This window comes from Ehrlichia muris AS145 (genome assembly GCF_000508225.1).
GTDB classification, from domain to species: domain Bacteria; phylum Pseudomonadota; class Alphaproteobacteria; order Rickettsiales; family Anaplasmataceae; genus Ehrlichia; species Ehrlichia muris.
In genome coordinates, this window is the sequence record NC_023063.1 from 1 (window position 1) to 57,671 (window position 57,671).

The 57,671-nt window shown below is 30.0% G+C and carries 43 protein-coding genes, 3 tRNA genes and 1 pseudogene (1 of these 47 running past the window's edge); 22 read left to right on the plus strand and 25 right to left on the minus strand.

The window, feature by feature from the left end; all coding sequences use genetic code 11:
- Positions 1-423: 423 nt before the first annotated feature.
- On the plus strand, positions 424-1,311 hold the full coding sequence (locus MR76_RS00005) for a hemolysin family protein (RefSeq protein WP_024071651.1): 888 nt from the start codon (positions 424-426) through the stop codon (positions 1,309-1,311).
- Here the strand turns inward: MR76_RS00005 and MR76_RS00010 are convergent.
- On the minus strand, positions 1,294-1,827 hold the full coding sequence (locus MR76_RS00010) for an HK97 family phage prohead protease (RefSeq protein WP_024071652.1): 534 nt from the start codon (positions 1,825-1,827) through the stop codon (positions 1,294-1,296). The genes MR76_RS00005 and MR76_RS00010 overlap by 18 nt on opposite strands.
- 139 nt (positions 1,828-1,966) lie before the next feature.
- Positions 1,967-3,151 (minus strand): phage portal protein, encoded by a 1,185-nt coding sequence (locus MR76_RS00015; RefSeq protein ID WP_024071653.1) that lies wholly within the window; start codon positions 3,149-3,151, stop codon positions 1,967-1,969.
- 265 nt (positions 3,152-3,416) lie between these two features.
- Here MR76_RS00015 and MR76_RS00020 point away from each other — a divergent pair, with 265 nt between their 5' ends.
- Positions 3,417-4,166 (plus strand): methyltransferase domain-containing protein, encoded by a 750-nt coding sequence (locus MR76_RS00020; protein ID WP_024071654.1) that lies wholly within the window; start codon positions 3,417-3,419, stop codon positions 4,164-4,166.
- 21 nt (positions 4,167-4,187) lie between these two features.
- Positions 4,188-5,129, plus strand: coding sequence for a quinolinate synthase NadA (nadA, locus tag MR76_RS00025; protein ID WP_024071655.1), 942 nt, complete (start codon positions 4,188-4,190; stop codon positions 5,127-5,129).
- 165 nt (positions 5,130-5,294) lie between these two features.
- On the opposite strand, the gene MR76_RS00030 is transcribed toward nadA, so the two are convergent.
- Positions 5,295-5,672, minus strand: coding sequence for a ferredoxin family protein (locus tag MR76_RS00030; RefSeq protein WP_024071656.1), 378 nt, complete (start codon positions 5,670-5,672; stop codon positions 5,295-5,297).
- Positions 5,673-5,940: 268 nt separating this feature from the next.
- On the opposite strand from MR76_RS00030, the gene MR76_RS00035 reads away from it, so the two are divergent.
- Positions 5,941-9,807 carry a hypothetical protein gene (locus MR76_RS00035; protein WP_024071657.1) on the plus strand — a complete coding sequence of 1,289 codons (3,867 nt, stop codon included), beginning with the start codon at positions 5,941-5,943 and terminating at the stop codon, positions 9,805-9,807.
- Positions 9,808-10,479: 672 nt separating this feature from the next.
- Here MR76_RS00035 and MR76_RS00040 read toward each other — a convergent pair.
- The 11 genes from MR76_RS00040 to MR76_RS00090 form a co-directional block, all read right to left on the minus strand.
- Positions 10,480-12,636, minus strand: coding sequence for a type IV secretory system conjugative DNA transfer family protein (locus MR76_RS00040; RefSeq protein ID WP_024071658.1), 2,157 nt, complete (start codon positions 12,634-12,636; stop codon positions 10,480-10,482).
- A 37-nt stretch (positions 12,637-12,673) separates the two neighbouring features.
- Positions 12,674-13,672 (minus strand): P-type DNA transfer ATPase VirB11, encoded by a 999-nt coding sequence (virB11, locus tag MR76_RS00045; protein WP_024071659.1) that lies wholly within the window; start codon positions 13,670-13,672, stop codon positions 12,674-12,676.
- 15 nt (positions 13,673-13,687) lie between these two features.
- Positions 13,688-15,031, minus strand: a complete 1,344-nt coding sequence (locus MR76_RS00050; protein WP_024071660.1) for a TrbI/VirB10 family protein — start codon at positions 15,029-15,031, stop codon at positions 13,688-13,690.
- Between the two features lie 21 nt (positions 15,032-15,052).
- Positions 15,053-15,862: a P-type conjugative transfer protein VirB9 gene (gene virB9, locus MR76_RS00055; RefSeq protein WP_024071661.1), complete on the minus strand. Its 810-nt coding sequence runs from the start codon at positions 15,860-15,862 to the stop codon at positions 15,053-15,055.
- On the minus strand, positions 15,849-16,544 hold the full coding sequence (locus MR76_RS00060; RefSeq protein ID WP_024071662.1) for a VirB8 family type IV secretion system protein: 696 nt from the start codon (positions 16,542-16,544) through the stop codon (positions 15,849-15,851). The genes virB9 and MR76_RS00060 overlap by 14 nt, the downstream gene beginning before the upstream one ends.
- Before the next feature lie 141 nt (positions 16,545-16,685).
- Positions 16,686-17,786, minus strand: coding sequence for a GTP cyclohydrolase II (locus MR76_RS00065; RefSeq protein WP_024071663.1), 1,101 nt, complete (start codon positions 17,784-17,786; stop codon positions 16,686-16,688).
- A 19-nt stretch (positions 17,787-17,805) separates the two neighbouring features.
- A tRNA-Leu gene (locus MR76_RS00070) sits at positions 17,806-17,894 on the minus strand.
- Between the two features lie 399 nt (positions 17,895-18,293).
- A complete protein-coding gene (locus tag MR76_RS00075) occupies positions 18,294-19,367 on the minus strand; it encodes a methyltransferase domain-containing protein (RefSeq protein WP_024071664.1) in 1,074 nt (357 codons plus the stop codon).
- Between the two features lie 74 nt (positions 19,368-19,441).
- Complete coding sequence (locus tag MR76_RS00080) at positions 19,442-19,918, minus strand: BAR domain-containing protein (protein ID WP_044171385.1); 477 nt, start codon at positions 19,916-19,918, stop codon at positions 19,442-19,444.
- Positions 19,919-20,001: 83 nt separating this feature from the next.
- On the minus strand, positions 20,002-20,808 hold the full coding sequence (gene dapF, locus MR76_RS00085; protein WP_024071666.1) for a diaminopimelate epimerase: 807 nt from the start codon (positions 20,806-20,808) through the stop codon (positions 20,002-20,004).
- Between the two features lie 274 nt (positions 20,809-21,082).
- Entirely contained in the window at positions 21,083-21,514 is a 432-nt protein-coding gene (locus MR76_RS00090) for a hypothetical protein (RefSeq protein WP_024071667.1), read from the minus strand.
- Between the two features lie 744 nt (positions 21,515-22,258).
- On the opposite strand from MR76_RS00090, the gene MR76_RS00095 reads away from it, so the two are divergent.
- A complete protein-coding gene (locus MR76_RS00095) occupies positions 22,259-23,443 on the plus strand; it encodes a phosphoglycerate kinase (protein WP_024071668.1) in 1,185 nt (394 codons plus the stop codon).
- A 383-nt stretch (positions 23,444-23,826) separates the two neighbouring features.
- Here the strand turns inward: MR76_RS00095 and xseA are convergent, their stop codons facing one another.
- Together xseA and MR76_RS00105 are read right to left on the minus strand one after the other, a co-directional pair.
- Positions 23,827-24,993 (minus strand): exodeoxyribonuclease VII large subunit, encoded by a 1,167-nt coding sequence (xseA, locus tag MR76_RS00100; protein ID WP_024071669.1) that lies wholly within the window; start codon positions 24,991-24,993, stop codon positions 23,827-23,829.
- Complete coding sequence (locus MR76_RS00105; protein ID WP_024071670.1) at positions 24,990-25,658, minus strand: zinc-ribbon domain-containing protein; 669 nt, start codon at positions 25,656-25,658, stop codon at positions 24,990-24,992. The genes xseA and MR76_RS00105 overlap by 4 nt, the downstream gene beginning before the upstream one ends.
- Before the next feature lie 204 nt (positions 25,659-25,862).
- Between MR76_RS00105 and dapD the strand changes: the two genes are divergently transcribed.
- The gene (gene dapD / locus MR76_RS00110; protein ID WP_044171388.1) at positions 25,863-26,702 is read left to right on the plus strand and encodes a 2,3,4,5-tetrahydropyridine-2,6-dicarboxylate N-succinyltransferase; all 840 of its coding nucleotides are present in this window, start codon (positions 25,863-25,865) and stop codon (positions 26,700-26,702) included.
- Between the two features lie 378 nt (positions 26,703-27,080).
- Entirely contained in the window at positions 27,081-28,400 is a 1,320-nt protein-coding gene (gene mnmE, locus MR76_RS00115; protein ID WP_024071672.1) for a tRNA uridine-5-carboxymethylaminomethyl(34) synthesis GTPase MnmE, read from the plus strand.
- A 186-nt stretch (positions 28,401-28,586) separates the two neighbouring features.
- Here the strand turns inward: mnmE and MR76_RS00120 are convergent, their stop codons facing one another.
- The gene (locus tag MR76_RS00120; protein WP_024071673.1) at positions 28,587-29,138 is read right to left on the minus strand and encodes a phosphopantothenoylcysteine decarboxylase; all 552 of its coding nucleotides are present in this window, start codon (positions 29,136-29,138) and stop codon (positions 28,587-28,589) included.
- Between the two features lie 107 nt (positions 29,139-29,245).
- On the opposite strand from MR76_RS00120, the gene MR76_RS00125 reads away from it, so the two are divergent.
- The gene (locus MR76_RS00125; RefSeq protein WP_024071674.1) at positions 29,246-31,285 is read left to right on the plus strand and encodes an ATP-dependent DNA helicase RecG; all 2,040 of its coding nucleotides are present in this window, start codon (positions 29,246-29,248) and stop codon (positions 31,283-31,285) included.
- Between the two features lie 830 nt (positions 31,286-32,115).
- Positions 32,116-33,078, plus strand: coding sequence for a complex I NDUFA9 subunit family protein (locus MR76_RS00130; protein WP_024071675.1), 963 nt, complete (start codon positions 32,116-32,118; stop codon positions 33,076-33,078).
- A gap of 113 nt (positions 33,079-33,191) precedes the next feature.
- On the opposite strand, the gene MR76_RS00135 is transcribed toward MR76_RS00130, so the two are convergent.
- Positions 33,192-33,650: a TraR/DksA family transcriptional regulator gene (locus MR76_RS00135; RefSeq protein WP_024071676.1), complete on the minus strand. Its 459-nt coding sequence runs from the start codon at positions 33,648-33,650 to the stop codon at positions 33,192-33,194.
- A 109-nt stretch (positions 33,651-33,759) separates the two neighbouring features.
- On the opposite strand from MR76_RS00135, the gene MR76_RS00140 reads away from it, so the two are divergent.
- From MR76_RS00140 to MR76_RS00155, 4 genes are all read left to right on the plus strand, one after another.
- Positions 33,760-34,422: a heme exporter protein CcmB gene (locus MR76_RS00140; RefSeq protein ID WP_024071677.1), complete on the plus strand. Its 663-nt coding sequence runs from the start codon at positions 33,760-33,762 to the stop codon at positions 34,420-34,422.
- A gap of 469 nt (positions 34,423-34,891) precedes the next feature.
- A tRNA-Val gene (locus MR76_RS00145) sits at positions 34,892-34,965 on the plus strand.
- Between the two features lie 28 nt (positions 34,966-34,993).
- The gene (locus MR76_RS00150) at positions 34,994-35,914 is read left to right on the plus strand and encodes a cation diffusion facilitator family transporter (RefSeq protein ID WP_024071678.1); all 921 of its coding nucleotides are present in this window, start codon (positions 34,994-34,996) and stop codon (positions 35,912-35,914) included.
- Positions 35,915-36,282: 368 nt separating this feature from the next.
- Positions 36,283-36,912, plus strand: coding sequence for an MlaC/ttg2D family ABC transporter substrate-binding protein (locus tag MR76_RS00155; RefSeq protein WP_024071679.1), 630 nt, complete (start codon positions 36,283-36,285; stop codon positions 36,910-36,912).
- A gap of 371 nt (positions 36,913-37,283) precedes the next feature.
- Here the strand turns inward: MR76_RS00155 and rpsT are convergent, their stop codons facing one another.
- Positions 37,284-37,571 (minus strand): 30S ribosomal protein S20, encoded by a 288-nt coding sequence (gene rpsT / locus MR76_RS00160; RefSeq protein WP_024071680.1) that lies wholly within the window; start codon positions 37,569-37,571, stop codon positions 37,284-37,286.
- 212 nt (positions 37,572-37,783) lie between these two features.
- Positions 37,784-38,497 (minus strand): lysophospholipid acyltransferase family protein, encoded by a 714-nt coding sequence (locus MR76_RS00165; protein WP_024071681.1) that lies wholly within the window; start codon positions 38,495-38,497, stop codon positions 37,784-37,786.
- A 1,218-nt stretch (positions 38,498-39,715) separates the two neighbouring features.
- Here MR76_RS00165 and def point away from each other — a divergent pair.
- Together def and MR76_RS00175 are read left to right on the plus strand one after the other, a co-directional pair.
- On the plus strand, positions 39,716-40,258 hold the full coding sequence (def, locus tag MR76_RS00170) for a peptide deformylase (RefSeq protein WP_044171396.1): 543 nt from the start codon (positions 39,716-39,718) through the stop codon (positions 40,256-40,258).
- A 30-nt stretch (positions 40,259-40,288) separates the two neighbouring features.
- Positions 40,289-41,074: a uracil-DNA glycosylase gene (locus MR76_RS00175; RefSeq protein WP_024071682.1), complete on the plus strand. Its 786-nt coding sequence runs from the start codon at positions 40,289-40,291 to the stop codon at positions 41,072-41,074.
- Between the two features lie 918 nt (positions 41,075-41,992).
- Here the strand turns inward: MR76_RS00175 and recF are convergent.
- From recF to MR76_RS00190, 3 genes are all read right to left on the minus strand, one after another.
- Positions 41,993-43,114 carry a DNA replication/repair protein RecF gene (recF, locus tag MR76_RS00180; protein WP_024071683.1) on the minus strand — a complete coding sequence of 374 codons (1,122 nt, stop codon included), beginning with the start codon at positions 43,112-43,114 and terminating at the stop codon, positions 41,993-41,995.
- 405 nt (positions 43,115-43,519) lie between these two features.
- Entirely contained in the window at positions 43,520-44,431 is a 912-nt protein-coding gene (argF, locus tag MR76_RS00185; protein WP_024071684.1) for an ornithine carbamoyltransferase, read from the minus strand.
- A gap of 348 nt (positions 44,432-44,779) precedes the next feature.
- Positions 44,780-45,079, minus strand: a complete 300-nt coding sequence (locus tag MR76_RS00190) for a cell wall anchor protein (RefSeq protein ID WP_144445919.1) — start codon at positions 45,077-45,079, stop codon at positions 44,780-44,782.
- Between the two features lie 319 nt (positions 45,080-45,398).
- Between MR76_RS00190 and polA the strand changes: the two are divergent.
- From polA to MR76_RS00215, 5 genes and pseudogenes are all read left to right on the plus strand, one after another.
- Positions 45,399-47,986: pseudogene (gene polA / locus MR76_RS00195) on the plus strand (DNA polymerase I).
- Positions 47,987-48,893: 907 nt separating this feature from the next.
- The gene (gene rpe / locus MR76_RS00200; RefSeq protein WP_024071686.1) at positions 48,894-49,580 is read left to right on the plus strand and encodes a ribulose-phosphate 3-epimerase; all 687 of its coding nucleotides are present in this window, start codon (positions 48,894-48,896) and stop codon (positions 49,578-49,580) included.
- 519 nt (positions 49,581-50,099) lie between these two features.
- A complete protein-coding gene (locus tag MR76_RS00205) occupies positions 50,100-50,897 on the plus strand; it encodes an MlaE family ABC transporter permease (protein ID WP_024071687.1) in 798 nt (265 codons plus the stop codon).
- Between the two features lie 11 nt (positions 50,898-50,908).
- Positions 50,909-51,625 carry an ATP-binding cassette domain-containing protein gene (locus MR76_RS00210; protein ID WP_024071688.1) on the plus strand — a complete coding sequence of 239 codons (717 nt, stop codon included), beginning with the start codon at positions 50,909-50,911 and terminating at the stop codon, positions 51,623-51,625.
- Between the two features lie 52 nt (positions 51,626-51,677).
- A complete protein-coding gene (locus MR76_RS00215) occupies positions 51,678-53,516 on the plus strand; it encodes an ankyrin repeat domain-containing protein (protein ID WP_024071689.1) in 1,839 nt (612 codons plus the stop codon).
- 76 nt (positions 53,517-53,592) lie between these two features.
- Here MR76_RS00215 and MR76_RS00220 read toward each other — a convergent pair whose 3' ends face one another.
- Both MR76_RS00220 and glnA read right to left on the minus strand, forming a co-directional pair.
- Positions 53,593-54,570 (minus strand): polyprenyl synthetase family protein, encoded by a 978-nt coding sequence (locus MR76_RS00220; protein ID WP_024071690.1) that lies wholly within the window; start codon positions 54,568-54,570, stop codon positions 53,593-53,595.
- 208 nt (positions 54,571-54,778) lie between these two features.
- Positions 54,779-56,188: a type I glutamate--ammonia ligase gene (gene glnA / locus MR76_RS00225; RefSeq protein WP_024071691.1), complete on the minus strand. Its 1,410-nt coding sequence runs from the start codon at positions 56,186-56,188 to the stop codon at positions 54,779-54,781.
- A 214-nt stretch (positions 56,189-56,402) separates the two neighbouring features.
- On the opposite strand from glnA, the gene MR76_RS00230 reads away from it, so the two are divergent.
- A tRNA-Lys gene (locus tag MR76_RS00230) sits at positions 56,403-56,476 on the plus strand.
- A gap of 27 nt (positions 56,477-56,503) precedes the next feature.
- Positions 56,504-57,671: the 5' portion of a tyrosine--tRNA ligase gene (tyrS, locus tag MR76_RS00235; RefSeq protein ID WP_024071692.1), read on the plus strand. Its footprint extends 83 nt past the window's final position; 1,168 of the gene's 1,251 nt are visible here — the first part of the coding sequence; its start codon is at positions 56,504-56,506; its stop codon lies off the right edge, out of view.

Genomic DNA, 57,671 nt, shown 5'->3' on the forward strand with positions numbered 1-57,671 from the left:
GACTCTCTCTCATAGAAATTATATGTATATTATATCCTTATAGATAGTTTTTATAGTTAATCCTGTGAATTATGTGGATAAAACTCATTTTTGCAAAATATATGTCAAATTTTCAGCAATGTTTTTTTGTGAATAACTCTGTTAATAAAGTACGTATTATATTGATTTTCTAGTATAACATGTGTGTATAAGTAATATGTGAATTATGTTGATAACTGTAGTTTTAATTAATGCCTTATATGACAATTATTGCGAACTTCATGTTCCTAATAACTCTGTGAATAACTATGTAATAGAATGTGAGCAACTTTTACTGACATCTTTCATACTGTGTTATTAACAAGTTTATTAACACAAACTTTATATAGAAAATAAAGTTTTGAATAGTATACTTAAGTAATAATAAAGAATTACATATTGTGTATGAGTGACAAGCTTTCTGATAATAGTGATAGTGGAGATGTGTTTTCCTTAGGAGAATCGTTAAGTGCTAGGTTAGTTTCATTTATGTTAAAAAAAATGCCAAAGCTCAAGAAGATTATTGAGAACAATTTGATCAGTAGTAACGAGTGTTTCACCAATTCCAGAATGTTTTATAACCTTATAAAATTTAATGATTGTTTGGCAAGGGATGTAATGATTCCTAGGACAGAAATCTACGCTATAAATATTACAGACATGTCTAATAGTAAACACTTGATAGATAAAGTAATAAGTGGGCAATATACTAGAGTTCTAGCATATGAGAACAATTTGGATAACATAATAGGATTTATTCACATTAAAGACATAATCTCAAATTTTTATAATGATTTTAATGCAAGAAATATAATCCGTGAGGTCATGTATATTCCTCCATCAATGAAAGCAGTTAATTTGTTTATAAAAATGCAATCTTCTCACATACATGTTGCTATAGTAATAGATGAATATGGTGGAACAGAAGGATTGATTACTATGGCAGATCTTATTGAGGAAATAGTAGGTGATATAGATGATGAACATGGTGTTCCTGCTGTTCCGAGTATTGTTAATATCTCTGATAATAAGATTGAAGTAAATGCTAGAGTGTTAGTTAAAAATTTGGAAGAAACTTTTAACATTGATTTTAGAGATTGTGAGGAAGACGATTATGTAACAATAGGAGGACTCATTTTATCCATGATTGGTAGGGTACCTGTTACAAATGAAGTTTTTAAGCATAAAAATGGAGCTGTATTTTCTATTAAGGAAGCTGATGATAGGTGTATTTATAAAATTGTTATTGATTTAAGTAATGTGAAAAGGACTGACTTAAAAATCGATCATTGAACTCAACTTATCTAATGCAAATTTAGCTTCTGAAAAATGTATATCTAAATCTTTATGTATATTCTTAACACTGGTGACCTTTGAATGTATATTAGCAGGAAATGTGACTAAGCTGATTTCCCATAAAGATACTTTCTTTAGTATTCTTACACCTGTGTTGTCATTCATGTAATCATCTACAACACTATATCCTATTGATAGTGCATTGATGATACCATTTTTAAGCATTAAATATGCTTCTTTTCCTTTTTGTAAGTCTAGTAATAAGTTTGCTGTTATGTAGAGTCCTATGTTATTTTCAACCATACTTGTGATATTACCTATAGGTTCTGTTGAGTTATGTTGCCATAACAACTTTATTTTATGTATATTTTTTATAGCATTGCTAAATGCTCCTGGTAATATGACATGTTTTTGCCTGTCAACAACATTAAATACACTTGCATATCCTGAGAAAGTCCCGGATTGTTTTATATTTTTTTCAGATAAAAGTAAGTTACATGTTTTCTGTTGCATAAGAGAATCTCTATAATTATAAAATTGGTTATAAAATTCTGAAGTTTCAAAATAATTTTTTATGTATTGTGTGGTTTTTAGTTAAGAAATTTATAAGATCTCAGAGGTTATTAGAGTTGTTGTGGGTTTGGTAATGTTGTTATAGAGTATTTCCATTCTCTATTGGTGGTAACCCAAAAGCTGCTCTTTTTTCATTTATAGTCATAAAAGTTGCATTTTCTACATATTGCCAAAGCTGTTTTCTTTTTTCTGTTAATACAGAAATGGAATCTTTGTTGTATGATAGAAATATATTATTTCCAAATTTAGGGGCTAGCCAATTGTTGAAATGTGAAATAATATTATCTAGATGAGGCAATATTGTTTGTTCCCATAATGATATTCTTGCTTCAATAAGATTGCTGTAGGTATTATCTCCGGGAATTCCAAGTAATTGGGGGGGTACGCCAAATGCTAGTGCAATATCACGTGCTGAACTATGCTTTGATTCAATAAAATCCATATCTTTAGGAGATAAGCTCATTTCTTTCCAATCTAATCCTCCTTCAAGTAGTATTGGTCTTCCAGCATTTCTTGGGCCAGAATAGAATTCATCGACTTGTGATTTTAGACGGGTGTATTGTTCTTGTGTTAAACTTCCATTGTTATTATTGCCTTTTGCATTTACGATTAATGCTCCACTTGGCCTAGCACCGTTTTGTAACATTGCTTGATTCCAAGATCCAGCCTGGTTATGTTGATCTATACTATATGAGGCTGCCTCTATAGGGGATAGACCATAATAATCATTTAGTGGGTGGAAATTTTTTATGTGTAATATTTGTGAACAATTTGTTAGTTTGTTAATTTTGTAGTTGTAATTGCAATTATTTATCGAATAGCGATATGAATATGGTATATTGTCTTTTCCTGGAATAATTTCAACTCTGTCTGGTCGCAAAAGATGTAATTCCTTAGGGAGCATATCGTGATTTTCTATCATCAAAATGTAAGCGTTACCACCAATTAATTTATAAGTGAGAATTCCTTCAATAAATTCTGATTTTGATGTAGTGTTGTTTGGTCTAGATATTAATTTTAATAAGGCATGGGTTTTTATTTGAAATATGTTATTTTTTTCAATTTTATTTAATAATATGGGAACAGATGCTGCTGCCGATGCGATCATGTGAATAGATCTAAATGCAATTACATTTTTTATATAACCATTTTCTGCAAAATTTGCATAACTTCTGTTTTTCCATACAGCTTCTGTGAACAATTGTATAGGAATTGAAAAAGTGTAAGAGTTATCTTGTATTGATTTTTTTTGAAAGAAATTCATTGGTAAAACTCTTTGTATGTAATTTTTTATTGAGTTGGATTTATTTAGTAGTATGCTAGTAGTGTAAAACTTACTAAGTAATTTGCAGTATAAGCTACATGTAGATACTAGAATAGTGATCTGTTTTAAACTGTGTATAACATAATACATCCTATGTCGGTAGATGTGGAAGCTATTTTTTAGAATGTACATTACAAGTGTGTTCTTTATCATTTTATAGTGATGTTTTTGTCTATGCTATTTTTATTGTTAGTGATTATGCAGTATGGATCTTGTTACTCAAAAAATACAAAAAGCATTTGATAGTGCAGCAAATTCGTATGATAAATTCTCTGATATACAAAATGTGATTTTGCGTGAATTATGTAGCACTGTTATATTGAAAAATTGTGATAAGAAGAACATACTAGATGTAGGATGTGGTACTGGAAATATAGGTAAATTCTTGGATATTACACACCATAATTTTATTCAGGTGGATTTATCTCAGGAAATGTGCATTTTAGCTAAAGAAAAAAATAATGCATTATCAATAAATTGTCATATGGATGTAATGCCATTTTATGACAGTTTTTTTGATATTGTTATTACTTCAATGGTTTTACAATGGTCTTGTAATATTAATATTACTCTGTTAGAATTACTTCGAGTTGTGAAATCAGATGGTGTATTGTATATAGCAATTCCAATATTTGGAACTTTAATAGAATTAAATAATGTTGTTGAAAAGGTAGGAGGGTCTTTTAGCAAATTTTATCAAATGGATGAATTAATAAACATCCTAGATTCTTTTAATGTTAAAATACAATATGTATTTTGTTGTAATTATCGTCAATACTATAAGTCATTTCGTTCTTTCCTGTTGAGTATGAAATTGACAGGTGTATATACGAAAAAAGTTATTAATAAACAGCATGATATATTTAATATGAGCAGGATTTATAAGGAGTTATATTCTTTTCAAAATTGTATTTTTAGCTCATGGAACATTATGTATTTGATTGTTAAAAAGTAATTTTTTTGTCATAATAATTACATGAAAAAACTTGATATTATGAAGCTGCTACAAGAGATACGTCATTTAGCTCAGGAAAGTAATGCTATAATTCTTGCTCATTACTATCAAGATCCAGAAATACAAGACGTTGCTGATTTTATTGGTGATTCATTGGAGCTCTCCCGAAAGGCAGCCACAACAACAGCTGATGTTATTGTATTTTGTGGTGTATATTTTATGGCTGAAGTTGCAAAAATCATTAATCCTACAAAAAGAGTTTTATTACCAGATTTAAATGCAGGGTGTTCTTTAGCTGATTCTTGTGATGCTGAAAGTTTTAAAAAATTTCGTGAATTGCATAAAGATTGTGTATCAATTACTTATATTAATTCTTTAGCAGAGGTTAAAGCTTATTCTGATATAATTTGTACATCTTCAAGTGCCGAAAAAATAATAAGACAAATACCAGAAGAAAAACAAATTCTATTTGCTCCAGATAAATTTCTAGGAAGTTTTTTAGAAAAGAAAACAAACAGAAAGATGATTTTATGGCCTGGTACTTGTATGGTACATGAGAGCTTTTCTGAGCGCAAATTAATTGATATGATGGTTAGACATAGCAAAGCATATGTTATAGCTCACCCTGAGTGTCCTGGTCATTTATTAAGGCATGCTAATTTCATTGGATCAACAACTCAGTTATTAAAATTTTCTTCTGAAAGGCCTAATTCAGAGTTTATAGTTCTAACTGAGGAAGGCATTATTCATCAAATGAAGAAAGTATCCTCTGGCAGTACTTTTTATGTTGTCAATTCTTCAGATAGTGGATGTGTTTCATGTAGTAAATGTCCACATATGCGTTTAAATACTTTAGAAAAATTATATTTATGTTTAAAAAATGGTTATCCTGAAGTTACTCTTGATGTTGAAGTTAGCAATATGGCTAGAAAATCTTTGGATGCTATGCTCAGTATGAGTTGATTTTTTAATCAGTGGGGTTAATATAACAAAAGTAGAGGATATTATGTAAATTTTTAGTGCAGCATAAAGTTGCCTAATGTCAAAGTACAACACCTAAGATATTGTGTAATATTAAAATTAATATAAACTTGCTAGTGGTAAGTTTATATGATGTAAAAACATATACTATTCGCTTAAGTTTTCATCGAAATAAATAAACTTATTTTTTGTATATTTATAAGATTCTGCTTTTGGATTAGCAGGTTTAATAGATGTTATGTTTTTCCATTTTTTAGAAAATTTTTTATTTATTTCATGAAATTTTTTAAGATTTTTCTGTTCTTCATTTAAGGCACTATCACTGGATTCTAGTACATCTCTTATGGAGTCATCTGGGACAATTGCATCGATAGGACATTCAGGGACACATACACCACAATCTATACATTGGTCAGGATCTATTACTAACATATTCACTCCTTCATAGAAACAATCTACTGGACATACCTCAACACAATCAGTGTATTTGCATCTTATGCACTTGTCCGTTACAAAGTGTGTCATTACAGAATAATTAATGATAAAATAACCAGTTTTATTGTAATGTTTTTTCTTGCCAAGTTCAATTGGTATTTATTATTTTATAAAGTATGGTGTAAATTGTAATAAAATATATACATCATAGTCTTGAAAGACTGTGTGATGTTTAGGTTCTATACTAATACATGTATTGAGATATCAATTCTTATCTAGTAGTGTTATTTTATAATAAAGTACTAGTTTTTTTGTAGGTCGAATTTGTGCAATACATTTGAATTTAAGGGAGACTTTTATGGATATTGATAATAATAAAGTAGATGTTAATACACAGAGTAAATTTCAGAATTTGTTAGACATACTTGTGCGTACGATTTGGAGTAGTAGCAAAGATAGTAATGTTGTGGAAGTAGAAGATCATTCTGGAACTCATCAGGAAGGAGATAAAACAATATTTCAACCTTCATCAGAACCAGCAATTTCAGTTGTTACAGAAGAAGAAAAAGAAATTTCTGAAATCCATTTGGAAAGCAATAATCCTAAGGTTTCAATAAAAGAAGACTTACATGCAGATGTTGTAAGTGATAATCTAGATCAAGCAGCTTCAGTTGTTACAGAAGAAACTTCTGCTCATCGAGAAGAGAATGAAACAATATCTCAACCTTCATTAGAACCAGCAATTTCAGTTGTTACAGAAGAAGAAGTTTCTGGGCAGAATTTGTTAGACATACTTGTGCGTACGATTTGGGGTAGTAGCAAAGATAGTAATGTTGTGGAAGTAGAAGATCATTTTGGAACTCATCAAGAAGAGAATGAAACAATATCTCAACCTTCATCAGAACCAGCAGCTTCAGTTGTTATAGGAGAAGAAAAAGAAATTTCTGAAACCCATTTCGAAAGCGATAATCCTAAGGTTTCAAAAGAAGAAAACTTACATGCAGATGTTGTAAGTGATAATCTAGATCAAGCAGTTCCAGTTGTTGCAGAAGTTTCTTCTGCTCATCAAGAAGAGAATGAAACAATATCTCAGCCTTCATTAGAACCAGCAATTTCAGTTGTTATAGAAGAAGAAAAAGAAATTTCTGAAACCCATTTAGAAAGCGATAATCCTAAGGTTTCAAAAGAAGAAAACTTACATGCAGATGTTGTAAGTGATAATCTAGATCAAGCAGTTCCAGTTGTTGCAGAAGTTTCTTCTGCTCATCAAGAAGAGAATGAAACAATATCTCAACCTTCATCAGAACCAGCAATTTCAGTTGTTACAGAAGAAGAAAAAGAAATTTCTGAAACCCATTTAGAAAGCGATAATCCTAAGGTTTCAAAAGAAGAAGACTTACATGCAGATGTTGTAAGTGATAATCTAGATCAAGCAATTTCAGTTGTTACAGAAGAAGAAGTTTCTGGGCAGAATTTGTTAGACATACTTGTGCGTGCGATTTCGGGTAGTAGCAAAGATAGTAATGTTGTGGAAGTAGAAAATCATTCTGGAACTCATCAGGAAGGAGATAAAACAATATCTCAACCTTCATCAGAACCAGCAGCTTCAGTTGTTACAGAAGAAACTTCTGCTCATCGAGAAGAGAATGAAACAATATCTCAACCTTCATCAGAACCAGCAATTTCAGTTGTTACAGAAGAAGAAAAAGAAATTTCTGAAACCCATTTAGAAAGCGATAATCCTAAGGTTTCAAAAGAAGAAGACTTACATGCAGATGTTGTAAGTGATAATCTAGATCAAGCAATTTCAGTTGTTACAGAAGAAGAAGTTTCTGGGCAGAATTTGTTAGACATACTTGTGCGTGCGATTTCGGGTAGTAGCAAAGATAGTAATGTTGTGGAAGTAGAAGATCATTCTGGAACTCATCAGGAAGGAGATAAAACAATATCTCAACCTTCATCAGAACCAGCAATTTCAGTTGTTACAGAAGAAGAAGTTTCTGGGCAGAATTTGTTAGACATACTTGTGCGTGCGATTTCGGGTAGTAGCAAAGATAGTAATGTTGTGGAAGTAGAAAATCATTCTGGAACTCATCAGGAAGGAGATAAAACAATATCTCAACCTTCATCAGAACCAGCAGCTTCAGTTGTTACAGAAGAAACTTCTGCTCATCGAGAAGAGAATGAAACAATATCTCAACCTTCATTAGAATCAGCAATTTCAGTTGTTACAGAAGAAGAAGTTTCTGGGCAGAATTTGTTAGACATACTTGTGCGTGCGATTTCGGGTAGTAGCAAAGATAGTAATGTTGTGGAAGTAGAAAATCATTCTGGAACTCATCAGGAAGGAGATAAAACAATATCTCAACCTTCATTAGAATCAGCAGCTTCAGTTGTTACAGAAGAAGAAAAAGAAATTTCTGAAACCCATTTAGAAAGCGATAATCCTAAGGTTTCAAAAGAAGAAGACTTACATGCAGATGTTGTAAGTGATAATCTAGATCAAGCAGATTCAGTTGTTACAGAAGAAACTTCTGCTCATCGAGAAGAGAATGAAACAATATCTCAACCTTCATCAGAACCAGCAATTTCAGTTGTTACAGAAGAAGAAGTTTCTGGGCAGAATTTGTTAGACATACTTGTGCGTACGATTTGGGGTAGTAGCAAAGATAGTAATGTTGTGGAAGTAGAAGATCATTTTGGAACTCATCAAGAAGAGAATGAAACAATATCTCAACCTTCATCAGAACCAGCAGCTTCAGTTGTTATAGGAGAAGAAAAAGAAATTTCTGAAACCCATTTCGAAAGCGATAATCCTAAGGTTTCAAAAGAAGAAAACTTACATGCAGATGTTGTAAGTGATAATCTAGATCAAGCAGTTCCAGTTGTTGCAGAAGTTTCTTCTGCTCATCAAGAAGAGAATGAAACAATATCTCAGCCTTCATTAGAACCAGCAATTTCAGTTGTTATAGAAGAAGAAAAAGAAATTTCTGAAACCCATTTAGAAAGCGATAATCCTAAGGTTTCAAAAGAAGAAAACTTACATGCAGATGTTGTAAGTGATAATCTAGATCAAGCAGTTCCAGTTGTTGCAGAAGTTTCTTCTGCTCATCAAGAAGAGAATGAAACAATATCTCAGCCTTCATTAGAACCAGCAATTTCAGTTGTTATAGAAGAAGAAAAAGAAATTTCTGAAACCCATTTAGAAAGCGATAATCCTAAGGTTTCAAAAGAAGAAGACTTACATGCAGATGTTGTAAGTGATAATCTAGATCAAGCAGATTCAGTTGTTACAGAAGAAACTTCTGCTCATCGAGAAGAGAATGAAACAATATCTCAACCTTCATCAGAACCAGCAATTTCAGTTGTTACAGAAGAAGAAGTTTCTGGGCAGAATTTGTTAGACATACTTGTGCGTGCGATTTCGGGTAGTAGCAAAGATAGTAATGTTGTGGCAGTAGAAGATCATTTTGGAACTCATCAGGAAGGAGATAAAACAATATCTCAACCTTCATCAGAACCAGCAGCTTCAGTTGTTACAGAAGAAGAAGTTTCTGGGCAGAATTTGTTAGACATACTTGTGCGTGCGATTTCGGGTAGTAGCAAAGATAGTAATGTTGTGGAAGTAGAAGATCATTTTGGAACTCATCAAGAAGAGAATGAAACAATATCTCAACCTTCATTAGAATCAGCAATTTCAGTTGTTACAGAAGAAGAAGTTTCTGGGCAGAATTTGTTAGACATACTTGTGCGTGCGATTTCGGGTAGTAGCAAAGATAGTAATGTTGTGGAAGTAGAAGATCATTTCGGAACTCATCAAGAAGAGAATGAAACAATATCTCAACCTTCATTAGAATCAGCAATTTCAGTTGTTATAGAAGAAGAAAAAGAAATTTCTGAAACTTATCAAGGGGAAAATAACCCTAAGTTTTTGGTAGAAGAAGACTTACATTATATAAATGCTATTGTAAATGATGATAAGACTGTAGATTCGAACTTACTTACAAATGATACAATATTACCATCTGTAAACAAAATATTATGTCCTTTACCAGAGGTAATGGATGAGGAATATGTTTATGATTGTCAAGTGATAAAAGATTATTTTGGCAGTTTGTTGCATAATGATGATGTATGTTGTTGTTTTAAGATTTGTTTTGTAGAATATAATTATTTTGTTACTCAAGCAGATATTGATAACAATACAGTTAATAGTATTATATAATTATAAGACTTAGTTGTGTTTAGATAGCAGGTGATACTTTTTAAGTATTGCTTGCTATTTTTTATTTACTTATTGCTTTTTGTATGGAGAGAATATAGTCCTATTCAAATTGGAGGAAGTAAATTTTATTAAAAAGTAAAGTCTGAAAAATATGTATAGAAGACTTATGTAGTATTTACTTGTTGTTTAAATATAAATATCTGAATTCTATTTATAGGGTGGACCTTATGTTATAAAGTGAGTTGGCTTTTTAGAGAAATCTTACTTGGAGAAAAATCATTTTTTGTTATGTACTAAGGTGGTAAAAATAAAATTTATAGTACATTGATAAAGTTAGTAATACTTTGTAAAATAACATAAAACATGGATTTTCAGGGTATTTAACTATTAAATTCAGTCTAAAGATATAAAATCAGTAACAACATATAATGTTTATATAATATCTGAAAAGTTTGATTCAGGTTGATTTGATCAGGTTTTGATTATTATTAGTAATGTGAATTTCAAATCACTAATCTGTGTTTGACTTATGTTAGTATGTTTCTGTGTATTGCATATATAGTAAGGTAAATTTCCATATAATATAGTTCAGTTGATGCTAATTAATGCTAAAAGTTTTGATAAAATTTTTTGTGCTTTGGTAATAATTTCTGTTGTTTGTTATAAAGAAATTTATAAGTTATTGTTCTCATTTTTGGAATCTTGATTCTCAAATCGTTCTTTATTGGAATCATTTTCGTAATCTAAATTACTTTTGTCTATGCTTTTGTTTTCGTATTTGTCATCTTCATGACTGTTGTTGCTATGATCATTATCTTCTTCTTCTTCTTCTTCTGTAGTGTAGTCATAGTCTTCAGACTCATCGTTATATTCCTCATTCTCATCTTCATAGTCTTCTTCATCTATGTATTCATCTAAATCATCAAAATTGAAATCTTCATCGTCATCATTATCTTCATTTTCATCATAGTATGTTTCTGTGCTGTTATATATTGCATCTTCTTCTTTCATGACGTTCTTAGTATTATCAGGCTTGTTTTCAGGAATATCACTTTCAATACTAGGAATGGGATCTTCATTTGCTTTTTTTGTTGGTTTTATGTTATTAGGATCATAAGGTTCTTGAGTAGGTATAAAAGTGCTTTTTAATAATTTTTTTGTAAAGGTTTTGTCTTCGTAGTATTTTATTTTCTTTGATTTTATAGGATAAGTAGATTCTATTAAAAGAATTTGCTCATCTCTAGGTAACATTATCACTTCTTGAGGTAGTAATAAAGCTCTTTGTGTTTCTGATATATGTAATGAGCGGGATGCAGGATTTAAATCTAAGAATTTAGGTCTGTTTAAAGATTCCTGATTAACAGTTTTATTTCCTATTAATTGTGATATTAAGTTTGCAGTTTCGATATTATTTGCTGCAAAAGTAATTCTATAGGTAGAGTTTGATAGAAATGAATTCATTCCTGCTTCTTCATATATACCTTTAAGCTGCTCAGTATCTTGAATAATCAAGAATAATCTGACTCTGTATCCACGGAAATACGCAATACCAGTTTGGAATTGCTCCATTTTTCCTAATGTTGGAAACTCATCCATTAAAAATAATACACCATAAGGTTCGTCATCTGACGGTAAAGTCCTACATAAAAATTCTGTTGCTTGTTGATAAAATACCTGCATTAAAGGTCTGAGACGAGTTAAGTTGTCTGGTGTTAGCCCAACATATACTGTTACTTTTTTCCTTTTAAATTCTTGAATGTTAAAATCACTTGAAGCTGTTGCTGTATCAATTAATGGATTTGCCCATAGTTCTAAAGATGAGTTCATAGTTGATATTACACCTGAACGCTCTTTATCAGCTTTTTGTAGAAATGCAGCTATGTTCATGTATGCAACTGGGTGGATTTTTTTTCCTATGGTGTCTAATACAACTGCTAAATTATATACTACATCATCACTACGCATTGTGCGTACAACTTCTCCAAAAGATTTTACTTTTTCTGGTACTGCTAATAGATATAGTACTACTCCCACAAATAAACTACGTGCTTCATTGTACCAAAAGTCTTGTTCGGGCATTATTAAATTGGCAATTTTTTGTACATCGTCTACCATTTGTCCTGGTTTAGAACTTATCCAATCTAGTGGGTTGTAACAGTGGCTTATCCCATCAGGTTGTGCTGGATTCCAAACAAAGACTTCTTGTCCTCTTTTTTTTCTCCATCCGCTTGTAAGATCGTAGTTTTCTAATTTTATATCATGTACTATTACAGAATCTTCCCAGAACAATAAATTCGGTATTACAAAGCCTACACCTTTTCCGGATCCAGTTGGTGCAAATAGTAAAGCATGTTGAAATCCATCAGCAATAAGGTACCCTCTTTTGTCTTTTCCTAGTAATATGCCTTTTCTGCTGCGTAATCCTATTTTACGAATGTCTTTTTCTGTTGCCCATCTTGAATCTCCATGTAATGATTCTTTCCTTTTAAATGGTCTCCAGTCAAATAATATATTTCTTAGATTCCATAATATTATACTTAGGATACCTATTGGAATACATAATGATGACAATAGCTTGACTAATAATAATGTATCATATAAAGCATGGTTGTGCCACCAATGTTCTACGTAATTAAAAATGGTTGGCCAGATTCTATCTGGAAAATCGCTGAAACTAGGATTTATGGAATTAAAATCTAGATAGTCTGGTCCCCATACCATCAAGATAAATAACACTCCTGATAAATAAAAGCAAAATTCCAGTCCGAAGAATGCACCTAGAATGAGGAATAAAATATTACGTATGTGGTTTGCACTTACACTATCCATAAAAACAACAACTTAATTATAAAAATTTACGTATCATTTAACCATTTTTCTGTAAAGATTTAGTGAATAGTATTTCTGATACATACCTTCTACCTTCTGATCCTCTTTTTAATTGTATTACAATATCTACTATATTAGTAATATAATTAATTATTTGATCTGGTGGTATGCCAAGGCCTGCTTGCATAACCATTAATTTTAATTGTTCTAGTGCCATCATTGGTGTGTCAGCATGTAATGTAGATATGGATCCAGGATGACCTGTATTAATTGCTCTTAAAAAGCTAAATGCTTCAGATCCTCGTAATTCTCCTACTATTATCCTATCTGGACGTAACCTTAGACATGCTTCTATTAAATCTTGCGTACTTACTTTAGCTCGACCTTGTCCTCCTTTTGAGGCGATTAAATGTACTCTATTACGATGATGGCTTAATACAATTTCTCTCGCATCTTCTACTGTGATTAGCCTTTCATCTTTAGGTATACTTCGTAATGCTGCATTAGTGAAAGTGGTTTTTCCTGTTGATGTACCGCCGCTTATTATTATGTTTTTTTTGTTTATTACAGCATATTCTAAAAACTGTTTAATTTTTTTTTGCTGTAATAATTCTTGTAATTGATTGTCTATATTGTTTTCTTGAGTTTCTGTTATAGCTTGATCAAATGCTCCCATCTTTTCATAGTCGTCTAGTGAGAGTTGCATAGCTGATGGTTTTCTAATTGACATAGCTACTGTAGTTGCTTCACAAGCTGGTGGAAATACAATTTGTATACGATAACCGTTAGGTAAAGTTGCTGATAATAATGGATTTTCTTCACTTATTTTCTGTTCTGTTGCTTGTGCTATTAATCTCCCTAATGCTTTTAAATGTGATAGATTAAGAGTTGGAATAGATTCACAACGTATGTTCCCTCTATTCTCTATCCATACTTCGCACTGCTGATTTATAGATACTTCATTTACTCCATCTTCATGAAAGATAGATTGTAATGGTTCAAGATATGTATCTAGAGCGGCATAACTTGTTGTCATATAAACCTTTTATAATTAATTAACAATATCTATTCCATGAACTGCTGATCTTGGAAATATAATGTCTTTGTTAACAAATACTTTCAGCAGAGTACCTTGGTCTACGTATATTGTAGGATTGTTATTAGAGTATTTCTTTATTATATCTTTTATAGAGTTTGAAAAATCATCTACTGCTTGGGATAAAATTTTCACAGGTAATGTGGTTTTTGTAGATTTAGATTTAGATTGATCATTTGAATCATTATCTTGTTTATCCTTTTTATCTTTATCATCTGATTTATCTTTATCATCTGATTCTACAATAGGATTATTGTTTATTTCAGGGATTTTTGATGTAGCATAATATGTTGCTACAGATACGCCAGCTAACAATATTGTAGAAGTTAATATGCTGGCTATTTTTGTATCAACGACGCCTGAAGCTCCTTGTCTTCCTAGCTCGTCTGTTCCATTAGAATCAATGTTTATGTCAATACCATTAGGTAAGATAACCCTATTCCAAGATATTTGAACTCTAGTTTTTCCAGGGCCGGCATTAAAGGAATAATCTCCTATTAATCTTGATCCTTTTGGAATCATTACCATATTATTGGCTTCAGCATAAACATCTCGTGCTACTATTCCCCTCAATGTACCCTGTAGATCTGAATTAATGGCAGTTTCTAGTACAACATCGATTATTTTGCCTTGTAAAATTGTAAATTCTAAATTGTTTACTTTTGTTGCGACTACATTAGGAGAAGATGTGGGTTGTAAAGAAATAACGGAATTAACTTTATTTGTTGCATTGTTAGTACTTGATTCTACTTCGCCTTCAGTAGTAGCAGATGTAAGATTTTGTCCACCTGAAATTGCTAACATTGATGCAGATCTTCTTTCTTTATCATAACCTGTTGTCGGCGCAGGTGCAATGGGTGCAGCTATATCTATTTTGCTTTGAGTAGGCAAAGGTATTTTTGGTGAAGGTTTAGGAGGTTTAATTACAGCAGGTTGTTTTGGTTTTATTTTTGGTATCTCTAATACTTTAGGTTTTTCAATTGTTGGAATAGATGGTAAAGATGGTGATACTAAAGGAGGTAACTCTGGTAATTGAGGTGGAATATTTATAGGTGGAGATACTTCTTGAGTTGGTGGTACAGATTCTTTTAGTAATTTTTCTATATCTGCTTCTTCTGTTACTTGTGGGTTATTAAGATTGTCATCTGTTTTTTTGTTTGTAAAGAAATAATAATAAGCAAACCCTAGTCCAACTATCATCACTCCTATTGTGATGAATTTTTTTCCTTTATTTGTTCCAACAACGTTTACACTATCTTCAATTTCTGTGTATTGGTTGTTTTGATGTTCTTCTGACATAGTGTACCATGGTAAGTTTTATTATAGTTTTTTATTAGTAATTTTCACAGATTCACTCTTATATTCTAGATATAAGTGCTTATGTACACCCTTTATTATTACATAGTCTTGTAGTAATAACATTTTGCAAGGTACTTTTTTATTATGATTATATATATAAACTTGAGGAATAATTTGATTGTTATTTGAAAATTTAAAGTATGTAAGTTTTGTGTCATCAAATAATTCTACAGGTAATATTTTGTTGTTTTCTGATTTTGTATCTACAACATAGTGATCACTTGTATTATTAGGTTTTATTACAACGTGTTTTTTTGGTTTTTGTACTGTATTAAGAATAGAAATATCTGGTAAAGCTGCATGCTTCAGCTCAAGATCTTCTTCAGTCTTTGGATAGTAGAAGCGTACTATATACGCTAAGTCTCTTAATGCAGAGTATCCTGCTTCATTATCATCACTAGATTCATTTGTGCTGCGACATATAAGGTCAAAAGCATAACTTCTTCCTTTGTTTGTTTCTATTAACATGTTTGTTTTTCCAGTCTTTTCTAATGGCATTATAAAGAGCTTATTATCAACTGGTTTTACTTTCCATCCTACATTATTACCCATTGCTAACATTTTTATAGTTTCACCTTTTGAAAACTCAATGTACGAGTGATAACCATAGTTAAAAACCACATTGTAAATTTCATTATTACTGTATACAAAAGTCTTGATCCTACTATCTACTGTAATAGGGTTATTAACTCTGTCGATGGCATACGCGCTGCCATTAAACATAATAGCTAAGACTGATAGTAATGTTATATAAATTTTATAGAAATTCATCATCTGCCCTATAGTAAGTTATCTGGAATCCTAAAGGATTAATTTGTCTTTCCTGTTCATTCATTTCAAGAGTTGCGTATTGAAATGATAATGTAGCTATTCTATCTTTTTTTATTGTGCCGTTTGGATGGTCAAATTCTAAGGAAAATCTGACCTGTACATTCCCTGGACGTAAATGCTGTAAAGATCTGATTTTTAAGTATCCTGATGTTACATTTGCATATAAATTTAAAGGACTTGCAGGATTACTTAACCTTATCCAGCTACGGAATTCACCGTATGTTGTTTGGTTAGAAAATAGGCGAACTTTTGTGTAATAGTTATATTGAAAATTATTAGGATCAAAAAGTTCTCTAGATCTTACATATTCTATTATGAAGTGGTTATTTAAAACCTCATCTGCTGAATATTGTTTTACTGACGTAGGATTGACTAGAGTTGTAATCCCAGATTTCTTTTCTATTTCTACTACAAATGGTTCAATAGTTCTGTTTTTGCTTATATTAGAAATAACAAAAACACTAATTCCTACTGCGCTTAGTGCTACCGTAGTAAAAAACAGTAACATGTTCCTTTGTATAACGACTGAGTTATAACGGCTAACATGCCAACTGTATGTTGTTTCTAAACTTACGTCTGATGGGTTGTTATTATTATTCTTTTTTCTGAATTTTTTAAACATACGTATCATCAACCTTATAGTTTTAATCCATGCTTACAAAAATAAAAACTTTTGTTAATCAGCGGTGATTCTAAAAGTGTATACCTTATTTATTTACATCAGATTAACATTAGTATGTAAAAGTAGCATAAAAAAACACTTCTAGCAAACATGACCTAATCTTTTAGCTTTAGTATTGATATAATTAATATTATGTTGGTTTGTGTCAACAAAAATAGGTAATATTTTTGTGATTTGTATGCCATTATTTTGAATTTCTGAAATTTTGTTTGGATTGTTTGTAAGTAATTGTAGTCTTGAAATTCCCAATTTCTGTAGTATTTTTATGGCTGGAATAAATACTCTTTCGTCATCTTCAAATCCGAAGAACCTGTTAGCATCTACAGTATCGAAATTGTGCTTAATTTGCAATTGATATGTTCTTATTTTATTAGCCAGCCCTATACCACGACCGTCTTGAGCTAAGTATAAAATTATTCCACCTTTATTTTCTATCATTAGTTTTATAGCTGTATGCAATTGGCATCTACAATCACAAGATAAACTATTCAGTAAGTCACCAGTATAACATGAAGAATGAATCCTAATAATAGGGTTGTTATAATCTGGATTTCCTATAATGATTGCATAGTGTTCAAGCTCTCCAGTATGTGATCTATACACATTTATTTGAGCGTTAGGACAGTCTTTTAAAAACAAAGGAGAACTACATACTTCTTGAATTTCATATTCTTCATTATAGTTATCAATTATTTCTTGTTTTATAGGTGTTATGTTATTTTTAGTACACCATTCTAGTATGTTAGAACTGCTGATATCAATCGCAATTGCTGAAGGTAATAGCTTTGCTAGTTTTATTAGAGAGATAGCAGTTTTATCTAAGGGATTTGTACTTATAATGAGATTATCAATGGCAAAATACTCTCTGTTATGAAATTCTTGGCCTATTAGTAGAGAAGATATATATTCTAGATCATGAGATTCTTTGATTTTAATCCTAGAGAGTTGATTTCCTGAGGATTGAAAGATGAAATTTAACCTGTTACCGGTTACTAATATGTTAATATCTTTAAAATGTTTTTTTAGTGTGCTTAATAATGGATGATCTACTAATTCACTAGGAAAAATTAATAAATTATTATTGCTATTATATAGTAATACTGGGATACCACACCTTAATTCTGTAATAGATTTTTTTGTAATATACTTGTTGGAGTGAAAGCTGTTAAATAAATTTTCCATATTGTGCTCAAATATTACATGGTGCGGTTGAGAAGACTCGAACTTCCAAGGTCTTTATCAAACCACAGCGACCTCAACGCTGCGTGTCTACCATTCCACCACAACCGCGGTGTTATAACCTTTAATCCTAAATAAATTTACTGTGCATGTCAACATAACTTGTTAACCATAAATTAATAGTTTTTTGATTTTAAAAAGACATTACATACATATACAATACCTATTATAATTGGAATTGAATTTATTGTAAAAGAATTTATTCTTAATGTAAGCTAACTATTGCTTTGTTAATAAAGTATTATGTGGAATAGTAAGCTTTTTTAGTCTTTTGGAAATATCTAGAAATGAATGTAATGTTGATAGCTACAAGGTTAATTAATATAGATTTGTTATAATGATAAACTGTAATTATAGGTAAGCTATACATACATTTATAACTTTGAATTAATGTAATAATTTTTCTTTAATCTTAAGATGTTTGTATTGGCTAATTATATAATAATGCTGTTAATTCTTACTACTGGTGTGAGATTGTGCTACGAAAAGTACTCCTTCAACTTGTGATCCATATATTTTACAATAACTGGAATAACTACACTGTAACCCTGATTCTGTAATGGATGATTTTATGTACTCATCTGAATGACAGAAGAAATCTCCTTCGTTGATAAATTGAAATCCTGATCCTTTCTTTCTTCTTGTAAGCCCAATAATGATACCATTTACATCTAGCATTGGTTTCAATAATTTAAAAATAGGATTTAGGCTACCAGTGTACTGCAGTACTTCTGTTAAGATGATAACATCATATTTTTTCTTATCTTGATTTTTCTTTAGAAAATCAAAAATATTTATATTTATTAGTTCATTGTAAGCTTGTTTTCCATTTACAAAACAACCTCTTGCTATATTGATCATTTTGTTTGATAAATCGATACCTGTTATATGGTTACCTATACTCTTCATTTTTAGAAATTGACCACATATACCAGTACCGCATCCTAGGTCTAAGATATTCAAATGTGAGGATTCATCCCCGAAAAAGTTTATTATTAAAGATTTGACATATTCGTGAGCTTTGTATTGTTTTGCTATGAGCCAATGCTCCACAAAATGTTCACTAGTGTAATCAAAATATTGCTTTATGATATTTTCAGGTACATATACAATATTTGCTGGATTTGTTATTTTGTTTAAGTAATATAACGCATCTGCATAATTGTTGTCTAATTCTATTGCCCGTATAAAATTTTGTTGTGCTTTATTTAAGTTTTGTAGAACAAAGTAACATCTTCCAAGGTTATAGTATACTATTGATAATTTAGGTTTAAGGATACTGATAAGGCGAAATCTGAATTTTGCATCTGATATATTTCCTTTGTAAAAATGATATAGACCAAGGTCGATATTAGTTTCAAGTAAATTTTTTAGTTTGTTTTGTAATAGAATAGCTTCATTTTGTATAGAAATGATTTTGTCTTTTATGAATTGAGAAATATCCTGTAGTTTTGGTATAGCTTTGTTAACATTCACTATTAAAGACGATATATTACGCTTTGTTATGAAGAAATTACTTTTCATACACCACTCGTCAAATTTTTGTTTGATACTAATATAGCATAAATATGTTATAATGAATAAACATAAACATATTCTTAAATCGGTAAGATAAAGTTTTCATATAGCTTTTTATGATGCTCTATTGATTTAATTATGATGCCAGTATTATGGGCAAGATCCTGATACATCTCATATTTATTATTTAATTTGTTTTTACAAAATATATGCTTCAGAAATTCTGAATGCATATGTAATATTATAAAATGTATTATACGTACATCTATAAGTCGAGAAATTACATTATTAAAGGCTTTAAGATTTTTTCCTGTGATTTTTGATAATAAAAATAGCATTAACTTAATGTTAAAATGAATTAATATCATTATATATATTATACAACATAGCACTACACTCAAGCAGCCAATCATTACAGCACGCAAATAGCTAGATTCCTCTTGATCTAATAAAAGAACTCCTGTTGCACAAAGTACTTTTATTTTATGGTATAGTGCTATTATAGGTGCAAAACAAAGGACTAAGACTCCATTCATGTTTGCTTCTTTTAGTTTCATAAAAACTCATTTATTATTGTTTGTATTGTAACATAACTACATACTATATGAAAGTTTATTGATTTCAGAAAGTAGGCAGTAACTTATTGGACATAATAAATACCATTAAATACATATGATACCATTCCTTCCATTAAAATAGTATTATCACTCTGGTATGATATTAATAAATTGCCACCTTGTAGGTATATAGTTGCTGTGTTATCAGTGTACTGACGTCTTATTGCTGCAGCTAATGCTGCACATGCACCACTACCACATGAAGCTGTTTCTCCAGTTCCACGTTCCCAAACTCTAAGCTTAATTTTGTCTCTAGACACAATTTCTGCAATACTGATGTTTGCTTTTTTAGGGAAAAAGTGATGATTTTCTAATTTCGGTCCTAGTTTATCTAGTGGAATTGTTTCTATAGAGTCAACGAAGAATATTACATGGGGATTTCCTACGTTTACTCCTACAGGATCACTTAACATTTCTAATTCTATAGGTAAGTGTAAAGTATCACATTCTTGAGATGTAGGTATATCTGTCCAATGGAATCTAGCTGTTCCTATGTTAACTTGTACGCTATTTTCTGATGTTCTTAAACATGATAATATACGGTCAGATAGTTCAATTGTTACGTTCTTATTTTGTGTTTCGTTACTTAATAAATAACCTATACACCTTGCAGCATTTCCACATATTTCAACTTTGCTGCCATCTGCATTATATATGCACATGAAACAATCAGCTTTTTTAGATTCTGTTATAACAATGATTTGATCGCAGCCAATCCCTGTTTTCCTGTTAGCAATCGCTTTATAGTTAATGTTATTATAAGATCTTTTTCTACAATCTATAATTACAAAATCATTAGATGTACCATGCATTTTTATAAAATCTATCATCATAATACTAAAGGAGAATGGTAATGTAATTATTGTGATCAATTTTAACAAATTTTCAAATACTTATTTTTTGTTGAATAAGGTGTTGTTTGATAAATACTGACCACTGTCTAATTGTGTGCAAGAATGTATTGGTTTTATTAGGTATACCAATGTTGTTGGGACTATTATATATTTAAAAATATGAATAATCTTATAAAATTAATTTTTTTAATAATAGTTGTGTAGAGCAGCAAGTGTTTGACTATCTATAATTTATGTAACAGTATGACAATTATATACTTATGGAACTTTTTAACAGTTGTACTGCTTCTTTGTGTTCGGCAATAAAACTTTCTTCTATGCTTTTTGGAAGTTTTATGTTGAAACTAGAGCTGAAAAATTGAGATATATCCTGTAATCTTGCTATATTATTCTTTTTCTTGCTAATGAATTTGTAAGAAGAAATCCCTTTTAGTATTTCGATATTGAGAAGTTTATTTAATAGTACTGATTCCATTGTTGTATTGATTCTTAATAGTATATTGCTCATGATGTTGTCTTCTGGTAAAGATATGTTGTAATGCTTGGAATATATTGTTATTATATATAAACAGGATATTTGTAATAAGTGTGTTTGTTTGTATTTCTGATTTTTTACTATTTCCCATGTTATTTTAGTAGATTTTGTCTCGTTCTTATTATTTATATATGGAATATCTGACATTTCTTTACCTAAGAGAATCAATTACGACATTATAGATAGTGATAGTTAAATAATATATAATAACAGCATGTGTTTTTAGATTAGTTTTTGATGGATGATGTTATACATCTTTTGTAAGTTTATGTTTACTTAAGTTCTGTTATTTATTACAAGACACTTTATCTAGCTCAATATTTTGGGGTTGTGTATTGTGAAATGATTGTTGATGAATAGCTGTATTTCGTCTTTGAATATTTTATTACACTTAAATTTTAGAGTATTAAATTTATAATTAATCTTATGATAGAAGTTAGGTTCTACTCAAGATATAGATGCTTGTCAAATTTGCCTAAAAATAAATAATTTTTATGTAGTATTGAACATAATGGTTTCTAGCATTGTATGTTCATTAAATGTTTTATTACATTATTAAAGACAGGAAATGTGACGAAGTATTATAACACTTCCCAGTGTTTATTATATGGTATGGTGTAATTTTAATAATTTGCATAATATTAAAAATATTAATATATTTTTTAACAAGTTAATAAATATAAAAGTTTAATATTTTTCCTGTGTATAATATAGTTTAGGACTGTATTCGTTTATATGTTAGTTTTAATGTGTAATATAATGATAGGGTTCTGTGTTACTATAAGAATAAATTTGATTTTGTCGTAAAAAACACTTAGTAAATTTTCTATAGTTGATAAAGATATTTAACTATTTTAGGAGTTTATTAAATTGTTAAACAAGGTAACTTATATGTTAAAGTCCCATGATTTTACTTTTTGTAATATGAAAAAAATACAAGATTTTAGTTGTAGTGGTAAAACGGTGTTACTGCGTGCAGACTTAAATGTCCCAGTAGATAATGGGGTGGTCTTGGATGATACGAGAATTGTTAGATTAACTACAACTATTAAATATTTATTGAGTAATAATGCAAAAATTATAATAATGTCGCATTATGGTCGTCCGAAATCTTACGATAAGGAATTTTCCTTGAAATTTTTGGTTGAGTATTTGAATAAAATATTTGCAACAAATGTAATATTTATAGATGGTGTAGTTGGAGATTATGTAGAACGAATAATACAATCTGCTCCATCAGGGGCTGTATTGCTGCTAGAAAACTTAAGGTTTTATGTAGAAGAAGAAAAAAATGATTTAAATTTTGCGAAACAACTTGCAGTGTTAGCTGATATATATGTTAATGATGCTTTTTCTTGTTTACATCGCAAACATTCTTCTATAGATGCAATTACGAGAGTAATACCTTCTTTTATTGGTTTTAATTTTCAGGAAGAAATGAAATACTTGAATTGTGTTGTTTCAAATAGTGAAAAACCAGTAGCAGTAATAGTTGGTGGTTCAAAGATATCAACAAAAATTCATATGTTGAAAAATTTAATAAAAAAAGTAGATTTTTTGATAGTAGGAGGAGCTATTGCAAATAATTTTTTACTATCACAAGGTTTAAAAATAGGAAAATCATTGTATGAGGAATTGGAAAAGGATCTTGTAACGGAAATTACGGATCTTGCTAAGAGATATGAATGTAAAATTATTGTTCCTGTTGATTATGTAGTAGCTAAAAATTCTATTTATGGAAAAAGTATGATAAAAGACAATGATACTTTAGAGCCTGATGATATCATATTGGATATAGGTCCACAAACTATTAATATAATTGCTGCTACGGTAAATAAATGTAGAACAGTTCTATGGAATGGTCCATGTGGTATGTTTGAAAAGGAATCTTTTTCTAAAGGAACGTTTAGTGTTGCGAACTTATTGTCAAGATTGACTAAAGTAGGAAAGCTTAAAAGTATTGTTGGAGGTGGGGATAGTATATGTGCAATAAAATTATCTGGTCTTTCAAATGAAGACTTTACTTATGTTTCTACAGGAGGAGGAGCTTTATTGCATTTTTTAAGTATTGCATAATTTTAAAGATAATATAAATTCTAAAGGTGTGAGGGTATTGATTAGCACTGGTTGGAATTTATCCTTTTAAAGTATAGTATGTTCTTATAAGTATTTTTTTTATTGTGAATAATGTCGATTTTATATTAAGTTTAATTTCTCCCAGGGAACTTTTTGGTTATAAACATAGATAATGTGTAATTTATGTAAGTCCAGATATTATTTAACAGTAGTTTTGTCATATGATTTTAGAATGTTAAAATATTGGAGTCAGTTAACTGAATTATATAAGAAGTAATTACTTTTTGTAACGTTGTGCAAAGGAACTATAATTAATGATGCAGTTTTAATTGTTAATTAACTTGGTGTTGTCAATATTAATATATTAGAAAAATAGTAAAATCCTATTTTATTATAGCTTCTATTGTTCCATCTTTTAGCTCAATTAATATAGTATCATTTGGTTGTAGTTTTTTTATACTATTAATATGATTAAAATTTTTGTCATATAGTACAACATATCCTGCTTCTAATATTTTTTGTTTATTAAATCTGTTGATTTTACAATATAAATCGCTTAGGGATTTTTTCTTGTTTAATAACAATATTTTTAGTAGTACTTCTATTTTGTTTGTGTATTCAAATAGCTGAAGTTTTAATACTTTAATTTGGTGTTTAGTTTTTATTAAGTTATTGTGTAGGTAAAACAATCGTTCTTTTTTTGTATTTATCTTATAGTGTAACGTTGCTTTTATTTTGTTAAATTTACTGTCTATGAGGTCTATTAATTGAGTTTTTGTTGGTAGGACAATTTCTACTGCAGCTGTAGGTGTAGGGGCACGTATATCTGCTGCGTAATCAATTAAAGTAAAGTCAGTTTCATGTCCGATTGCAGAAATTATAGGAATGCTAGATTTGGCTACTGCTCTTACTATTGATTCGTCATTGAAAATCCACAGATCTTCTATACTACCTCCTCCTCTAGCAATGATTATTACATCTGGTTTGTTTATATCAGAATTATTTAGTTTTGATATTGCGTTTATAATTTGGTGAATAGATTCATTACCTTGTACAGATACTGGAGATATGACTATATGGCTTGGGAAACGACTTTTTACTCTATTGAGTATATCGTTAATCACTGCTCCAGTAGTAGATGTAATCACACCTATAATTTTAGGTAATAAAGGTAAAGGTTTTTTGTTTGATTGATTGAAAAGTCCTTCTTTTTCTAATTTTGCTTTTCTTTGTTCAAGCATTATTTTTAAGTTACCTATTCCGGCTAACAACATTGTTTCTGTTATCAGTTGATACTTTGATTGATAGGTTGTTAAAAATCCAGAGCATATGACTTCTAACCCATTTTTTAGATCAAATTCAATTTTAGTGTTATTCCAACATACTGAATTAAGTACAGCAGCAGAGTCCTTTAGCGTAAAATATGTGTGCCCAGAACTTGGACGTGATAAATTACTAATTTCTCCTCTAACTTTTATGTGAGTAAATGTTTCATGTACGAAATTTTGAAAAATTTTTGTGATTTCACTGACAGTAAACTCTGGTATCATAAAAAGGCAATCTCGAATAAATTTCCTATTTTTATTTGTATACTATCAGTATCTTGTGGTACGTAGTGTATTATGTGTTCAAATTTATAGTCTTGTTTACTAGGAATAATATCAGTTTTGTGTTGGTTTAATTTTTCTGAAGAAATGGCTTTTTTCTGTTTGTTATAAAATACAAAATGTATGCCAGGTATAAATCTTTCGTGATTAGATTGGTTCTTGATAACTCCTTCAACTTTTATTGCAATGTTATTTCTATCGTTTTTTAGGATTTTAACTTCAGAGCTTGCTAACTGTATGTTTGTTGTATCATACATTTCTATTATACGATAAATCTTCCTGATTTTGTATGGTATATTATTTTGAAGCATAACAGAGAGAGAAAATACTAATAATACCATTACAATTATTGATAATATTTTCTTAAAAAGAAAATTACTCTTAGTAGGATTATTCTGTGAAGTGTTATTACTGTCCTGTAAGTTAGGATTAGCTGTGGATTTTTTATCTGTGTATTTTTTTTCAGAATGATCTACAGTTTTATCTTGTGTATGAATGTGTATCCACGTATTACTACAGTTTGTGCATCTAACTTTTTTTCCGCTGGTAGGAAATTTTCTACTGTCTACTCTATAAACTGCATTACAATTTTTGCATTCTATTCGCATTAACACAAGTTTGTTGATATATAATTATCACATATATAGTGTATTATTACAAACATGTCTATAATGTATGTGATTTACAACCTTTGATAATTTTAATTAGGCTAGATATTACAACATGTAAGATAGTTGTAATGGGATAAAATCGTTTGTGTTTTATTGTCTGTGTTGTTAAACTCAAATTTTTTGTAAGAATTGGGTGTAGATATGATGAATGTTTGTGATTTTCAAGAAGTGATAGAGGATGCCTGGAATAATTTAGCTAATCTTTCTGGGAATACTTCAGTTAGAAAAGTTGTTGATGAGATTATGGATCTTTTAGATCAAGGTAAAATCCGCGTATGTGAAAAAATAGAAGGTCAGTGGATAGTGAATGAGTGGGTAAAGAAAGCTATATTACTATGTTTCCGTTTATATGATATGAGCTTTGCAGAAATTAGTAGTACAAATTCAATTCTTGGTAATTTGTGTTGGTTTGATAAGGTACAGTTGAAATTTGGTAAATGGGGTGCTGATGATTTTAAACAAGCAAAGATTAGAGCTGTACCTGGTTCAATGGTTCGTAAATCTGCTTATATTGGGCCTAATGTAGTATTGATGCCTAGTTTTGTGAATGTAGGTGCATATATAGATGAAGGTACTATGATTGATACTTGGGCATCTATTGGAAGTTGTGCTCAAATTGGTAAACATTGTCATATTTCTGGAGGTGCAGGAATAGGTGGTGTATTAGAACCATTAAATTCTAGACCTGTTGTTGTGGAAGATAATTGTTTCATTGGTGCTCGTAGTGAAATTGTTGAAGGGGTAATAATAGGTGAAGGTTCAGTAATTGCTATGGGTGTTTATATTGGAGCTTCTACTAAAATTATCGATAGAGCGTCTGGTGAAGTATTTTATGGAAGAGTTCCTACATATTCTGTAGTAGTACCTGGTTCTTATGGTAGTGGTGATTTATCATTGTATTGTGCTGTTATTGTTAAAAAAGTTGATAATAAAACTAGAAATAAAGTGTCTATCAATGAACTTTTAAGAGATGATTCTTAATACCCAATCCTTAAAATGTTTGTAATTAGAATATTTAGACCGAAAAGACACTTTATAGTGTGCAAGCAGTTTTTGAGTACCTTTAGTCTAAGTATATACTGAATATATATCTAAAGGGCTTGAGTCTATGCTTTTGCATATGAGAAAGTGTAAGCCATACAAAGTATAAAGTGTATATGTTATTGAATGATAATAAGTTAGTTGGTATGCATTAAACAAAAAAAGTTAATGTTCATGCAGTCATTCAGTAACGTACTAACTTTTTATATGTTAGAAAATTTATGCTTTTTAATGAAAGTATAGTTTTCTGTTTATAATATAGTGAATTTTATTTTAATAATGCTAAAATACTAGAGTAATTTCTACTATTTGATAATAATGACTACAGTTTTTGCGTTATGTACTCCATGGGGGAAGTCTGGAGTAGCTGTGATTAGGATCTCTGGTAAAGATGCTGCAAAGGCATTTGTACATTTTGGAATTAGTAATAATATTAAACCAAGAACTGCTACATTTACTCCTTTATACGATAAGAATGGAGAAATAATAGATGAAATTATAGTAGTGTATTTTGTTGCTCCGAATAGCTTCACTGGAGAAGATGTTATTGAATTTCATACTCATGGTAGTCTTGCTGTTATTAAAATGATATTGACTGAGCTTGGAAAAATTTTTATTCCTGCTGGGCCAGGTGAATTTTCTTTGCGTGCTTTTTTAAATAATAAAGTTGATTTGACTAAAGCTGAAGCAATAGTGGATCTTATAAATTCTGAAACAGAAATGCAGGCTAAACAAGCTATAAGGCAAATGTCTGGGGCTTTAGAAAAGTTGTACCAAAGTTGGCGACAACAGTTGATTGATATGTTATCTAATATAGAAGCTTATATTGATTTTCCAGAGGAAGTTAACAGCTCTGCTATAGCTAATATTGCTTATTCATTAAATAATTTGCAGAAGTCTTTAGAAAATCATCTTGATGATGATCGAAGAGGTGAAAGATTACGCCAAGGTATCTATGTTGCAATTGTTGGAGAACCTAATTCTGGCAAATCTACTTTATTTAATCATTTAGCGAAACGAGATATTGCTATTGTTTCTGAATATGCTGGTACTACTAGGGATCCTTTAGAGGCACATATAGATGTGGCTGGATATCCAATTATTATTATCGATACTGCAGGAATTAGAGATAGTAGTGATCCAGTGGAGCAAGAAGGAATCAGGCGTGCAAAGTTAAGAGCTGAAAATGCTGATTTTAAAATAGTGATGCTTCCTTACGAGAAACGAAATGTTTTTAATAGTGAGGTTATGAATTTAATAGACGATAAATCTATCTGCGTTTTGAGTAAAGCTGATGATGTTACAGATCAGAAATTAATGTCTGTTTTTAATTTTAGTTTTGTCCCAATCTCTATGTATTGCAACGCTGGAATTGAAAATTTATTGAACTCAATCAAACATAAAGTAGAAAAAGATTTTCACTCTTGTAGTGCTAACCCTTTTATTACCTCTGAAAGGCAAAGAACGCATATTCAAAATACTTTAAATATTATAAAAACTATGGATTTAAAGTTACCTATGGAGATAATTTCGGAGGACTTAAGATTGTCTGTAAGGGAGTTAGGAAAAGTAGTAGGTGTTATCAGTGATGAGGACATATTAGATAATGTATTCAGTAAATTTTGTATAGGAAAATGATATGTATTTTTCATTATTAATTTGCATATATATAGAATATTTAAATTTGTAGTGTAGTTATGAATATGCACTTATTATGTTCTTTGTAAACTTATTTCAAACTTATAGGAAGTTGTTAAAGTATTTTTAATAGATATTTGAAAATTAGGACAATATGTTCTTGCAGAATTATTACGTTTAGTAATTTTATTCTTTGTCTGTATATTGAGTTTTTTGAAAAATTTCTATAAATGAGACTATCTCTTGAATTTCAGCCATTTTACCTAGACCATGTTCATTGCAGATTGCTAATCCTTCTTTAGGTTCAATAATTACTATATTATCGCTTTTTAAACAGTCAATATTACGTTGATTTGCTTTTGAACCCCACATTACAGGGTTCATGGCTGGAACCATGATAATGGGAATATTTGAAGCAATTAAAACGGTTGTAGCTAGTTCGTCAGCAATGCCGTGTGCTGTTTTTGCTATTATATCTAGTGTTGCTGGTGCTACTAGTAAAATATCTGAATTTCTTGTTAATGATATATGATGCATACTATTATGAACATTAAAAAAATCTGCATCGGTGTATACATGATTTCCAGATAATGATGCTATTGATAGCGGGGTAACAAACCTTTCTCCAGATTTACTTATTAGGCCAGTAACTGTGTGATTATTTTCCTGTAATTTTCTTATCAGATCTAAAGATTTGTATGCTGCTATACTTCCTGATATTATTAGTAAAATTTTCATAGGATAAAATTAGGTAAACATTCAATTTATATCATATATTTTTGTATATTCAAAGTTTAATATTTATAATAACTTGATGTATTAGTTTAATATGGGATTGTAGTTTAATGTGCAACTTAAGCATATTTTCTAGTATATATATGTTACCAGGTGTTAATACTATAGTAGGTAATTTATTAAAAAAGTTATGTGGTGGTGATAAAATTATAAATTTGTTATTTCATATACCACAAAGTTATGTTGACAGAAGGACTGGATTATCTGAAGATGCTGTAGGTAAAATTGTAACTTTTACTGGTACTGTTAAATCCCATAGTTTTATTGGTGGGAGAAGAAAACCCCAGTATAAAATTATACTTAATACATGTATTGGTGAAATATCATTAATTTTTTTTAATTACTCATTAAAGTATTTGAGGAGTGTGTTAAAAGTAGGTTCAGCATGTGTAGTAAGTGGTACCTTGGTAAGGTTTTTTGGATGTTTGCAGATTACACATCCGGATTATATTGTAACAGATATTAAAAAATTTCAGGATATTAGTATTATAGAACCTATTTATCCACTAATTAGAGGACTAACTTCTAAAAGAATTTCAAAGTTAGTAAAGCTCAGTGTAAAGTTGTTGCCTGATTTTCCAGAGTGGATAGATAAAAAATTGTTAAGACAGAATAAGTGGGATAGCTGGAAGGAAAGTTTAATAAAGATACATCATCCAGATATACTTGAAACTGTATCTTTACATAGGGTAAGATTAGCATATGATGAGCTATTGAGTCATCAAATCTCTATAAAGATGACAAGGAAATTTGATTGTCAGCAAGGTATCTCTATTGTAAGTAAGCAGATATACCACAATGATATTTTAAATAAACTACCTTTTAAGTTAACAACAGGGCAGGAAGAAGTAATATCTGAGATTACAAAGAGCCAGGCATCAGAAAATAGGATGGTAAAACTATTGATAGGAGATGTGGGTAGTGGAAAAACAGTAGTAGCTTTATTTGCTATTTTAAATGTTATAGAAAATGGAGGTCAGGTAGCTTTTATGGCTCCTACCGAAATATTAGCAGAACAACATTATCGTTGGATGCAAGAAATACTGTCTGATATTCCAGTGAATATTGAGTTGTTAACAAGCAAAGTGAAAAGGAAACAGAATATTAGAAAAAAATTGCAATTTGGTGAATGTGAAATAATTGTTGGAACTCATGCTTTGTTTCAAGATAGTGTTGATTTTAGCAATCTTAACTTAATTATCATTGATGAACAGCAAAGATTTGGAGTCTTACAAAGAATGAGGCTAATTAATAAGGGTAATACGGCTGATGTTCTTTTTATGACAGCTACGCCTATTCCAAGAACATTAGAACAAGTAGTGTATGGAGATATAGATTGTTTAAGGCTTAAAGATAAGCCTCATAATAGATTGCCTATACATACTAGTATTGTAAACATTGAAAGATTATCTGAAGTTGTATCAAAGTTGCAACTGGCTTTACAAGAAGGTAATAAGGCATATTGGATTTGTCCTTATATTGAAGATTCAGAATTAGTAGATATTGCAGCAGCTGAGAAACGTTTTTCTACTTTAAAAGAAGTGTTTGGCAAGGAAGTAGGTTTGGTACATAGTCGTTTGTCTAAAGTTGAAAAAGATGAAGTTATGGTCTCTTTTTATAATGGTAATATTAAGTTGTTAGTTGCGACTACTGTAATAGAGGTAGGAGTTGATGTGCCTGATGCTACTATAATTATTATAGAGAATGCTGAACAATTCGGTCTATCACAGCTTCATCAATTACGTGGTAGAGTTGGCCGTGGTGATAAAGCTTCATTCTGTATTTTGTTGCATGGAAATATGCTGAGTAAGATTGCCTATAAAAAGCTGTGTATATTGCGTAAATTTCAGGATGGATTTTACATAGCTGAACAAGATTTATTGTTACGTGGTAGTGGAGATATTTTAGGAGTAAAACAGTCAGGGTTATCAAATTTTAAATTTGCAGATATTTATAGAGATCAATCTCTTGTTTCTATTGCTACTAAGCAAGCAGAAGAGATTCTTAATATGAGTAAGACAGAATTAGATGATCATTTAACTCAGTTATTGTACATGTTTGGTTATGAGACTTCTGTTATAAATTATTGATATATATTTTTCATTGTTAACAAAGTTGTCTGTATAGGTAAAAGATTTTTATAAGTTTTAAATTTGCAGATATTTATAGAGATCAATCTCTTGTTTCTATTGCTACTAAGCAAGCAGAAGAGATTCTTAATATGAGTAAGACAGAATTAGATGATCATTTAACTCAGTTATTGTATATGGTTGGTTATGAGACTTCTGTTATAAATTATTGATATATATTTTTCATTGTTAACAAAGTTGTCTGTATAGGTAAAAGATTTTTATAAGTTTTAAATTTGCAGATATTTATAGAGATCAATCTCTTGTTTCTATTGCTACTAAGCAAGCAGAAGAGATTCTTAATATGAGTAAGACAGAATTAGATGATCATTTAACTCAGTTATTGTACATGTTTGGTTATGAGACTTCTGTTATAAATTATTGACGAATAGTTTTCATTTTTAACAGAATTGTTTGTGTAGGTGAGAAATTTTTATAAATTTTGAGTATTCTTAAGGAAGCAATTCTAAATAAAAGTTTCAGTATTATGAAAGATTTGAGTTAGTACGTTATACGTTGAGTGATGTCTATGGGTTTCTTGCTTTTTAAGAAATGGTCTTTTTATTAGATGTAGATAGTTATCTACTTATGAATAATACCAATTTTATTTTTTGTGGTTTTTGATATTATATAAACAGTGCAATTGTGAAGAATTGTATAGGAGTTTATAATTTTGCTTGTATAAAAATGTTGATTTGAGTGCAAGTTGTTTTTTTAAAGCTTTTATATAAAAAGACTATAAGTTATCTCTGTAATATAATTGTTGTTACGTGTAAGGTTGAGGTATTAACATGTCTATAAAGCGTGTCATTATGTTTGGAGGGAGTGGTTTTATCGGTAGATACTTAGTAAAATACTTTGCTGATCATGGGTATATGATTAGAGTTGTTACTAGATATCCAGAGAAAGCAAAGCAGTTGAAATTATGTGGAAATTTGGGACAAATAGAAATTATAGAGGGCAATATTGCTAACAGGGAGGAGATAATAGAGCATATACGTGATTGTAATATTGTTATAAATTTACTTGGTACTTTATATAGTATAAAGAAATCTACTTTTTATGATATACATGTTAGAGCAGCAGAAAATATAGCTAAAGCTGCAAAAAGTTGTAATGTGAAGTTAATGATACATTTTTCAGTGATGGGAATTACTGAAATACAAAAATCTGATTATGCAAAAAGTAAATTAATGGGGGAAAGTCTTGTAAAGTCAGCTTTTCCTGATGCAGTGATTATAAGGCCTAATCTAGTTTTTGGTCCAGAAGATAAGTTTTTTAATAAGTTTGCACAATTATCAATGATTTGTCCATTTTTGCCAGTTGTAGGGGGTGGACGTGCAGTTTTTCAACCTATTTATGTTGATGATCTTGCTAAATTTGTATTTCATGTTGTTGAAAGCTCAGTTACAAGTAAATTGTATAATGTTTGTGGGCCTTATACTTATTCATTTAAAGAGTTATTAAGTTTTATTCTAAGCGTTACGAATAGAAAAAGTAAACTTATTAATATTCCTTTTAGTATAGCAAATGGATTAGCTTTTTTTTGTGAACTGAAAATTGTTTCTGTTTTTTTAAAGCTTATTACTGGGACTACAGATCCAATTTTAACAAGAGATCAGATAAAATTTATTAGAGATATGACTGAGTCTCATGATATATATCCTATAGATAGCTTAAAAAATATGGGAATAAAATTTTCATCTATTGAGGATGTAGTCCCTAAATATTTACAGATTTATAAGAATTTTTAATTTTATACCCATATGTAAACTAGATTGCATATAACTTTTAGAATGTATAAAATAGCCTATTCTTGATCATTCATGCAAAATTCTAATGTTGTAGCTGCAGGTTAAATTTACGTTTAATTGTCATTTAAGAAATTATTGCTGTAATCATTTTCTTGATCATTACTATAAAGTTTTTGTTGTTTTTCTCGCCTTTCTTGTTCTTCTATAGAGTATAATGTGATTGGATTTGCTTCAAGTCTTGCAATGCCAATCTTTTCCCCTGTTTCTTCACAATAACCATATAATCCATCATCTATTCTTTGGATAGCTTTATTTATTTCTATTATTAGTGCATCATTTCTTTTCCTGGTATTTAAAATTAGTACGATATTATGTTCTCTTGTTGCCATATCTGTTAAATCTGCATCAGCTTGTGGTTGTAATAATTCTGTATCTAATTCTTCAGACTCTTTCTGTAATACCTTGCGCCATTTAAGCAGTTTTTGTCGGAAGTATTCTAATTGTTTGTGATTCATGTAATTGCTGTCATCTTCATCTTCAGGGAATTCAGTATTATAGTTTTTTTTCAACATTTGTATTCCTATTTGTGATACAACTAGAAATAATTTAAATATAGTTGATTAAGAATTCATGTATGATATGTGATATAATAACAATGTTTTTATCAGTTGTGAGCTGAATATGAGCAATAGTAGCATGTTGATGCATGAATTAAAGTTATTAATAAGTAGGAAAGGTAATCTTTTAAATACAATTATTCTTTTTATATTAATAGTTAGTACTGCATTATTTACTATGAAGAATGCTGGAATAGCAGAAGCTCTGCCAACTATTTTATGGATTTGTAGTATTTCTACTATGCATATGTCTATGTGTAATTTGTTTGACAATGATTATGCCAATGGATCTTTAGAACAAATGTTGATACAAGATAGTATGGTAGAATTAGTGATATTTTTTAAAATTTTGTCACATTGGATTTGTATAGGGATACCAGTAAGTATCATTTCTACGTTCATAGATTTTGTAATTCTAGAGAGTGGAATATATGCTACTTTAGGGTTAGGTTTATCTTTAGGAATTAGCTTACTAGTCATTAGCTTTATATCAGCTGTAGGGGATACTTTAGTATTGGGAAAAAGTGCTGGTGTTATAATAGCACAGATTTTGACATTGCCTATTATGATTCCAGTATTAGTATATTTTAGTCTTGTATTTGACGGTTTAAGAAATGGTTTATATGGGGCAGATTTAATGTTACTTGGATTAATTATTGTGGTGTTAATACCTATCAGTGTGATGTTTGTATCATTTGCGATTAGGCTTGCTGTTGAGCATGATTAACTCTTATAAGATGTTTCTCATTGGTGGTTGACAGTCTGATGAATAGTTCATATAAGAAAAATCTAATGTCATTTTGATTCTTATTGCTCAGCTGGTTTCTATCAATCATGTACGGTTGACTTTTACAAGATATTCCTTATGCTGTTGAGCATGATTAACTCTTATAAGATGTTTCTCATTGGTGGTTGACAGTCTGATGAATAATTCATATAAGAAAAATCTAATGTCATTTTGATTCTTATTGCTCAGCTGGTTTCTATCAATCATGTACGGTTGACTTTTACAAGATATTCCTTATGCTGTTGAGCATGATTAACTCTTATAAGATGTTTCTCATTGGTGGTTGACAGTCTGATGAATAATTCATATAAGAAAAATCTAATGTCATTTTGATTCTTATTGCTCAGCTGGTTTCTATCAATCATGTACGGTTGACTTTTACAAGATATTCCTTATTATGTTAATGGCTGGGTAATTAGCTCATTTGGTTAGAGCACTTGCTTGACGTGCAAGAGGTGACTGGTTCGAATCCGGTATTGCCCACCGAATCTGACATAAATTTGGTGATAAAATGTCGCTTATTCATAAAAGTAAGCCTTCCAGCCATGAGAATAAGCTAATATATGCTATCCTTATTATAATTATTACTATGGTTATAGAAGTAGTTGGGGGGATAATATCGAATTCTTTAGCATTGCTTTCGGATGCTGGACATATGTTTACTGATTTTATTTCTTTGTTGTTGAGTTGGTTGGCTTATAAAGTTGCTATGAGAAAGTCAGATTCATGTCGTTCCTATGGTTATCATCGGTTTCAAGTTGTTGCTGCTTTTATTAATGGACTGACTTTATTTGGTATAGCCATTTTGATAATTTTAGAATCAATAAAACGCTTTTTTTCTCCAGAGAAAGTTTGCTGGGAAATTATGATATCTGTTGCAGTGTTAGGGTTAATAGCAAATGTTGTATCGTTTTTTCTATTGTATAGGAAAAATGAGAACAATTTGAACCTGAAAAGTGCAGTTCTACATGTTGTTGGTGATTTATTAGGGTCTGTTGCAGCAATTGTTGCTTCTGTTGTGATTATGTTTACTTCATGGCAGGTGGTGGATCCTCTTTTATCAGTGTTTGTCAGTATTATAATACTTGGTGGTGCATATAGGATCATTAAAAATTCTGGTCATATTTTACTTGAAGGTACTCCAGATAATATGAGCCCAGATAAGATTAGAAAAGCTGTTTGTGAAAACATTACTGAAGTTTTAGATGTTCATCATATTCATATTTGGTCGTTGACTACAGATCATCCAATTATGACAATGCATGTTAAACTCAATAAAGCAGCTGTAACTGATGATTTAAAATATAGTCAGATTTTAGTGTCTATAAAAAAGTTGCTGAGCAAAGATTTTGGTATTGTCCATGTTACTATCGAAGCTGAATATGATAATTGTGCTGATGATAGTGTTATGATTGAAGCAGCTCATAATTAATGAGTGGGACTATATATGAGTTTTATTATAATTAAGGATTTATTTTCTGATAATTATTTAGCTAGATGATTCCTAATTCTTAACCATAATAAAAATAGGTAAGCTTAATGCTTCTTTAGCTTGATTTTTTGCATAATGATAGTAATTTTTGTATTGTCCATATATGTGAATATTGAGTATGACAACATAACATTAAATATATATTTATTAGTTTGTGTTATGTTCTATTGCATATGGCCTGTAGTAATCATTAGTAATTGATACTTAAGGATTGATTATGAAGTGATGGTATATGTGTGTTGATGCATTGCAGTTAATAGTAAGATAAGCAGCCTTATTTATATATAGTATAAATTAAGTAGGTTGAAATGATTAATAGTTCTATATGTAGATTATTTTTTCTTAGTTTGTTTTTTATGTGTAGCGGTGCTTTTGCCTATGATGATACTGAAGCATGTAGAGAACATATTAGGCCATGCTATTTTATTATTACATTAAAAAATCAGATTGAAATTACTATCCAAGAGATTCAAAATAAAGCTGAAATGTATTCCAGTATTCAATCCATAATTGATAGAGTGCTTAATATAAAAGATATTTCAAAGTTTGTTGCAGGATCATATTGGAACACTATGTCTACTGATGAACAGGAAAAGTTTGTTAATGAATATAGTCAATATATTAAACGAATGTACAGTAAGCAACTATGTAAGTATTCTGTTTATAATATGAATATTCTGTCTGTTAAGAACCCAAAAAAAGATCATTACTTGATTAATACTAGGTTATCAAATGAAAGAGATATTAGTAATTTTGTAATAGTTGAATTTAAGTTAAGTAATATAGAGGGTAGATTTCTATTATCTGATATAAGAATTAATAATGCAATTAGTTTTGCTATAATTCAGCGTTCTATGATTAAAAATATGATAAGTAAACAAGGTGTTGATGGAATGATATCTTATTTTCAGTCAGAGAATGCTTCTGCTAAGTATTAATTTGATTCTGTGATATAAATTAAAAGTAATATTGATTGAGTTGTTGTGTTTACAACTAGAATTATGTGTTGCTTAAACTATTCAGAGTAATAATCACCTATAATCTTAGGTGTTTTAATTTTAACAGTAAACATTTTTATGTCTACTTGAGGCAGCTAAATCTATAACAGATACCTTTGTTTTAATGATGTTTAGTGTGAAAGTTTTATTAATTAAAAACAAACTTAACAATGCTCTAAAGTCTGTATTTTTGATAAGCTTTGTACCGCTCTAGAGAACTAGCCTATAATTATAGGAAGATAAATACTATAAGAACCTAACATACCATACATAAAAAAATACTAACTTTTGCAAAAACTGAGTATTGGTTACTACACAGCTTTTGCTTGTTGTTGTAAATCAAATATTTTCAATTTTTGTGCCATACGACTAATTTTTCTTGCTGCAGTATTTCTGTGTATAATTTTTTTATTAACACACTTATGTAAATTTGACTCAGCTTTTTTAAACATCTCAACCATTAGTTCCTTGTTTCCTAAAGCTAGAGCAGCCATAAATTTTTTTATGTAATTATGTGCTTTGCTTTTTCTCATACGATTAACCATAGTGCGTTTCTTTATTACCTTAATCATTTTTTTAGCACTTGGGTGATTTGCCATATCTAAATAACCTATCTTATCCTTCTCTGTATAAACTTTATAAGTAAATTTCGATCAATGCAAGAGTTTTATATATTTGTGATGTTTCACAAAAAGGTAGAAAAGAAAAATATAGTTTAAAAAGTTATTTTTCATTTGTGATTATACTTGAATTAACATGCACCCCATACATAATTAAAGGAATATTATGAGCGGTAGTAGGAATGGGCAGGTTATTGTTGTAAAGCCTCCTTAATGAGTAAATCGCTTACTGTTGAAATTCTTGTTTCAAGTTCATTTGTAAATTCTTGTTTGGTTAGTCCAGGATAGATAGGAGGTAAAATTTGTAAGATAGCTTTACCAGGTCTTTTTTTTGAGGAGCAGATACTAGCTGGCCAGAATAGACCAGTATTGACTGCTATTGGTACTATAGGAATTGATAACTGACTATATAGGGCTGCAACACCTGATTTTATAGTGACTTTTTTTCCTGGTATTGCTCTTGAGCCTTGAGGAAAAATTATAACTGTTCTTCCTTCCTTTACATATAGGCTTGTTGTTTTTAATATATGTTTTAAAGCTTGAATTTTTTGGTGACGGTTAATGAATATCATTTTTAGTAGCATGAAATATATACCAAAAATTGGTAGATACCTTAACTCTTTTTTTAGAATATATGCTGGGTCTTTAAATATAGTAAACAGTATTAACGTCTCCAAAGGAGATTGGTGTTCCGATGCAATAATATATGGAAAATTGTTAGGTAGGTTTTCGTAGCCACGTACTTCATAACCTATTTTGTCTATAGTTTTACATAAAAATAATATTACTTTTATACCATGAACTGAACATTTTATTTTTAGTGACATCGGAAATATCAAGTATAATGGTAAAAGCGTTATAGCATGTAGTACTGTAAAAAGTGTTGATAATATATAAAACAGCATTATGAATCTAATGTCCTGGTATTTGCTTTATATAATATAATCTATAATTCTAAAGACAACCTATTTTTAATATTTAAAATAGGTATTAGTTTTAAACTATCACTTTTCTTGTAGGAGATTGTTGTTGTAAACATGGATAAGTAAATCAATTTGACAGATATGGGTTATGCAGATGAGTATACACAGCTATTTTTATATAATCTGAAGATAAAATTATGTAAATATGTTAAAAAATAACACATGTAGTTAGTGTTTACTAAAGTTCTTTATACACGATATAATCAATATATATTAATAAGTATTATATAAACATCGGAAATTTACAATACTTACAGTAATAATATAGAAGTGTAAGTGAATGAACTTAGAATAAATGGTAATGATTGTTCATAAATTGATGTTCTACTCTTTTAGAGTCAGAATCCTAGATTTTTTTAGTAATACAAATAGTAGAGTAGGTGTGTGGTAAAACTTAAGGGTAGCCTGCAGGGTAGTAACATAAATGCCTAAATAAAAAAGTATTTATATAATATCTTCTCTTAGTATAATTTTATATGGTATGAGGGAAGTGAATCAGAGGTAAATTTAACTTATAGCGTTAAAAATGTGCATGTGTAAAAACTATAGTAGTCTATTGTTTGATATAGATTGACCATTTTGAAATAGTATTGTTAGAGTGTCTGCCTTGGCATGAATTTTGTCTATAGTGGGAAGAGAGTAAATTGGCACTATATGAATGAAGGTACCAAACTGTTGTACAGGTATGTTGTTATGAATGAAGGTACCAAACTGTTGTACAGGTATGTTGTAAGGAAAGATAACCTTATAATTAATAAAAAGGCTGTGGTATAAGGACTATGAGAATGCTTAAGATTTTTATGAGCATAATTCGTTTGTAAGGTGAAGTGTTTAATAGGTTGAAATATTGATAGAAGGAATATGTATCTTTAAGGACAATAATGAGGATTTTTGGGTTAATATTTTGATACAGTAATCAACAGGTTTTATTGTTAGGTATTCCATGATCCACTTCCTTCAATAATTTTGTAGAATAAATGGTATTGCATTTATTCTCTATAATGGGCGTCAGATACAGGTATCGTAAGAATGTCATATATAGTACTATAGATGAGGTAAGGTTGTGTAAACTTGAATTAATATTTGTTTTTATGTAATATAGTAGGCTAGTGTTAATAACAAACAGTTATAAGGAAATCAATGTCAGTTTTACCAATTGTTACTGTTCCTGATAAAAAATTGTCGTTATATTCTGAAGAAGTTAAAGAAGTAGATCAATCTATAAAAAAGTTAGTTGATGATATGTTTGAAACAATGCACGCTAACCAGGGACTAGGGTTAGCTGCTGTTCAGGTTGGTATTCATAAACGTATTCTTGTTGTGAATGTGCCAGAAGAACTTGGAAATTCTGAGGATATTGAAAATAAAATAGAAGGTTATGAACTATATGGAGGACCTTACTGTATAATTAATCCTAAGATTATTGATTTATCTAAAGAGACAATTAATTTAAGAGAAGGGTGCTTGTCTGTTCCTGGTTATTTTGATTATGTAGTGCGTTCTCAGTATGTTACTGTTCAATATCTAGATTATAATGGTAATGAGTGTATAATTAGAGCTCAAGGATGGCTTGCTAGATGTTTAGAACATGAAATTGATCATTTAAATGGGATTGTGTTTTTAAAGTACCTATCTAAGTTTAAACGTGATTTTGCAATAGAAAAAGTGAGAAAAAAAGAATAAATTGACCTATTATAATTGTTGGTGTTGATAGTGAGTGACTTAGACTTGTTGGAAGTATTAAAGTTTTATCATGAAAGTGGTGTTGATTGTACATTAGAAGATGTAGAGTGTAATATTCTTGCAAATAAAAATCTATCTTTACAAAGTAGTAATAGCACAGGATATGGTATGGAAGGGAAAAAGGTAAGTATTAAAGAAAATACAGAAGAGTACTATTTATTAAAAGCTCAAAATCTTGCTGAACAGTGTAATACCATAGAGCAGTTGAAAAGTGCTATAGAATCTTTTGATGGATGTGATATAAAAAATTTAGCGACAAATACTGTATTTGCTGATGGAAATCCTCAAGCAAAAGTAATGTTAATAGGAGAAGCTCCGGGGGCAAATGAAGATTTAAAAGGTATCCCGTTTTGTGGTGCTAGTGGTATGCTACTTGATAAAATGTTACAGGCAATAGGCTTTGACAGAACTACTGTGTATATTAGTAATGCTGTGTTTTGGCGTCCCCCTGGTAATAGAAGGCCAACAGATTTTGAAATAGCAGTATGTAAACCTTTTGTAGAAAAACATATAGCTTTGATTATGCCTAGAATATTAGTATTAGTTGGAAGTACTGCATGTTATTCTATGCTTGATTCTAAAAATCCTATATCCAAACTTAGAGGGAGATTTCATTCATATAGTAATCAATTTTTTCAGCATAGTATTACTACAGCTATTATATTCCATCCATCATACTTATTACGTCAACCAATGCAGAAACGTATTGCTTGGGAAGATTTAAAACAGATTAAACGTTATTTTGATACTTTATAATGTGAAAATAGTGTGTTTTTATACAATTTTTTTAGCATAGTATTACTATTATATTCCATCCATCATACTTATTACGTCAACTAATGCAGAAACGTATTGCTTGTGGGAAGATTTAAAACAGATTAAGCGTTATTTTGATACTTTATAATGTGAAAATAGTGTGTTTTTATACAATTTTTTCAGCATAGTATTACTACAGCTATTATATTCCATCCATCATACTTATTACGTCAACTAATGCAGAAACGTATTGCTTGTGGGAAGATTTAAAACAGATTAAGCGTTATTTTGATACTTTATAATGCGAAAATAGTGTGTTTTTTATACAAAATATGCTTTAGGGTGTGCTAAAGTTTGATGCGTATGAGAAGTGTGTGTGTGGGGTGGGGGGTAGTTATTTAGTGTTTATGTTGAGAAACTGTTTAGAAAGTTTGTAATGGATCAAGGTTACAATGTAAGAATATTTATACAAATACTCTCAAAAATCTGGGATTTAAATTGTGTTCTAAATAAATTTGTTTTGAACATATGTTGTAGTGTGCTACAAATAAGCTAGCAATTAGTTTGGTATGTACAGAGATACTGATAAATTCGGTTTTATATAATTTTTAAATCAAGACTATTTCAATAAACAGTTGTCAGCTATTATTAATTTGATTATTTAGAATGTGAGTTAATGATATGTGTGATATTTATTAAGATGAACAAGAACACTATGGGGATTTTTGATTATTTTGTTAGGAAATTTTATGTGGATGCAGTAATTATGTGTATAAAGCGTAAAATATATTTCTACTGTGTTTGGTATGATTTATAGAATATTTTATGTATAAGTGTCATCTTCTAAAAAGAATTATTTAGATTTATGTTTAGTAAGAATTGTGATTGCTTGAAAGTGCAAATATGTTTTATGGTACATTAAATATTATTGTGAGTTATTGTATTGTTTGCTACATGAAAAAACTTAAAATGTTCTCTATATTTTGTAAAGTTTTGTTGTGTAAGATCGATATCTGTCAACCATACTTGGCATTTTATATTTCTTATGGTTTCTAGTAATTTTTCTTGATGGTGTGCGTCTAAATGGGACATTACGTCATCTAGTAATAAGATTGGATATTCTTCAATGTTTTGTTTTGCTAAGACAGAAGATAAAATTAATGATAATAATAGAATTTTTTGTTCTCCGGTTGAACAATGATTAGCTATTAAGTTTTTTTCTAAATGAAATATTTGAAAGTTATCATTATGGACTCCGAAATTTACTAGATTACTTAATGAATCTTTAGTTCTATTGTTCTTTAAATGTTCTTTGTATAGCTCAACGGAATTTTCTTGATTTAATAAATCAGATACTTGACTTTGGATTTTTATAATTGCTTTAAAAAAAGCATGGGATTTACTGTTTTGAGATAAGATATTTTGTAATATTTGTAAAACATTGAATCTTATTCGTGCAATGTTCATTCCATTATCTGCAATGATACTCTCTAAACTGGATAACCAGAAATTGTCTATAGAGTTATTATGTAATAATTTGCTGCGTTCTTGTTTTGCCTTGTTGTATTTTATAATATATGTAGCGTATTTTGTGTCGAAGATATGTGCTATTCTGTCGAAAAATCTTAATCTTTCACTTTGTGATTTTAAGAAGATATGATCTAATTGTGGTATCAACCATATGACATTTGTAATTTTATGTAATGTAATGTAGCTTTGGTTCTTATTACTGATTAGAATAGTGCGTTTATTATTATTTCGTGAAATTGCAATTGGATAGATACCATTTTGTGTATGAATTTGATATGAAACGCTCCATGGAGCGTTAGATGCACTGTTTTGCATACTTTCTGTGTTAACTCCTCTGATACCAGTACCTTTTGATAGTAGAGAAATTGCTTCTAATATATTTGTTTTTCCTACACCATTTTTTCCAAGTAATACGACTGACTTACTAGAAGTATCTAACTCAAGGTTTAAGTAGTTACGAAAATTTACTAGCCGCAAATTGTGTATGTAAGATTTTTCTACAGATGACATCTAATAATATTCCTTTTTTTACTTAGAGTGGAAATTTTATACTTATATCAATTTTTTCTGCAAGGACTACGCACTTGTTATATGAAATAACTATGAAGATTTCATATTAATTTTTGAATTGTAAAGCTGTATTGGGTGAATACTTATTGTCTTGTAGTTTATTTGTGAGTTCTGTAATTGATTTTATTCATCGTTTAAAAGCTTCTTATATAATAATAAAGTTCATATGTTCTTATAAGGAAGTGGAAAATAGACTGTCTGTAAGATCTGTGTATTTGTCTTCAGTTATAGTGTTAGTCTGTTACTTCTGAAGAAGTTGTCATACTGCAAGAGATTTATTTTATTATTTTAAAAACTTTTAATTGTATGGACTTAACTTAAAGTATGTAGCAATATAGGCTTGTCTTATAACAGATTTAAGCACCATAACATAATTGCTTTTTGAATATGTAATCTGTTTTCTGCTTCGTCAAATACGTATGAATTTGGTCCATCTATTATTTCAGATGTTACTTCTTCTTCTCTGTGTGCAGGTAAACAATGCAAAAACATATAGTTGGGTTTAGCTTTTTTGAGAAGATTAGCATTAACTTGGTATTTAAAAAATTCAGTTTTGATTTTATTTTCAAAGCCCATTGAAACCCAGGAGTCTGTAGTAATGATATCTGCATCTGGAATGATATTATAAGGATTTTTATCGTATGTAATATTATTGCCTTTCTCTTTTGCCTGTTTGAGTAATAAATCAAGATTTTCTGAGTATTCTAAAGTTGAGATGTTTAGTTTAAAGTTTAATACTGTTGCAGCGTGTATCCAAGATACGAGCATGTTATTGAAGTCTCCAATCCAACTTACTGTAGAATTTTCTATAGGACCCATTTTTTCTTCGTAAGTCATAATGTCAGCTAGAACTTGGCATGGATGACTATGTTGTGTAAGACTGTTAATTATTGGGACTGTGCTGTGCTTATCTAATTCAAGTAGAGAATTATGTTCTAGTATTCTTATTACTATTAAATCAACATATCTTGATAGAACTTTAGCTGTATCATAAATAGATTCACCTCTTGCTAGTTGAGTATCTTTTTCATTAAGAATAATAGCATTTCCACCTAATTGATTAACTCCAACTTCAAATGATATTCTTGTACGGGTTGATGGCTGAAGGAATATTAAAGCTACATTTTTATTTAGTAAATGCTTTCTATATAAGTTAGGATTTTTTTTAATTGTAGAGCCATAGTTTAAGATTGTCGTTAGCTCTTCCTTCGTATGTAAATTAAGATCTGTAAAAGAACAAGTACTTGATTTATTCATGACATTTTATAACCTAACTCTAGAATTTAACTCTTACTATTGATGTAAAAAACAGTATAACTACTAAAATTATTAGTAAGACTAATAAGATGTAATTTTTGCTTTTTTTATTACTTGAAGTCTTCACTGGAAAATGCCTTCTTATGTAAACGAGATAATAAGGAAAACGGCATTTCAACATAAAATATATTTAATGTCAATAGTTTTTGCTTGTGTATACTTGGTACTTTATATTTACTACTGCCCATCGATTTGTGAATTTTAAGTTTCTTATATAAAATGCTTACATATACACAAGTTTGAACTCAATGTATGGCTAGTAAAAAAACCTGATCTAAAAAGGTTAGATTACTGTGTTGATGAAAAATACTCTTTGAGTGAATGCCATAGATCTTTGAGGAAACTAGATTGTTTAGAAGTATTTGATTTATATATTATTTCTGCATCATCGGATTCTACTTTTTTAAGATTAATGAAATCCATATTATTTAAAGTAGTATCGCTATTCTGTGTTTGTTTATCTGATGCTGCCGCTTGAGTAATGTTATTGGTGTCAAGGCTTTCAAGTTTATTCTTATTTCTAGTGGTTGTCTTTCTTGGGGTAGCTCTACTTTTTTGTGTTGTCCCAGTGTTGTTTGTGTTTGTCATATTTAGTATACCCATAATTGTACTTACTAAAAATATTAATGTGATTTTATTAAATAAGAGATAATTTTGTTGAAAAAACTTTTTCTAATTAATTTCGTGTTGTTTATATGTAAACATGTTTTTTTATGGTATGTTGTTCTATATTAAAGATATAAGAGATTTTAATCTGCATGATTAATTGTTATTGTATAGAATTCTACTATGCTTTAAGTCCAGTGAAAACTGCACAAGTTTTATAATCCGTTTGATTGTGGAATTGTGTGTACTAATAAGATTGTAAAGTGTAGAATTTGTAGATTTTATATAGCATGTTTAAATAATGCGTGTTTTTACAATTATAGATGCTTATGGGCTACTCTTCAGAGCATACTATGCTTTACCAAATCTTAGAACATCTTATGGATTGCCTATTGGTGGGGTTTATGGTTTTATAAATATTTTTTAAAGTATATAGAAAAACATAAAACTGATTATTTAGTTGTTGTATTTGATACTGGTAGTAAAAATTTTCGTCATGATATATATCCAGAATATAAAAGCAATCGTCCTAAACTTCCTGATGACTTAATATCACAATTTTCATTGTTAAGAGAAGCCGTCAGTGCTTTTAACATAGCTTCTGAGGAGGTGGTAGGATATGAGGCGGATGATGTAATAGCGACTTTAAGTAAAAAATATTGCAAATTACAAGATATTAAAGTGACGGTTGTAACATCAGATAAAGATTTATTACAACTTTTAAAATACGGTATTTGTATATTTGATCCGATGAAAAATAAATACATTAAGGAAGAGGATGTACAAAGTAAATTTGGCATATCATCGAGTCAGTTGTTGGATTTCTTATCTTTGACAGGAGATGCATCAGATAATATACCTGGGGTTCCAGGTATTGGAGTTAAAACAGCAGCGAGGTTGCTTAATGAGTTTAAGTCATTAGATGATTTGTTATTGCGTGCACATGAAATTAAAACAAATAGATGTCGTGAATCAATAGTGCAGTATAGTAGTCAGGCGATATTATCTCGTAAATTGGTAATTTTGGATGACAAGATAGATATATGTGGGGATATAGAAAAATATGTTTTTCAGGTTTCTAAGATACAAGAATTAGTAGAATTTTTTAAGAAGTATGAATTGCATTCTTTAGGAAGTAAAGTTAATAAGATTTTAAAAACAACCACCTCATCTACTAACCAAGATTCTCATTATAGTAGTGATACTATGATTGATAGCAAGGTTATACACTACTCTGCTGAGTCACTTAAGGTATTTATTGAAAACTGTAAAAGTGAAGGAATAATGGCCTTACATATAGAAGCAACCGATAATACTATTGATAGCATTTCTTTATCCTATAGGAAAGACGTATTGCTCCATATTGATAAAGATCATATAGATAGTGCATTAGAGTTTATTAAATCAGTGCTTAGTTTAAATTATGTGTTAAAAGTAATATATGATGTAAAGACATTGTTGAAAATTATTCCTGATGTGAATATTATAGCTTTTGATGATATTATGATAATGTCGTATGTTCTAAATCCAAGTATCCATAATCATTCATTACAAAATCTAGTTAGTTATAATGTTAAGCAGGATGTTACTAACGTAGAAGCTACGACTTTATTGTTGTTGCATGAGCTATTTAAGAAGGGGTTATTTACAAATCAATTGTATACTATCTATGAAAGAATTGAGAAACCATTGATTCATGTGTTAGATAGCATGGAGAAGACTGGTGTATTGATTAATATTGATATTTTAAAAACATTGTCGTCTACTTTTTCAGAGAATATCGATATGCTAGAAAGTGAAATATATGGACTTTCAGGAACAGAGTTTAATATTGCATCTTCAAAACAGTTAGGAAGTGTCTTATTTGATAAGATGGGTATAAAGAAGGGGAAGAAATTAAGTTCAGGTAATTATAGTACAGATGCTGAAGTTTTAAATGATCTTGTATTCAATGAAGTTGAGATAGCGGATAAAGTATTAAAATGGCGTCATTTTACCAAGTTAAAAGGTACTTATACTGATGCTTTAGGGAAGCAGATAGATAGTAATAGTGGAAGAATACATACTTTTTACTCTATGATATCAACTGCTACTGGTAGGTTGAGTTCAAGCAATCCAAATTTACAGAATATTCCAATTAGGAGTGAGGAAGGTACTGCTATAAGAAGAGCGTTTGTTGCAAAAAGAGGATACAAGCTAATTTCTGCTGATTATTCACAAATAGAACTGCGAATAATAGCACACATAGCTGATGTACAGGCATTTAAAGATGCATTTTTCTTAGATCAAGATATACATTCAATAACAGCAAAACAGATATTTGGCACCCAAAATTTAGATAAAAACTTAAGAAGAAAGGCAAAATCAATAAATTTTGGTATAATTTATGGTATGAGTGCGTTTGGTTTAGCTAAACAGCTTGGTATTTCTAAGTCCGAAGCAAGTGCATATATTGATAACTATTTTAAGTCATATCCGGAAATTCAATCTTATATTGATAATATTAAGATTTATGCAAAAACTCATGGTTATACTAGAACTATTTTTGGTAGAAAATGTTTTATAAAAGATATTAATAGCAGTAATGTTATGGCGAGAAATTTCTCTGAAAGGGCAGCTATTAATGCTCCTTTGCAAGGGACATCAGCTGATATAATAAAAATGTCAATGATTCGCTTGTTTGATAGAGTTACAAATGGTTCACTTATACTGCAAGTGCATGATGAATTGCTATTTGAAGTTTTAGAAGAATATGTAGATTACACAATAGAAATCATAACAGAAGTAATGGAAGGCGTGATTAAGTTGTCAGTACCATTAAAAGTTGATGTCTCTGTAGGAGATAATTGGGCTGATCTAATCCCATATAGTAAAGACAGTAGACTTTAGTTATGTGTTTGATGTTGACGCTAGAGTTATTTAGGATCAGTTCCATTGGAGTTGATAGTACTATTTAGTGTCATATAGTAAAGACAGTAGACTTTGGTTATGTATTTGATGTTGACGCTAGAGTTATTTAGGATCAGTTCCATTGGAGTTGATAGTACTATTTAGTGTCATATAGTAAAGACAGTAGACTTTAGTTATGTGTTTGATGTTGACGCTAGAGTTATTTAGGATCAGTTCCATTGGAGTTGATAGTACTATTTAGTGTCATATAGTAAAGACAGTAGACTTTAGTTATGTGTTTGATGTTGACGCTAGAGTTATTTAGGATCAGTTCCATTGGAGTTGATAGTACTATTTAGTGTCATATAGTAAAGACAGTAGACTTTAGTTATGTGTTTGATGTTGACGCTAGAGTTATTTAGGATCAGTTCCATTGGAGTTGATTAGTATTGATTTAAATACTATATAGTAAAAATAGCTTTAATATAATTGTGATAATACTATATTTTGTTAGCTTAAAAAAATGTAATGTTATTGTTAAGATAGTGGTGATGTGAAATAACTTAATATTCTAGTGTCATGAATTAAAGTTATATTGCTGTAATTTTCGTAAATTATAGATTAAGAGTATTTATTTGCATGGATTGTATTAAGGAGTGAATTAAAAATATTTAGTCACTAATTTTATAAGAAGCTTGCTTTAAACATTTTTAGCTTAGATTATTAGGATAGTAATTGCAGTTGGATTGTATGTGATTTTTACTGGATTTGATGTGATTTCTTTATAGTATGTGTAATCTCAAATTCTATCAAAAAAGATCAAAAGTATTTATTGTTTTTCTACATGCTTGAAAATTATATGGAATTCAATAGACTGTAAACTATATGTTTCATTATCAAAATTCACGTGTTAGCAAAAAAAAATAATTTTAATAAAACAAAAGTTGTAGAAATATCTAGTTCTATACTATCAGCAGATTTTGCTAATTTAGGTAAATCAGTAGAGATGCTGGTAGATGCAAGTGTAGATTATATCCACATAGATGTGATGGATGGTAATTTTGTACCTAATATTACTATAGGACCTCTTGTCATTTCTGCGATAAGGAAATATACAACTATTCCGTTTGATGTGCATCTCATGATTAATTCTCCTAGTAATTATATAGAAGCTTTTGTTGATGCAGGAGCAGATATGATTACTGTTCATGCGGAATCTGATATACACTTAGATCGTGTAATAAAGAAGATTAAATCTTATAAAAGAAGTGTTGGATTATCTCTTGTGCCAACGTCTCACTATAATATTTTAGAGTATATTATTTTTGAACTTGATCTTGTGTTAATTATGACGGTAAATCCTGGTTTTGGGGGACAGCAATTTATTGCATCTCAGTTGGATAAAATTTCATGTGTTCGTGACATGATAGAGAAGTATTCATTAAAAACTAAAATAGCTGTAGATGGTGGTATTAATATTGGGAATGCTAAAAGTGTAATTGAAGCTGGTGCAGATATTTTAGTTGTTGGGTCTGCAATTTTTAAGGCAGCTAATATGTTAGATTACGTACAGCAACTTAAGTCTTGTTTATAGGGTTTTTCATATTATGTTTATTGTAATTGGTAAGATATGTATCTAAGCTGATATGTGTCCTATTATTATTTTGAAACAAATCAGGATATACGTGGTAATATCTATAGTATAACATTGTACGAAATAAGCTAAAACAGGTGTTGTACTATAATATATGTGAGTAATTTTATAAAATCTTAAATTTTTTATATTAATGTATTATATGTAATCTTGGATTGAGTCTCATATAAATCACTAACATGATTTAATTTATGAGTATATATATTTAATATTTTAGTATTTGTTTCAAATGTTTATGATTTATAAAATTGTAGTTTTGTAAAGACAGGTTTTTTGTTATACTGACTTACTTAAGGAGTTTATTTAATATATTAATTAATTAGATATATCTCATTTCAATAAGGTTTAATGTAATTTTATGCTGATTTACAGCTAAAGGTTTTGTTATAACTAATTAAAGTAAGTCGTGTGGTATGAAGTTTATTTATGTTGCTACTTGAAAAGATGTGGTGTATTGTTATGCGCTTTTTACGTTTACATTTAATGCCATTTTGTTTGTTGCAAACTATTGGTAGGTACGTAATTAGTGTAGTTTTTAATATAGGACATTCTTTTATTTTTTTTGTAAAGTTTATATATAATTGTTTTATGCCTCCTTATTACTATGGGGTTCTATTAAAACAATTTATAGAAATATTCTTTTTCTCATTACCTATAGTTGGTATTACTGCAATGTTTACTGGTGCAGTGTTAATTTTACAGAATTCTCTAATAATACATAATGATGTTTCAAGTGATTTTGCTTCTGGAATAGTAGTTGTCGCTATTGTAAGGGAATTAGGACCAGTATTGATTGGCCTTATTATTGCAGGACGTGTGGGAGCAGCTATTGCTGCTGAAATAGGTACTATGCGTATTACTGAGCAAATAGATGCTTTGTTTACATTAGATACTCATCCATTTAAATATTTAATTGTTCCTCGTATTGTTTCTGCAATGATTGCTATGCCTATGTTGATTGTATGTACTGACTTAATTGGTGCTTACGGTGGGTATATTGTTGGTTCATATCAGTTGGGATATACTTCTGAAATGTATATAAAAGGAGTGATGCAGTTTTTGCATGTTCGAGATATTATCTTGGGTTTAGTTAAAGCGACAGTATTTGGTTTTATAGTATCCTTTATGGGATGTTATAGTGGTTATTATTGTAGTGGTGGAGCTAGAGGGGTTGGATTGGCCACTACTTATGTTGTTGTTGTATCATCCATGTTTATCATCTTGTTTAATTATATTATTACTGTATTTTATTCATAGTAGTTGATTTTATGAATTATATTTCTTTATCTGATTTACATGTAGATTTTCATGGACATCGAGTATTGAAGGGAATAAATCTTGATATTGCATATGGGGAATCATTAGTTATTGTTGGGGAGTCAGGTAGTGGAAAGTCTGTGTTAACAAAAACAATACTAGGTTTGATAACTCCTACTTCTGGTAAAGTGATTGTTAGTGGTGTTGATATTAGACATAATAAAAGCTTGATTAAAAATTTTGGGGTTTTATTTCAAAATTGTGCGTTGTTTGATAGTTTAACGGTATGTGAAAATATTGCTTTTAACTTACATTATAGATTTAATCGTGATAAACGGTTATCAAGGAGTATTGCTGCATCTGGATTGAATTTGGTAGGGTTGAGTAGTGATGTATTGGATAGATATCCTATTGAGTTATCTGGTGGTATGAAAAAGAGAATAGCATTGGCCAGAGCTATTGTTAGTGAGCCTAAAATTATGATCCTTGATGAACCAACTTCAGGGTTGGATCCAATAATGTCTGATGTTGTGAATGAAATTATAATAAAGTGTCATAAAGAATTTAATTTAACAGTTATTACTATTACTCATGATATTAGTAGTGCTTTTAAGATTGCGAGTAAAATAGCTGTGTTATATGATGGAAAGATTATTGCATGTGAGTCTGTCAGGAATATAAAAAATATAGATAATCAGTATGTCAAAGATTTTATATGTCGAAGTTGATACTTTTGATTTTGAATACAATGAGTGAGTTCTATATTAGGAGGGTGTTAATGTGTTAATTATTCGTAAGATGGCTATAACACAATATACTCGGCCTGTCTTATTTAGTGAAATATTAGCACATAATGTATCGTTTTTAAAGACACTAGAATCTCTAGAAGCTGAGGATGTTCTGTTGTTGAAAGATGAGCTTGGTTCAGTATTCTATTATTTAATTATGTCATTGTATGATATATCTGGAATTCAAGATAACTCTATTAATACTATAAAAGATAGACTTAAAACAGTGCTGCTGAGGGCAATTAGGCAATCTAGTATAGATGAAAGTCAGGTTGCAGGTTGTCAGGCTACTGAACTGAGAGAAATGTCCAATAAGTTAAAACTTGCATATCAATCTGTTTCTAATAGAGTATGCGAAACTTTATTAAATATTATTGGTAATGAAACTTCCCAAGAAGAAACAGATCCGGAGGTTATACAGCAATGCAAAATAGAGATGTTTGATTCTGTAAGGCGCGCTGTAGAGATCTTAGCTGGTAAAATTAATACGGCTGTTGCAGAACAAAGGATTTCTGTTCAGCAGGTTTCTGAATTTTTATCTTCTTCAAATGGATCTGGTGATGCTAGACTTCCTGGGGATATGATGAGTGCTTTAGTTCAATTGTATTTTCTAATTGATGAGTCTGAGTGTGCGGATTCCTCATATTTGCTAGTAAGAACATTTTTAATGAGTTTCTCTCAATATAAGCTTGATGCTCAAGGTAGGAATTCTATGCATTATGCTGTAAATATGTGTAATCAAAGAAAGCAAGAAAATTTTTTATGTGAAATAATACAATTATTAGTCTATGAAAGAATTGAAATGGTTGGTGAACCAGACAATTATGGTAATAACCCAATGCATTATGCAGCATGTGCCCCATATATGAATTATATTGTTATACAGTACTTTGCAAAAAATGCACCATTGATATTTACACAACAAAATGCTCATGGAGATACTCCATTACATGTTATGTCATATATGTATTTTATTAGTTTTGCAAAGGTGCTTTCAGCTTATAACGTACTATATCAGAATGATATGAATAAGAATCTGAAACCGATTGTAAACAATAAAATGAATATAAATGCGATAAAATGTAAACTTAGAATATCCGTACAAAATCAGAAAATGTTAGTCAAAGAAGTTAAGGCTTACATAGTGGAATGTATAGAGTCTTATCGATTATTGCTAACTATGGTATCTTTTGACCAGTTGTGTGAAGTCAAAAATAGTTTAGGGCATACTGTGTATGATATAATACACGCTAATATGACAAGCATATCTAATAAGAACCTTGAAGCTTTATTTAGAGATTTTTCTCAAGTGAGCAGTAGATTACCCATATATGATTCTAGAGTTGATGCACAACATGCTCTGTGTGTAAATTTATGTTTTTCAGATCAGTATAAAATTGTTGGTTACAATAGGTTTGGTCATGTATTATATGCTCTTACAAAACGTATGTATGACTTAATGTCTTGTAAATTTGCTGCAGTGTCTAATGCTAAAGCGACCTATGAGGCTATTAAGAATGAGCGTGGTGATTTTAAATTTTTGTTTTTACTTGTCTTGACGCTATTTTTAACCTTATGTGTGGTAAATGTTGTTTTAGGATTCAAAGTCAAGTCTATTTTCGGTCTTGAGCAAGGTGTATATAGGTCTGTGTTATTTTCAGTGATATCTAGTGTATTTTTTGCAAGTGTTAGTTTGTGTTGTTTTCTGTATGCTCAATATTCTAATCGTATCAATGATGAGATAATGAATCAAGAGGAACGAACTATAAAAAGTATATTGTTATCACATTTAGATATTGAAGAAATAGATATTGCTAAGAAAATTATGTAAATTTAAATATATTACTAGCCTTACTTGTCTTTAAATCCTCAATTTATTTGAATATAGCTGCGAAATATTTATCTGTTTAATATCCTCTATGTAGAATACAATCTAGTAGTTTGTTTAGATGCATTTTATAGTTTGACTCTGCAAAAATATTTAAACATGATTTTGCCTGATTTACATAGATTGTTGCAATATCTATTGATTTTTCAATCGCATTATGAGATTTAATGTAGGATATAGCTTGCTCTAAGTTTGAATTTACAGATATTTGGTCCCAGAATTTTTTTTCTTTTGATGTTGCATTTTGATATGCAATAATAACAGGCAAGGTAGTTTTGCCTGTAAAAAGATCATTTCCTAGTTTTTTACCAAATTGTTCTTCTGAGGCTGTATAATCTAAAATATCGTCCATGATTTGAAAGGAAATACCAAAGTTGTTTCCAAAATTTTTTAATGCTTCTTTTTCCTTATTGGTTACTTGGGCTAGAGTTGCAGCAGATTCACATGTTGCTCCAAATAAAGAGGCTGTTTTTGCAGAAATGATTTCTATGTATTTTTCCTTGGAAAGGTTTATATCGTGACTAGATATCATTTGTTGTACTTCTCCAACTATAATAGTATTAGATGTTTGAGATAGTATAGATAATATATTCAGATCCTTACACTCTATAAGCCATTGAAAAGATACAGCGAGTAAGAAGTCTCCTACTAGGATACTTGCTTTGTTTCCCCATATAAAATTGGATGTTTTTATTCCTCTTCTTATATCACTTTCATCGATAACATCATCATGTAACAATGTGGCATTGTGTATGAATTCAATAGCTGCTGCAATTAGTATTTTATTTGCATTATTACAATTTAGCATCTTACATATGATAAAAAAAATTATAGGACGTATCCTCTTTCCTCCAGATTTAATTAAGTGATATATAATTTCTGTAATTAAAGCAATGTGTTTATCATTTTGGTGTGAAATTAGAAATTCCATTTCTTCTAAGTCTTGTTGGACTAGTGACTTTAGTTGTAGAAATGTATTATTAAAGTTGTTTGTCATGTTTAATAGGTATCCAAATTTTTATAATTGCATGTATTGAGTTAGTATGTTGCATTGGGGTTTGAATATATATTGTGAAATTATGAATGCAAATAAAGACCTTCTTACTTAATAATAATCCAATGATTTATTAATTGCATCCCCAATTCTGAAATTTTGTATATAAACATGGCTCACTAACCGCATAACAAATACAACGTTAATTTGTTTAAGAGTTATAATAATTTATAAATTCAATGGGATGTGGATGTAACTGTAGATCTTTTGCTTCTAGCATTTTAAGATTTATATATGAATCAATTTGATCATTAGTAAATACGTTCCCTACTAACAGAAATTCTCTATTATTATCTAAACATTCTAATGCTTCTTCGAGAGAACTTGCTACAGAGGTTAATTGTTGTAGTTCTGTTTTATCTAGTGAGTATAAATTCTTATCTATTGCTGGTCCAGGATGAACTTTATTTTGTATACCATACAATCCAGCCATTAACTGTGCAGAAAAACACAGGTATGGATTTGCAAGTGGATCGGGAAAGCGTACTTCTATCCTTTTAGCATTAGTATCATTCTTTGATGCGTATGGTATGCGGATAGCAGAAGACCTATTTTCATATGAATAAGTCAACCAAGTTGGTGCTTCAAAATGTGGTACTAACCTTTTGTAGCTGTTTGTTGAAGGATTTGCAAATGCGTTGATAGCTTTGCCATATTTAATAATCCCACCTATATAATATAAGCAGGTTTCTGATATGCTGCCATCAGGATTAACAAAAAGATTAACATTATCTTTCCATAAGGACTGATGACAATGCATACCGCTACCATTGTCTTGTATTACCGGTTTTGGCATAAAGGTTGTAGTTTTACCATAAGACGATGCAACTCCATTCACTATATACTTACACTTTTGCACATTATCTGCGCTAAGGAGTAATTCATCATGCTGGAATCCGACTTCACATTGTGATGCAGCGACTTCATGGTGATGTATTAAGGGTATTATACCTACTTCTTTGAACATTGTTAACATTTCCGAGCGAATGTCATGTAATGAATCAGTAGGAGGAGTGGGCATGTAACCACCTCTAGCTTTTGGGCGGTGACTGTTAGAAAATTCTCTTTTTTGGAATGGAGTATCGTGTTCTGCAGAATCTATCTTAAAGTAAGAATTATACATTCCTGTGTGAAATTGTACATTGTCAAATATAAAAAACTCTACTTCTGGTCCAAAATAACACTTATCAGCAATGCCTGTAGATAGCATGTATTTAGATGCTTTTTGTGCTGTGTATCGTGGGTCTTTAGAATATGGGGATTGATTATATGGATCTACTATATTGCATATTATGACTAATGTTGATTGGGCAGAAAATGGATCAATAAAGGCTGTACTTATATCCGGTAATAATATCATATCTGATTTTTCTATTGACTGCCATCCAGGAATCGATGAACTATCAAAATTAATCCCTGCTGACAACACTTGTGCGTCTGTAGTCTCTGCACTACGTGTTATATGGTGCCATTTGCCATTAGAACCTGTAAACCTTAAATCAATAAAATTTATTGCATTTTTTTTTATGTAGTCTAAAGTATCCTCTATAGAAAGGAACATAATAAAATTACCCGGCTTGAAAACAGATAGGATATCAAGTTTTTTGTTGTTTTGCAATATGCATAATTTATAATTTATGGTTTATTAGAGATTAATTTGTCCTGCTATGTATATTTACTTGAATTGTATTGCTATTCTATTAAGAAAAACCTTTACTTAATTTTAGGAAAATGGTTCAATATACATTGTGGATATATAATATATTTTTGGTTGAGATCCCGTAGCTCAGTTCGGTAGAGCGTCTGACTTTTAATCAGTAGGTCGCGCGTTCGATTCGCGCCGGGATCACTGGTTTTTTAATAATCTGTTTCTAAAATGAAATTCAAGTCTCAGTTCTTAAGCGTTTTGTATTCTCGAGGATATTTTAATCAATGTACTAACGTTAGTGCCTTAGATCAATTAATGGCCCAACAATGTATACGTGTGTACATAGGATTTGATTGTACTGCTAAAAGTTTACATATTGGTAGTTTGGTGCAGATTATGGTTTTAAGGTACCTTCAAAAATTTGGTCATAAACCGATAGTATTGTTAGGAGATGGGACAACTAAAATAGGTGATCCTTCTGGTAAGGATAAGTCACGAGTAATGCTGTCTGCTAATGAGATTGAGGAGAATACATTAGGTATTTGTGAAGTATTAAAGAAATTTATTGTATTTGGCAATGGAACACACGATGCGTTGTTAGTACGTAACACTGAATGGTTAGATGATTTAAATTATATAGAGTTTTTAAGAGATATAGGTAAACATTTTTCCGTAAACAACATGTTGACTTTTGATAGTGTAAGATTGCGTTTGGAAAGAGAACAAAATCTTAGCTTTTTAGAATTTAATTACATGTTGTTACAGTCATATGATTTTGTGGAGTTAAATCGGCGTCATAATTGTTTGTTACAAATAGGTGGCTCTGATCAATGGGGTAATATTGTTAGTGGTGTGGAATTGGGTAGGAAGTTGAAATTACCAGAACTTTTTGGTCTTACGACTAATTTAGTACTTACAAGCTCAGGTGAAAAAATGGGTAAAACTGCACAAGGTGCAGTGTGGCTGGATGGTAGTATGTATAATCCTGTTGATTATTGGCAATATTTTCGTAATGTTAAGGATGAGGATGTAGGTCGTTTTTTAAAGTTATTTACGGAGTTATCTCTTGATGAGATAAAAGAGTTGGAGCTTTTGCAGGGACATGAGATTAATGAAGCAAAGAAAATATTAGCTACTGAAGCTACTAAAATATGTCACGGAAAGCAAATTGCTCAAAGTATTGCTAATGACGCGCTTAAAGTTTTTGAACATAATGATGATTCAGGTTTATCAGCTTTTTATGTGAGTAAATGTGATGTGGAGTTAGGATTACCTATAATAAAATTACTTCAAATATCTGGAATGGAAAAAACTAGTAGTAGTGCCAGAAGATTGATTAATGGTAGAGGATGTAAAATTAATGATGTAGTTTTGGTAGATATGAATTACAAGTTAT

Bases quoted from the DNA above. Each gene is read 5' to 3' on its own strand.
- MR76_RS00075 (WP_024071664.1), bottom strand. From the start codon at position 19,367: ATGAAAAGTAATTTCTTCATAACAAAGCGTAATATATCGTCTTTAATA.
- MR76_RS00020 (WP_024071654.1), top strand. From the start codon at position 3,417: ATGGATCTTGTTACTCAAAAAATACAAAAAGCATTTGATAGTGCAGCA.
- mnmE (WP_024071672.1), top strand. From the start codon at position 27,081: ATGACTACAGTTTTTGCGTTATGTACTCCATGGGGGAAGTCTGGAGTA.
- virB9 (WP_024071661.1), bottom strand. From the start codon at position 15,862: ATGAATTTCTATAAAATTTATATAACATTACTATCAGTCTTAGCTATT.
- rpsT (WP_024071680.1), bottom strand. From the start codon at position 37,571: ATGGCAAATCACCCAAGTGCTAAAAAAATGATTAAGGTAATAAAGAAA.
- MR76_RS00205 (WP_024071687.1), top strand. From the start codon at position 50,100: ATGCGCTTTTTACGTTTACATTTAATGCCATTTTGTTTGTTGCAAACT.
- MR76_RS00035 (WP_024071657.1), top strand. From the start codon at position 5,941: ATGGATATTGATAATAATAAAGTAGATGTTAATACACAGAGTAAATTT.
- MR76_RS00010 (WP_024071652.1), bottom strand. From the start codon at position 1,827: ATGCAACAGAAAACATGTAACTTACTTTTATCTGAAAAAAATATAAAA.
- MR76_RS00130 (WP_024071675.1), top strand. From the start codon at position 32,116: ATGTCTATAAAGCGTGTCATTATGTTTGGAGGGAGTGGTTTTATCGGT.
- MR76_RS00030 (WP_024071656.1), bottom strand. From the start codon at position 5,672: ATGACACACTTTGTAACGGACAAGTGCATAAGATGCAAATACACTGAT.
- MR76_RS00140 (WP_024071677.1), top strand. From the start codon at position 33,760: ATGAGCAATAGTAGCATGTTGATGCATGAATTAAAGTTATTAATAAGT.
- recF (WP_024071683.1), bottom strand. From the start codon at position 43,114: ATGTCATCTGTAGAAAAATCTTACATACACAATTTGCGGCTAGTAAAT.
- MR76_RS00060 (WP_024071662.1), bottom strand. From the start codon at position 16,544: ATGTTTAAAAAATTCAGAAAAAAGAATAATAATAACAACCCATCAGAC.
- dapD (WP_044171388.1), top strand. From the start codon at position 25,863: ATGATGAATGTTTGTGATTTTCAAGAAGTGATAGAGGATGCCTGGAAT.
- MR76_RS00040 (WP_024071658.1), bottom strand. From the start codon at position 12,636: ATGGATAGTGTAAGTGCAAACCACATACGTAATATTTTATTCCTCATT.
- MR76_RS00050 (WP_024071660.1), bottom strand. From the start codon at position 15,031: ATGTCAGAAGAACATCAAAACAACCAATACACAGAAATTGAAGATAGT.
- MR76_RS00155 (WP_024071679.1), top strand. From the start codon at position 36,283: ATGATTAATAGTTCTATATGTAGATTATTTTTTCTTAGTTTGTTTTTT.
- MR76_RS00080 (WP_044171385.1), bottom strand. From the start codon at position 19,918: ATGAAACTAAAAGAAGCAAACATGAATGGAGTCTTAGTCCTTTGTTTT.
- MR76_RS00190 (WP_144445919.1), bottom strand. From the start codon at position 45,079: ATGACAAACACAAACAACACTGGGACAACACAAAAAAGTAGAGCTACC.
- MR76_RS00015 (WP_024071653.1), bottom strand. From the start codon at position 3,151: ATGAATTTCTTTCAAAAAAAATCAATACAAGATAACTCTTACACTTTT.
- MR76_RS00090 (WP_024071667.1), bottom strand. From the start codon at position 21,514: ATGTCAGATATTCCATATATAAATAATAAGAACGAGACAAAATCTACT.
- MR76_RS00135 (WP_024071676.1), bottom strand. From the start codon at position 33,650: ATGTTGAAAAAAAACTATAATACTGAATTCCCTGAAGATGAAGATGAC.
- MR76_RS00165 (WP_024071681.1), bottom strand. From the start codon at position 38,497: ATGCTGTTTTATATATTATCAACACTTTTTACAGTACTACATGCTATA.
- MR76_RS00220 (WP_024071690.1), bottom strand. From the start codon at position 54,570: ATGACAAACAACTTTAATAATACATTTCTACAACTAAAGTCACTAGTC.
- MR76_RS00095 (WP_024071668.1), top strand. From the start codon at position 22,259: ATGTTAAAGTCCCATGATTTTACTTTTTGTAATATGAAAAAAATACAA.
- dapF (WP_024071666.1), bottom strand. From the start codon at position 20,808: ATGATAGATTTTATAAAAATGCATGGTACATCTAATGATTTTGTAATT.
- MR76_RS00125 (WP_024071674.1), top strand. From the start codon at position 29,246: ATGTGCAACTTAAGCATATTTTCTAGTATATATATGTTACCAGGTGTT.
- virB11 (WP_024071659.1), bottom strand. From the start codon at position 13,672: ATGACAACAAGTTATGCCGCTCTAGATACATATCTTGAACCATTACAA.
- def (WP_044171396.1), top strand. From the start codon at position 39,716: ATGTCAGTTTTACCAATTGTTACTGTTCCTGATAAAAAATTGTCGTTA.
- MR76_RS00105 (WP_024071670.1), bottom strand. From the start codon at position 25,658: ATGCGAATAGAATGCAAAAATTGTAATGCAGTTTATAGAGTAGACAGT.
- MR76_RS00150 (WP_024071678.1), top strand. From the start codon at position 34,994: ATGTCGCTTATTCATAAAAGTAAGCCTTCCAGCCATGAGAATAAGCTA.
- argF (WP_024071684.1), bottom strand. From the start codon at position 44,431: ATGAATAAATCAAGTACTTGTTCTTTTACAGATCTTAATTTACATACG.
- MR76_RS00065 (WP_024071663.1), bottom strand. From the start codon at position 17,786: ATGGAAAATTTATTTAACAGCTTTCACTCCAACAAGTATATTACAAAA.
- glnA (WP_024071691.1), bottom strand. From the start codon at position 56,188: ATGTTCCTTTCTATAGAGGATACTTTAGACTACATAAAAAAAAATGCA.
- MR76_RS00005 (WP_024071651.1), top strand. From the start codon at position 424: ATGAGTGACAAGCTTTCTGATAATAGTGATAGTGGAGATGTGTTTTCC.
- nadA (WP_024071655.1), top strand. From the start codon at position 4,188: ATGAAAAAACTTGATATTATGAAGCTGCTACAAGAGATACGTCATTTA.
- MR76_RS00120 (WP_024071673.1), bottom strand. From the start codon at position 29,138: ATGAAAATTTTACTAATAATATCAGGAAGTATAGCAGCATACAAATCT.
- MR76_RS00210 (WP_024071688.1), top strand. From the start codon at position 50,909: ATGAATTATATTTCTTTATCTGATTTACATGTAGATTTTCATGGACAT.
- xseA (WP_024071669.1), bottom strand. From the start codon at position 24,993: ATGATACCAGAGTTTACTGTCAGTGAAATCACAAAAATTTTTCAAAAT.